Consider the following 54,750-nt stretch of genomic DNA (forward strand, 5'->3'; position numbering starts at 1 on the left):
CGGAATCGTGGAAGGGAAGCTGGAGCCGCCGCGCGAGCGAGCGGCCCACCGTGGATTTGCCGGAGCCGGGCAGGCCCACGAGGACGAGGCTGCGCACGCCCGCGGGCCCGGCCGGACCGTCAGCGCGCGGCGCTGCGGTCGGACACCATCTTGGGCGTGATGAAGACCAGCATCTCCTGCTTGCTGGCGGTGCGCTGGCGGTTCTTGAACAGATTGCCCGCCACCGGAATGTCGCCCAGCACCGGCACCTTGGCTTCGGTTTCGGATTCGCTCAGCTCGAAGATGCCGCCGATGACGACGGTGCCGCCGTTCTCCACCAGCACCTGGGTGCGGATGTGCTTGGTGTTGATGGCCACGCCCTGCGCGGTCACTTCACCCTTGCTGTCCTTGCTGATGTCCAGGTCCAGGATGATGTTGCCTTCCGGCGTGATCTGCGGCGTGACTTCCAGCTTCAGCGTGGCACGGCGGAAAGCCACCGACGTGGCGCCGCTGGAGGTGGCCTGCTGGTACGGGAATTCCGTGCCCTGCTCGATCAGCGCCTTGGTCTGGTCCGCCGTGACGATGCGGGGGCTGGACACCAGCTTGCCCTTGCCGTCGGCTTCGAGCGCCGAGATCTCCAGGTTCAGCAGGCGGCTGAGGCTGGAAGAGAACAGCGACACCGCGAAGCTGGCGGCGGGGAAGCCGCCGGCGCCGGAGGATGGCAGGCTGACGAAGTCGCCCGCCGTGGTGCCGAGATTGATGCCCAGTTCCGGCGTGGCGCCCGAGGGGACGTTGGGGTTGATGTACGTGGCACCAACCATGGCATGGTTGGTGGTGTTCAACGGCCGCCCGCCCAGGCGCACGCCCAGCGACTTGCCGAACGTGTCGGAGGCTTCGACGATGCGCGCCTCGATCAGCACCTGGCGCACCGCGATGTCCAGCTTGCCGATCAGCGTCTGCACCTGCTGCAGGCGCGACGGGATGTCGGTGACGAACAGCTGGTTGGTGCGCGGCTCGGCGATGACGCTGCCGCGCGTGCTCAGGATGCGCGCGGCTCCCGTGCCGGCGGTGATCTGGGTCGCGATGTCCGCCGCCTTGGTGTAGTTCAGCTGGAAGGACTGCGTGCGAAGCGGTTCCAGGTTCTGGATGGCGGCCTGCGATTCCAGTTCCAGCTTTTCCTTGGCGGCGATCTCGTCCTTGGGCGCGATCCACAGCACGTTGCCGTTCTTGCGCATGCCCAGGCCCTTGGCCTGCAGGATGATGTCCAGCGCCTGGTCCCAGGGCACGTCCTTCAGGCGCAGCGTGACGCCGCCGCTGACGGAATCGGACGTGACGATGTTGAAGTTGGTGAAGTCGGCGATCACCTGCAGCAGCGAGCGAACTTCGATGTTCTGGAAGTTGAGCGACAGTTTCTCGCCGTTGAAGCCCGGGCCCTGGGTCAGCTTGGACGGGTCGTTCTTCTGCTGGCGCACCTCGACGACGAACTGGTTGTCGCTCTGGTAGGCGCTGTGCTCCCACTGTCCCTTGGGGTCGATGACAACGCGCACGCGGTCGCCGGCCTGGAAGGTGGTGACCGTCTGCACCGGCGTGCCGAAGTCGGACACGTCCAGGCGGCGGCGCAGGCCTTCGGGCAGCGTCGACTTCAGGAACTCGACGACGAGCTGCTGGCCTTGCTGCTTGATGTCCACGCCCACCTGGTTGCTGGGCAGGTCGACGACCACGCGGCCGGCGCTGTCGGGCCCGCGGCGGAAGTCCAGGTCCTTGATAGGCTGGGTATCGCGGTTGCGGCTTTCGGCGAAAGCGCTGGTCTGCGCGGTCACCGGCGCGGCGGCGACGGCCACCGGGTCCAGCGAGACCAGCAGCGACTTGCCCTGCAGTTGCGCCTTGTAGCCGGTGGCGGCCTTGAGGTTCAGCACCAGGCGCGTGCGGTCACCCGCCGTGACGACGTTGACGGAGCGCAGGTTGCCCTGGTTCAAGTCCACGGCCGAGCGGCCCATGCCGTTGGTGGCGCCGGGGATGTCCAGCGCGATGCGCGCCGGGCTCTGGATGGTGAAGCCGGCCGGCACCGCCGGCAGCGGTTGCGAGAAGTCGATGCGCACGACTTCGACGCCACCCTGCACCGAGCTGCTGACGTTCTCGACGGCGGTCTGCGCCGCGGCCGAGAAGCTGGCGCAAACCGCGAGCAGCCCTCCCACGCAGGCAGTGAGCAGTCGCCATATGGATTGTTGTTGGTTCATCTCGACCTCTCTTGCAATTGGAGCGTCGCGGTGCGCTCGATCCACTCGCCCGCGGCGTCCTGCACGATTTCGCGCAGCGTGACTTCGTTCTCGCCGACCTTGACGATCTTTCCGTAGTTCTGGCCCAGGTATTGGCCGGGGCGCACCTGGTACAGCAGGTTGTCCACCTTGACCAGCGCCACCGGCTGGCCCTGCTTGACCAGGCTGCCGACCATGGACATGGCGTCCAGCGGGTAGGCTTCCAGCGGCTCCTTGCGGCGCGAAAGCTCGGGCGCCACGAGGGCCGAACTGGCCGTGGATTGCGCGGTCTCGCGCTTGAGCGCCTGGGTGAGCTTCTGGTTGCTGAAAGGGTCGAAGGCGTTGGCCTGCGTGTAGGCCTGAGGGACGAATTTCTTCGGCTCGGGAATTGGCTGCACCTTCGGACGCGTTTGCGCGCGCTGTTGGGCCATCCACTGCTGGATTTCCTCCTGGTTGGAGGCGCCGCAACCGGCCAGCAGTACGGCGACCGATGCAAGCGCGGCGAAGCGGATCGTGCTCATTTCTTGGCTCCAGGGGCGGCCTTGCGCTGCTTCTGCACCTCGTCGGCATCGAGGTAGCGGAAGGTCTTGGCCTGTGCCTCCATCACCAGCAAGCCCTCACGGCCAGGCGTGAGGACCAGGTTGTTCAGCGTCACGATGCGGGACAGATTGGCGATGTCGGACGCAAAAGCACCCACGTCGTGGTAGCGGCCGGTGACGCGCAGCGCGATGGGCAGCTCCGCGTAGTACTCCTTGACGTTGACCTGGCCGGGTCGGAACAGATCGAAATTCAGGCTGCGGCCCAGGCCGGCCTGGTTGATGTCAGACAGCAAAGCGTCCATCTCCGCCTTGCTGGGCAGCTGCTTTTCCAGCTGGGTCACGTACGTCTGGACCTGTTCGCGCTGGCGCTTCAGCGCGTCCAGGTTGATGGCCTGGCCGAGCTTTTTCGTGTAGTCCTCCTTCAGCGCCTTCTCCTTGGACAGCTCGCCTTCGAGCTCGGCATCGGAGTTGGACAGCCAGACGAACCACAGCGCGACGACGATCAGGATCATCAGCGCGAGGCAGGCGAGCAGGCGCGGCAGCAGGGGCCAGGTGGCGGGGTCGTTCGGGTTCAGTCCCCGGAACTGGCCGACGATCTTCTGCTGCAGGGCGGCGAAGTCGATCTTGGAAGCGGCGGTGGTGGCCATGGCGGTCAGGTCTTGGCCGGCGACGACGCAGGCGCCGCGGCGGAGGAAGCGGGGACGGCGGCCGAGGCGGCGCCGGCGGCCTTCTGCACTTCGCTGGAGCGCAGCAGGCGCACGCGCATCGTGAAGTTGGCGACGCGGCGCTGGTCGCGCGGCCCAAGGGCCACGGTGCCGGCGACGATCTCGATCAGCTCGGGCTTCGTCAGGTAAGGGCTGTTGTTGCCCAGGTTGCGCAGCAGCTCGGACACGCGCTCGTTGGACTGCGCAACGCCACTGATGCTGACCACCTGGTTTTCCTGGCGGACGCTGGAGATGAAGACACCGTCGGGCAGCTGGTGCACCAGCTCGTTGAGCAGGTGCACGGGCATGTTGCGGTCGGCCTGGAGGTCTTCCACGGCCTGCTGGCGGGCGCGCAGGGCGGCGATCTCTTCCTGCAGGGTGGAGATCTCCTTGATCTGCCCTTCCAGGTGCTTGATCTCGGACTGCAGCACCGCGTTCTTGCCTTGCTGCCCGGAAATCTGGGCGGCATACCAGAGGAACACCGCACCGGCGATGACGCCGCCGAACAGCGCCGCGACGCCGAGCGAGGCGAAGAAGGATTCGCGCTTGCGCTTGCGTGCCGCTTCGCGGTGCGGCAGCAGGTTGATCAGGATCACTGCAGGAACCTCCGCATGGCCAGGCCGCAGGACGTCAGGTACGACGGGGCTTCGCGGCGCATGCGCTTTTCGCGCACGCCTTCACCGATGTGCATGCCGTCGAACGGGTTGGCCAGCGCGCAGGGGAAGGATGTCTGCGCGGTCACCGCCTCGTTCAGGCCGGGCAGCGCCGCCGAACCGCCGGCCAGCATGATCTGGTCGACCTTGTTGTGCGGCGTGCTGGTGAAGAAGAACTGCAGGGCGCGGGCGACTTCCTGCGCCATGCTGTCGACGAAGGGCTTGAGCACGGCCGACTCGTAGTCGTCGGGCAGCTCGCCGCTGCGCTTCTTGCTCTCGGCCTCCTCGGGCGAGAAGCCGTACTGGCGCACGATCAGCTGGGTGAGCTGGGCGCCGCCGAAGGCCTGGTCGCGGTCGTACAGCACCTCGTCGTTGCGGATCACCTGCATGCTGGTGGTGAAGGCGCCGACCTCGAACAGGGCGACCATGGTGTCCGTGCCGCCGTTGGGCAGGGACTGGATCAGGCGGCCGGCAGCCAGCCGCGAAGCGTAGGACTCGACGTCGATGATCACCGGCTTCAGGCCGGCCGCCTCGGCCAGGCCCTGGCGGTCCTGGACCTTTTCCTTGCGGGAGGCGGCGATCAGCACCTCGATGTCGCCCGCCGAAGTGGGGCTGGGCCCGACCACGCAGAAGTCGAGGCTCACTTCCTCCAGCGAGAAGGGGATGTACTGGTTGGCTTCGGTCTGGACCTGGATCTCCAGCTCCGACTCGGTCATGCCGCCCGGCAGCATGATCTTCTTCGTGATGACGGCCGAGGGCGGCAGGGCCATGGCCACGTTGCGGGTGCGCGTTCCGCTCTTCTTGATGAGCCTGCGCATCGCCTCGGCCACTTCGTCGAACTTCTCGACGTTGCCGTCGGTGATCCAGCCGCGCTCCAGCGGTTCCATGGCGCAGCGCTCCAGCACGAGCGTGCCGGACTTGTCGCGGCCGAGCTCGACCAGCTTCACGCTGGATGAACTGATGTCCAGGCCCAGCAATGGCGCGGGGCCCCGGCTAAACAACGGTCCAAGATCCAACACGGTCTCCTGAGGCTCTTTCAAGCCGTGACAAAACTTAAGATTCCACTTGAATGCTAGCAGTAACATCCTTGTCGCCCAAAGACTTTTCCGGATTGCTCAGCCGTTGACCGTTGCCAAAATCCGACGCGGATGCCACCTCATGCGCAGGCTTGTGGTGGCTCTGCAGTGCCACCCCCTGAGATCGGCTTTGCGGGCGTTTTCCAGCCCGACAGTCGCCTGTTGACCCGTTCCTATAATGGTTCCGGGCCGCCCCCACCGTTGTTTCAAGTCCACCCACATGCCGCCTGAAGACCGTTCGGCGTCCCGGTCGAAGCCGGATTCGCCCCGCACCTGGAAATCCCGCCTGCTCAGGCTGCTGGCCTGGGCCATGGGCGGCGCCTTGGCCGCCGGCGTCTCGGTGGTCATCATCGTCGGCGTGGCGCTGGCGGTCGCCTACCCCAACCTGCCGGACATCTCCGAGCTGTCCGACTACCGCCCCAAGCTGCCCCTGCGGGTCTTCTCGTCCGACGGCGTGCTGCTGGGCGAGTTCGGCGAGGAGCGGCGCAACCTCACCCCGATCGCCGAGATCCCCGCCGTGATGAAGAACGCGGTGCTGGCCATCGAGGACGCCCGCTTCTATTCGCACAGCGGCGTGGACTACAAGGGCCTGGTGCGCGCGGCCGTCGCGAACCTGGGCCGGGCCAAGAGCCAGGGCGCGTCCACCATCACCATGCAGGTGGCGCGCAACGTCTACCTGTCCTCGGAAAAGACCTTCACCCGCAAGCTGTACGAGGTGCTGCTCACGTTCAAGCTGGAGCACCTGCTGACCAAGGACCAGATCCTCGAGATCTACATGAACCAGATCTTCCTGGGCAACCGCGCGTACGGTTTCGCGGCGGCCTCGGAAGCCTACTTCGGCAAGCCGATGAAGGACCTGACCGTCGCCGAGGCGGCGATGCTGGCCGGCCTGCCCAAGGCGCCCTCGGCGTACAACCCCATCACCAACCCCAGCCGCGCCCGCACCCGCCAGCTGTACATCATCGAGCGGATGGAGGAGAACGGCTTCATCACGGCAGAACAGTCCGAAGCCGCCAAGAAGCAGGAATTGAAGATCCGCCCGGCCAACGACCACGGCCGCGTCCACGCCGAGTACGTCGCCGAGACGGTGCGCCAGCTGGTCTTCGCCCAGTACGGGGACGAGGCCTACACCCGCGGCCTGAACGTGGTCACCAGCGTCAATTCCGCCCGCCAGGAAGCGGCTTACAAGGCGCTGCGCAAGGGCATCATGGATTACGAGCGCCGCCAGATCTACCGCGGCCCCGAGGAATTCATCGAGCTGCCCGCGGACAAGAAGGACCTGGAAGACGCCATCGACGACGCCCTGGCCGACCATCCGGACAACGGCGACGTGATGTCCGCCGTGGTGCTGGAAGCCTCGCCCAAGCGCGTGCTGGCGGTGCGCCAGAACGCCGAGCAGTTCGAGATCACCGGCGAGGGCCTCAGGCCCGCGCAGTCGGGCCTGTCCGACAAGGCGCCGCCCAAGACCAAGATCCGTCCCGGCGCGGTCATCCGCGTGATGCGCACGCCCAAGAACACCTGGGAGATCACCCAGCTGCCGGAGGTGGAAGGCGCGCTCGTCGCCCTCGACCCGCGCGACGGCGGCGTCCAGGCCCTGGTGGGCGGCTTCGACTTCTACAAGAACAAGTTCAACCACGTCACCCAGGCCTGGCGCCAGCCGGGCTCGGGTTTCAAGCCGTTCATCTACTCCGCCGCGCTGGAAAAGGGCTTCACGCCCGCCACCATCGTCAACGACGCACCCCTGTTCTTCGACGCCGGCACCACCGGCGGCCAGCCCTGGGAGCCGAAGAACTACGACGGCAAGTTCGAAGGCCCGATGCCGCTGCACACCGCGCTGGCCAAGTCCAAGAACATGGTGTCCATCCGCATCCTGCAGGCCGTGGGCACGCAGAACGCGCAGGACTGGGTCACGCGCTTCGGCTTCGAAGCCGAGAAGCACCCGCCCTACCTCACCATGGCGCTGGGCGCGGGCTCGGTCACGCCCATGCAGATGGCCACCGGCTATGCCGTGTTCGCCAACGGCGGCTACCGCGTCAACCCGTGGCTGATCTCGAAGATCACCGACCACAAGGGCAAGGTGCTGGTGGAAACGCAGCCGCCGCTGCCCAACGAAGCCATGCGCGCGGTGGACGCCCGCAACGCCTTCGTCATGGACCGCCTGCTCCAGGAAGTGGCGCGGTCGGGCACGGCCGCCCGCGCGCAGCAGGCGTTGAAGCGCCCCGACCTGTACGGCAAGACCGGCACCACCAACGATTCCATCGACACCTGGTTCAACGGCTTCCACCCCTCGCTGGTGGCCATCGTCTGGATGGGCTACGACAACCCCAAGCCGCTGGGCGACCGCGAAACCGGCGGCAGCATGAGCCTGCCGGTGTGGATCAACTTCATGGAAACCGCGCTCAAGGGCGTGCCCGAAGTGCAGCCGGTGGCGCCACCCGGCGTGGTGAACGTCGGCGGCGAATGGTTCTACGAGGAATATGCGCGCGGCGGCGGCGTCAGCAGCCTGGGCACCGTCACCGGCGAGCCGGTCAGCGCCGGCAGCAACGAGATCCAGAACAACAAGAGCCTGGGTGCCTCCCAGGTGCTCGGCGAGCGCGCCTTCACGCCGGAAAACAGCTCCCAGCAGTCCCCGCCGCCGCAGCGCGCCCCCGCCGACGACCGACGCAGCATCCTCGACCTGTTCCGCAACTAGCGCGGGTCAGCCGAACTTCAGCGGCTGGCCTGCCTGTTCGCTGGCATAGCGGGCGAGGTTCTCGAAGAACTCGCCCTGCCCCTTGGTATCCAGCCAGCGCGCGCCGTCGAACTTGTAGTGGAAGCCGCCGGCCTTGGCCGCCAGCCACACCTCGTGCAGCGGCTTCTGCAGGTTGACGATGATCTGGGTGCCGTTGCGGAAGGTGAGCGTCACCATGCCGCCCACGCGCTGGCTGTCGATGTCCGCATCGCTCTCGTCGTTGATGCGGTCGCAGCCGGACTCGACGCGCCGCAGCAGCGCCTCGGCCTGGTCCATGTACTCGGGATCGGTCATTACAGTCTTCGACTGCCGTAGCGTCTTAGCATTCGGGTCTTGCATGCGCTGTCTTTGTCACCCTCTAGGGCGGCAATGACGATCCATTGATCCACGTTCTCTCCGAGCTTTTCTGCGATTGCTCCGGCAATGGACGGGCTGAGGTTTCCGCGTTGCCGGGCGTTGTGCAGAGCGTTGCGCGACAGGCCTAGTTCCTTGTGCCAAAACGGCACCGACTCGGACTCCAGCGCCTTGTCAAGCAATTCCATCGTCGTCTTCATTTGGAGGGCTCCATTGTGGCGACGGTGCAACCGTCTTGTGTGCAGATCGTAACTCCCGACTTGCACTCATTGCGGGTGCAATGTATGGTTCAGTTACGCACTCATTTCGAGTGCATAACTGGAGCCTCCACATGCTCATGCTTTCCCTATCACCTTGGTGCACGAGTGCAAGGTGTATTTGTGGGTTGCGCTGCAACCTTCCTGTTCGCGGTCCCTCGGGTGCAAACGGCACCGCATCGGCTGTGGAGGCTCCTGCGGGGCCCGGCCCGAGGGCCCGCACCTTTTCAGCACCTGAGTTCGTAGAAGCGCCGTCGGAGCGTGAGCAGGCGGGCGGCATCGTGCTCTTGTGGCATTCGGCTGTCCAAGGCTTTGCACTCGTCTTGCTCTGCCCGCGTGAGTTTCCCGCGCTTAAGGCGCTGCTCGAACTGCTGAGTGCTTTCGCCGGTCAGCGGACCGAGCGCCGTAGCCATCTGTCGCCGAAATTCCGACCTCTGGACGTCTGCGCCTTTGCGCGACGTTCCGCTGGAGCGGTCAAGGCCTTGGGTGGGCGTCGTGTCCACGAGCTTCCCGTTCAGGCATGGCTGGTCGCTGTACGCGACCTTGCCGTTTTGCTCGCACCTGTAGGCCGGGTCTCCGGCGTGGGAGCAGGCCATGAGTGATGCAGTGGTTGCGAACGTGATCCATCGTGATCTGGCGGACACGGTTTCCCCCCCGAAAAAGTCGAACCTCGACTCTACCGGTATGCGCGTTGTGCGCCGTGGCTGCGTTGTGGAGTGGCCCGCTACGCGTCTGCATGAGGCGTTCCGTGCCCGTGTGGTCCGCGTACGCCTTGGCGTGATGTGGGTGGACATGGGTGGCAGGACGCCTTTCGAGTCGTTCACCCCCTGCTGCCGTGTACGGGTGGTGGCATGAGCCGCGCTGTGCACGTCGATTCCAGAGTGCTCCGCGTCATGCGCGAGCGTGCGCTAGGCCGCGCTGTGTTGCTGGCGTTGGTCCTGCGGCTGGGTGGCCTGCTGCTGTGTGCTGCTGTGGTGCTGTTGATCGTCGTTGGGGCGCTGCGCGTGGCGTCGTGAAGAACCTAGCCCGAGTTCTTCAAGCGAGGCACTCGGGCTGCGCTTTTCGCAGCCGGTCACGAACCGCAACCAACCTAGAGGGAACAGTCATGCAATCGAAGATTCGCGTTTTCAAGCTGGACGAGGTCAAGAGGGGCACGTCCAAGAGGACCGGCAACCCGTACGAGATTCACACGGCGCAGGCCGCGCTGATTGACGAGGCGGGAAACATCGATACGGTCGGTGTGCTGGACATTCCGCCGGAGCTGCGCGGCAAGGTCACGCCGGGCGACTTCACCGGCACATTCGCGATGAAGACCAACTTCCAGAACGGGCGCATCGAGTCCGTGCTGACCGGCCTCACGCCGATCAAGGCTGTTGGGGCGCGCGGCTGATGCTGTGCGTGGACGTCGATCCGACCACAGCCGCGGTTGTCGTGGTCGGCGAGGCGTCATCCTGCAGCACACCGTACGTTGTGCTGCGTCCCGCCGAGGTCGATGCGTTGGCGTCGTCCTCTGCTTCCCCTTTTCGATTGACCCTTGCCGAAGGTTCGGCGGTGTCGGTCGCCATCTTGGGAGTCTGGGCCACGGCCTGGGCGTTCAAGGCGCTGTCCCGTGCGCTCAAAGCGGGTGATCCTGAAACCTGAGCCAACCTTGGAGGTAATCATGCTCAAGACTTTCCGTGACCGTGCGATGGCGATGTTCGCCGCGCTTTTCGTCTTCGCGTTTGCTTCGCCGGCTGCGATGGCTGCGATCGACACGACCGCCACCGTCGGCGAGCTCAATGACGTGAAGACGGCTGTCAGCGCCGTCGGCATCGCCGTGCTGTCCATCGCGGTCGGCATCATGCTGTACAAGTGGGTCAAGCGCGCTCTGTGAGCGCCTGAACCTGCCTGCTGGGGCTTTGCAAGAGGCTCCAGTGGGGAGGTAAGGCGATGGCTGATGTGATGGGCGTGTACGTGATCGTGGCGTTTGTGGGTGCGGCGTGGATCTTGTTCGTCAGCTGACGCGCTTCGCCCTGTTCGTGCTTCTGGGCTGGTGTGCTGGCCTTGGCGGCGCTTGGGCCTCTTTTCCAGCCACTGGTGGCACCAGCTCAAGTCCGACGTCGTACGTTGCCGTTAACGGTGGCCAGTCCGCCACCGGTGCTTCGGCGTCTGCTGCGTGCTCAGCGTTGCCGCCTAATGGCGGGTACACGTTCACTGGTGCTTCGTATGGCACCTATGGGGGCGCTAAGGGCTGGTACTGCTCTGGCTCCGGTAACGGGTACACCGGCGTGTTCAGCAACATTGGTGCGTACGGGCAGTGTCCGTCTGGGATGACGTACAGCAACCTGTCCGACATGTGCACTTCGGGGTCGGCGTCCTGCCCGGCCAATTCGACGTTGAGTGGGACAACTTGCACGTGCAACACCGGCTTCACCGAGACGAACGGTGCGTGTGTTTCCACGCAGCCGGGTGCATGTGGTCCGTTTAAGGGGCAGACGTTTTGGCTTGCCGGGGATGGCGCGACGTCTATTGGCGCGACTGTGTGCATGCCTGAGGGCTGTGAGGGCACGACCGCGGGTGTCATCGTGGGCTACAAGGATGGTGTCGCGTCTAAGTGGGAGGGGAACGTCACTTATACGGGTAACACGTGCGTCTATCAGTCGGCTGCGGCTAAGGCCGCTCCGTCGCCCTGCCCTCCCGGACAGTCTCCAGGCGATATCAACGGGGTTTCGGTTTGCAAGCCTCGTTCAGAGGACACGCCTGTGACGACCACGAAGTCGTCTACGACAACCGGCACGACGACGACCGTAACCCCGTCTGGGCCGACGACGACCACGACGACCACCACGACTACGGAGAGTTCGTCCACGTCCGGGGGTTCAACCACCACTACCCGCACTACCTCCACGACTGCCAACGGCACGACTACTACGGCCACCACAACGAGTACGGTTCCGAAGGATGTGTTCTGCTCGCAGAATCCGAAAGATCCGGCTTGCGAGCTGGCGAAGTCGTCCTTCGGGGGGTCCTGCTCGTCGGGTTTCACGTGCTCGGGTGATGCAGCCACGTGTGCGATTGCGCGCGCCAGTTGGGAGGAGCGGTGCCTTGTAGGCGATGCGCTCAAGGTCGAGACTTCGTCGACGGCGTACCAGAAGGGCTCGGCTGCTGGTAACGGTGATGGCAGTGATCCCGCTGATCATCCTCGTTTCCATAAGACGACCATCGGTATTGACGTGATGATCGACAAGACGAATCCGTACAGCAGCAGTTGCCCTGGGGACTACAGCATGGGCATGGGTCCGCTTGGGTCGGTGTTGGTGCCTCTCTCGTCGGCTTGCAGCGGTTTGCAGTTGATGGGGAACTTGTTGGTTGGTCTGACGCTGCTTGTTTCCGCGTTGTGGGTTGTGAAGGGAACGGGGGGTTGAAATGCCAGCGTTGTTTTTGTTGTTCCTCGGGTATTTGGTGCAGGCAGTTGGCACCATCGTTGGCCGCGTCTTGATCTCTCTCCTAATCGGCTACGTCGCTTATCAGGGAATCGACACGTTGGTTGGGTCATCCAAGGCCCAGCTGCTCTCTGCTATCAGCGCTCAGGCACCGCTTGCCGTTGCGCTTGCTGGTGTTTTGCAGGTCGGTACGTGCATCAACATTCTGTGTAGCGCTGCGGTCGCTCGTCTTACCGTTGCAGGTCTCACGAACGGCGCTATTACGCGCATGGTGACTAAGGGCTAAGCCGTGGCGATCTATCTGTACACGGGTGCTCCTGGCAACGGTAAGACGTTGTTGCTGTTGTGGGACGTTGAGCGCCGTCGTCAGGCTGAGAACCGCCAGGTGTTCTACAGCGGCATCCGCGATTTGCTGCTGCCTTGGCAGATGTTCGGTGACGAGATTGACCCGCAAAAGCCGTGGGAGACGGATGCCTCGAAGTGGTATGAGCTGCCTGTCGGCTCGATCATCGTCATTGACGAGGCTCAGCGGCTTTACCGCACGCGCTCCATGGGAAGCGCCGTGCCGCCCTACGTCGCTGCTTTGGAGACGCACCGGCACAAGGGCTATGACATTTACTTGGTCACGCAGCATCCGATGCTGGTGGATACCAACGTGCGCAAGCTGGTGGAGACCCACCGGCATCTCATGCGGAAGTTCGGCTCGAAGTGGGCCACCATTCACGAGTGGAAGGGTGTCAAAGAGAACTGCGACAAGACGCGGAAGGACAGCCAAGAGACCGAGTTTGTTTACCCCAAAGAGGTCTTCACTTGGTACAAGTCGGCAGAGGTGCATACGCACAAGATGCGGGTCCCGAGGAAGGTTCTGCTCCTCGCCGCGATGCCGTTTGTTCTTGCTGGTGCAGCGTGGTTGGCCTGGACGAAGATCGCGGCAGTGTCAGGGGCTAAACCTGTGGTAGCTGCGACTGCAGGTGGCGTCTCTAACGGTGCGGTGTCTGTCGCTGGTAGCTCCGGTGTCTTGCCGTTGTCCCGTGAGGCGTACGCAGCGGCCTTCCAGCCGCGCTTTGACGGCCTTCCCTACTCTGCCCCTCGGTACGACACGATCACGCGCCCTACGCGGGCTCCTGTTCCGGTTGGGTGTGTGTTGTACGGTGGTGATGGCAAAGGTTCGTTCTGTATCACGCAGCAGGGTACGAAGTTCAGTCCGCCGCTTGTGACGATTAGGGACTACATCGCCAAGGGCGGCTTGTTTCTCGACTTTGAGCCGGAGGCGGTTGCTAAGGGCGGCGGTCAGTCTGGTGGTCAGTCTGGTGGTCAGGCGCAGCGCCCTGCAGCTGCAGCGGCACCCGGTGCTACTCCTTCCTGAAGATAGACCGGGGGCCCCAAGTGAGCGGATAGCTCACGGCTGCCGCAGGCAGTGGGGGCTGGGGTGTCGGGGCCGCAGGGCCCTGACAGTGGGCCGTATCGTTACTCGTGCCGGTCGATGAGGGAACTGATGGCGACGTTCGTTAATTTCTGCTTGGTCATGGCTTCGTTCAATCTCACGCTCTGCGTTCTGCGGGATGCGCGCCGTGAGTGGTTGCGGCGCAGGCAGGCCGACCGTGAGCCGAATTCGAAGGACTGGTCGCAGCTGCGCGTCGGCCCGGAGCGGAGCGGCTTGCCGCCCGTCCGGGCCGCGAAGCGGCCCTAGATTTATCCCTAGGACACTTTGGAACAGGAAGGTTTGATGGTCCCGCAGATTCTTGAAATGGGCTTCTGGGAAGTTTTCGGCATGACTGCGGTCTTGGCCGTGATCCTTGGTGCTGGCGTGTCGTGCTTGCACCGTCTACTTTGGGGCGTGTGGCCTTGGCGTGACCGCGGCTGAAAAAGTTGGGCCCCGCGTGGACGGCAATCCACCGGGGCCCTGAATCGTAGGGTTAAAGGGAAGGAACCTACAGTGCTGAAAATTGTAGACAGGTTCGGTGAACCTGTGGTGCTCGTCGGAACCGCGACGGACAAGTATCGCGTGCGGGCACATGACTTGGGTAACGGGCACCTTGAAGTGTCGGCATCGAGGGTCATTCGCTGGGAAGAGGCGGACTGGTCGCCGGAGTACCTACAGGACGTCCGCGAGTGCATCTCCAAGGCGCACGAGGAGGCGGACCCGGAGGAGGTCCGGGCAAAGAACCTCGCTAGGGCCTCCAGGCGGGCCCGTACGCGCATCAGGCGGCTTTGCAAGGCCATGGGTGCGGACACCCTGCTTACGCTCACGTACAGGGCCGAGCAGCGCGATTTGGCGCTGGCCAAGAGGCACACCAAAGAGTTCGTGCGCCGCGTGGCCCGCGTGCATCCGGGCTTCGCTTGCGTGGTCGGCTTCGAGGAGCAGCAGCGGAAGACGTGGCACATGCACTTCGCGGTTGCTGGCATTCCCCCCTACTACGTGCACAAGGGCTGTGTCGTGCGCTCGTATGACCTGCTTCGCTCGATCTGGCGCAGCGTGGTTGGCGACTTGAGCGGCAACGTTGATGTGGCCCGGCGTCGGCGGCATCGCGACAAGAGTGGTGCCCGTATCGCGGGCTACATCTCCAAGTACATCACTAAGGCCTTCGCCGAGGGTGAGAAGTGGTCCAACCGGTGGACCCACTACGGCGCGTGTGACGTGCCGGTGCCGGTCGATCTGGGCGAGGTCAGCAACCTCGCTGATGCATTGTCTGATGCATTCGCACTAGTTGAAGAGTGGCAGCAGGTCGCCACCTTCCGGCTGGATCGCTGGAAGGAATGGGCGTTCTTAGCTGTGGAGCGGCCGCCGAGCCGTCGAAGTCGTTAGCAGGGAGTGGTAGGGAAGGATGGCGTACGTTGGGTATGCACGTGTCTCCACTGTGGATCAGGAGACGCGTTTACAGCGCGATGCGTTGGCCCGCGCAGGGGTCGTGCGCGTGCACGAGGAAAAGGCGAGTGCGGTCGCAAGGCGGCCTGAGCTTGAGCGCTGTCTCTTGTCACTGCGCCGCGGCGACACCTTGGTCGTGTGGAAGCTCGATAGGCTTGCTCGTAGCCTCCGGGATTTGCTCACGCTGCTGGAGCGGTTGCACTCGGTAGGCGCGGGCATCAGGAGCCTCACTGAACCGATTGACACTGGTTCACCGGCAGGTGTGTTGATGCTCCAGGTATTGGGTGCTGTGGCTCAGTTCGAGCGCACCATCATTCGGGAGAGGGTGGTGGCTGGCCAACGTGCGGCGCGTGCCCGTGGGCAACGTTGGGGCCGTCCTCGGGCGTTGGCGGCGGAAGTCGAAGAGGAGATTGTGTGGAAGTACGTGCTGGGCGATGGTGCCTACACTCACCAATCACTTGCGCGTGAGCATCGGACGAGCCATCAGGTCGTCCGTGCCGCGATTTATCGTGTGACCAGACCGGATGCGCCGTACCTGACGCGGCGACGCTGAGTGAAAAAGTACAATTTTGCGATGCTGAACGTCGTGCAAATTCTATGCAGCGGCCCATGGCCCCGCGCGCTGTGCGGTGCCGCCGCGCTCGCGCTGCTGGGCGCCTGCGGCCAGCGCGGGCCGCTCTACCTGCCCAAAGAACCGGCCGCGGCCAACCGCGCCACGCTGCCGCAGGTGCTGATGCCGGGCACGCCGACGCAGCCCGCCCAACGCCCCATTCCCGGCGCATCGCAACCCGCCCCCGGCGGCACGGGCACCGGCACGGCTGACCCGACACGCGCCAACCAATGAGCATGACCCAGACCACTCCCGGCCACCCGTTCTTCGCCTGGAAGGACGGGCAGCTTCACGCCGAATCGCTGCGCGTGGAAGACCTCGCGCGCGAGCACGGCACGCCGCTGTTCGTTTACTCCAAGGCCGCGATGCTCGCCGCGCTGGGCGCCTACCAGCGCGGCTTCGCCGGCCGCCGCGCCAGGGTCTGCTACGCGATGAAGGCCAACTCCTCGCTGGCCATCCTGCAGCTGTTCAAGGAAGCCGGCTGCGGCTTCGACATCGTCTCCGGCGGCGAGCTCGAGCGCGTGCTGGCCGTCGGCGGCAAGCCGGCGGACGTCATCTTCTCCGGCGTCGGCAAGACCCGCGCCGAGATGGCGCGCGCGCTGGAAGCCGGCATCGGCTGCTTCAACGTGGAAAGCGAAGCCGAGCTGGAAGTGCTCAGCGAAGTGGCCGCCGCCCATGGGCGCAAGGCGCCGGTGAGCATCCGCGTCAATCCCAACGTGGACGCCAAGACGCATCCGTACATCTCCACCGGCCTGAAGGGCAACAAGTTCGGCATCGCGCACGAGCGCACGCTCGCGGCCTACCGCCGCGCCGCGGAACTGCCGGGCCTGCAGGTCGTGGGCATCGACTGCCACATCGGCTCGCAGATCACCGACAGCAGCCCCTACCTGGACGCGATGGACCGAGTGCTCGACCTGGTGGAAGCGGTGGAAAAGGCGGGCATCCCGCTGCGCCACATCGACTTCGGCGGCGGCCTGGGCATCGACTACCAGGGCGTGCTGCCGCCCGCGGCCGATCAGCTGTGGGCACAACTGTTGCGCAAGCTGGACGAGCGCGGCTTCGGCCAGCGGGAGCTGATGATCGAGCCGGGCCGCTCGCTCGTCGGCAACGCGGCCATCTGCGTGACCGAGGTGCTGTACCTCAAGCCCGGCGAGCAGAAGAACTTCTGCATCGTCGACGCGGCCATGAACGACCTACCGCGTCCCGCGATGTACGAGGCGTACCACGGCATCCTGCCGGTGCGTCGGCGTGAGGGCGCCGGGACCGCTTACGACGTCGTGGGCCCGGTATGCGAAAGCGGCGACTGGATCGGCCGCAACCGCGAACTGGATGTCGTGCAAGGCGACCTGCTGGCGATCATGTCCGCCGGCGCGTACTGCATGAGCATGTCCAGCAACTACAACACGCGCCCGCGCGCGGCCGAAGTGCTGGTGGACGGCGGCAAGGCGCACCTGATCCGCGAACGCGAACCGGTGGCCGACCTGATGCGCGGCGAACGCCTGGTCCGCTAGGCGCGCTGCGCACCCTGCGGCACGCGGCCCGGCCTGCGTAGCCGGTGCCACACGCGCCAGCCCAGCAGCACGGCCAGGATGGCGGCATATACCGCCACTTCGGCGAAGTTGTGCTTGCCGGCGCGCATCCAGAAGAAGTGCAGGATGCCCAGCACCGCCACCGCGTAGATGGCGCGGTGCAACGCCTGCCAGCGCGGCGCACCCAGCGCACGGATGGCGCGGTTGAACGACGTGGCCGCCAGCGGGGTCATCAGCAGGAAGGCCGCGAAGCCGACCAGGATGAACGGCCGCTTGGCGATGTCCTTGGCGATGTCGCCGAAGTCCAGCCCCATGTCGAACCAGCTGTACGCCACCAGGTGCAGCGCCACGTAGAAGAACGTGAAGAGCCCGAGCATGCGCCGGAACCGCGCCAGCGCAGGCTGCTTCAGCACCGTGCGCACCGGCGTCACCGCCAGCGTCAGGCACAGGAAGCGCAGCGTCCAGTCGCCCAGCGAGCGGATCAGGTGCTCCGCCGGGTTCGCTCCCAGCTTGTCCGCGATGGCGCCGTACAGCAACCAGGCGAAAGGCAGCAGCGACAGGGTGAACAGCAGCGGCTTGGCCGCCGGGTGCAGCCAGAGCGGGCGCCGCACCCGGCGCGCGGCGGTGGTGACCATCAGTAGTTCTTCTTCAGGTCCATGCCGGCGTACAGCTGCCCGACCTGCTGCTCGTAGCCGTTGAACATCAGCGTCTTGCGCTTCTTGGCGAACAGGCCGTCCTCACCGATGCGGCGTTCGGTGGCCTGCGACCAGCGCGGGTGATCGACGTTCGGGTTCACGTTGGAATAGAAGCCGTACTCGTTGGCGGCGGCCTTGTTCCATGCGGTGGGCGGCTCTTTCTCCGTGAAGCGGATCTTCACGATGCTCTTGGCGCTCTTGAAGCCGTACTTCCACGGCACGACGATGCGCACCGGCGCGCCGTTCTGGTTGGGCAGCACCTCGCCGTACATGCCGAACGACAGCAGCGTCAGCGGGTGCATGGCCTCGTCCATGCGCAGGCCTTCCACGTACGGCCAGTCCAGCACGCGCGAGCCGACGAAGGGCATGGTCTTCGGGTCGGCCAGCGTCACGAACTCGACGAACTTCGCGTTGCCCAGCGGCTCCACCTTGTTGATCAGCGCCGACAGCGAATAACCTTCCCACGGGATCACCATGGACCAGCCTTCCACGCAGCGCAGGCGGTAGATGCGCTCTTCCATCGGCGCCAGCTTCAGCAGGTCGTCGATGGCGAACTTGCCGGGTTTCTTCACCAGGCCTTCCACTTCCACCACCCACGGGCGCGTCTTCAGCGTGTGGGCGTTCTGCGCCGGGTCGGACTTGTCGGTGCCGAACTCGTAGAAGTTGTTGTAGCTGGTCGCGTCCTTGTACTCGGTGACCTTCTCCATCGTGGCGGCGCCGGCCACCGCCGACTTGGCGCCCGGCAGCGCGGCCAGCTTGCCGGGCCGCTGCACCTGCGCGATCGCCTCGCGCGAAGCCCATGAAGCGAGCGCCGCGCCCGCCACGCCGCCGGCCATCAGCTTGAGCAGCTGCCGGCGCTCGCGGTACGCCGCTTCCGGCGTGATCTCGCTGGCGATGGAATGGATGAAGCCTTCTCGTCCGGTCTTGATCAGCATGGCGCTCCTCTTTCGAAGTGGTCCCCAATGGCGGCTACGCGGCCGGCCCCCTCACGGATTCAGAAAGCTTTCGCGATCACAAGGTTCCGTAACTGTGCAGGCCGGACAGGAACATGTTCACGCCCAGGAAGGCGAAGGTGGTGACGGCCAGCCCCACCAGCGCCCACCAGGCGCTGACGGTGCCGCGCAGGCCCTTCATCAGCCGCATGTGCAGCCAGGCCGCATAGTTCAGCCAGACGATCAGCGCCCAGGTTTCCTTGGGGTCCCAGCTCCAGTAGCCGCCCCAGGCCTCCGCGGCCCACAGCGCGCCCAGCACGGTGGCGATGGTGAAGAAGGCGAACCCGACCGCGATGGACTTGTACATGACGTCGTCCAGCACCTCCAGCGCGGGCAGGCGTTCCGCGATGCGGCGGCGCCCCCAGAGGATGCCGCCGACGATCATCGCGGCGATGCCGAAGTACACCGCCCAGTAGCTGCCGCCGCCTTCCACGGTCTTGCGGAACACCACCGGCTCGAAGCACAGCACCACGCCCAGCATCCACAGCGGCGCCAGCTTCCACCAGTGCGTCTCGGTGGCCTGCTGCTTGATCAGGTAGGCGAAAGCCACCATCGCCGACAGCGCGAAGGTGCCGTAGCCGATGAAGTTGGCCGGCACGTGCAGCTTCATCCACCAGCTCTTGAGGGCGGGCACCAGCGGCTGGATTTCTTGCGCTTCGCGCACCACCGTGTACCAGAGCAGGAAGCCGACCGCGGCACTCACCACCAGCAGCACGAACGCGCCCAGCGCGCGCGTGCCGTAGTGGGCTTCGAAGTACAGGTAGAACAGCGCCGTGAGCCAGCAGAACAGCACGAACACTTCGTACAGGTTGCTGACCGGGATGTGGCCGATGTCCGCGCCGATCAGGTAGCTCTCGTACCAGCGCACCATGGTGCCCACCAGCGCGAGCGTCACGGCCACCCAGGCCAGGCGCGAACCGATGCGCTCCATCGTGTCGGCCTGCGCGCGCGACACCATGCCCAGCCAGAAAAAGGCGGTGCTCATGAAGAACAGCACGCTCATCCAGAGGATGGCCGACTGGCTGGACAGGAAGTACTTGAGCCAGAACACGTTGTCGGCACGCGCCAGGTCGCCCTGGTACGAGAAGATGCCCAGCAGCGACAGGCCCGCCACGGCGGCCATCAGCCCCTGCAGCGGGCGCCAGAACCAGCCCAGCCAGATGGCGGCCGGCATGGCGCCGATGAGGATGCCTTTCTCGTACACGTCCATGTACGCGCCGTAGCGGTTGAAAGCGAACAGGCCGCCGCCGGCGACGAACAGCGCGAACACCCAATCGAGCAGCCGCCGCCGGGAGAAAAAGCCTTCGTGGAGGGTGATGGTCTGTGTGGCGGTGTTCATGGCGCGTTCAGCAGTTGTTGGCGCAGGCGGTCGAATTCACGGTCGGTTTCCAGCGTCTGGCGGTTGCTCGACAGGGCCATGGTGGCCCGGCTGCCGGCCTGCGCCGGCGCGAGCCACACCCACAGGCGGCGCTCCCGGACATAGAGCATCGCAAAAACACCGGCGATCAGCAAAGCGCAGCCCAGATACACGATGTAGTGACCGGGGGAACGCGTGACCTGGAACACGCTGGCCTGCACCTGCTGAAAATCCTTGAGCTCGAAAGCCATCGGCGCAGGGTACAGGGCGACGTCGCCCAGCGCGAGCACCGCTTGAGCCATGAAGGCCTGCGTGCGCTCCCCCTGCTCCATAGGCGCCAGGCCGGCCTGCTGCCGCGCCATCTGATTCAGCTCGAACAGCACGCCACCCAGGATGCGCACCACGACCTCGCCGGCGCGGCTGCGCTCGGCTTCGGGCACGCGCGCCTCCAGGTAGTCGGACACCGCCGCCAGGCCCGCGCCCTTGCCGCCCGCCGCGGGGTCGCCCGCGAACAGCGCCAGCGCCTGGCCCGCGGAGGCAGCGAGCTGCTCGGTCACCTGCGGCTTGCTGGCGTCGGTGGCGCTGCGCGAATAGCGGCGCACGGCTTCGGCCCGCATCGCCGGATCGTCCAGCGCGGCGCGCAGGCGCAGGAAGCCGTCCAGGCTGCCCTGCTCGTCCGCGGGCACGCGCAGGTAGCGGAAGTTGTCCGCCGGCGTCTCGCGCATGCCCAGCAGGAACAGCGGCACGCCCTCGCCCAGGTCGATGGGCAGCATGTAGTTGTGGAATTCGCGCGCCTGGCCGGCCGCATCGCGCAGCTTGTAGGTGATGGAAGGGCCGACGTTGCGCAGCTCCTTTTTGGTCACCGTCTTGTTGGCCGCGCCCAGGCGCTCGCCGATCGACTCGCGCAGGTCCACCTTGCGCGGGTCGGCGCCGCTGCGGCTGCCGTCGGCCAGGTTTTCCACGTTGATCACGCGCAGCGCGGTGAATTCCAGCGTGAGCTTGTCGCTCTGCGACGTGCCGCGCGCCAGCTGCGTGCTGCCGCCGATGTTGCCCTGCACTTCGAAGCGCGGCGCCCGGCCGTCCAGCGGCACCGCCTGCAGCTTCACGTGGGAGCCGCCGTCGTCGAAGCTGGACTGGTAGATCTCCACGCCGCGCCAGCGGGCCGGGTGATTCACCTCCACGCGCGCCGGGACCGCTTCGCCCGTCTCGCGGTCGTGGATGACGATGTCGCTGGCGAACAGCTTGGGCATGCCCGTCGAGTAGTGCTCGACGATGAACTTCTTCAGCTCGATGGTGAACGGCAGCTCCTGCAGCAGGATGCCGTCGGATTGCGACAGGATGGCGGTGCCGGCCTGGGTGCCTTCGGCCACCAGCAGGTTGCCGCGGAACGTGGGGTTGGTGGGCGCCAGGCGGTGCTGCGCTGGCACGTCGGCGATCATGCCGCCGCCGGTGTACGGCGTCTTGCCGCCGAACAGCATCTGCGCGCGCACGATCAGGTCGCCATCCAGCAGGCCGCCCAGGCACACCAGCACGATGGCGCTGTGCGCGGCGATGTAGCCGATCTTGTTCACCGCGCCCGCCTTGGCGGCGATCATCCAGCCGTCGCCCTGTGGCGTGGCGCGCTGCTGCAGCCGCACCTTCCAGCCCGCGCGCGACAGCGCCTGGCCCAGGTTGCGGGCAGCCGCCTCGGGCGCATCGGCCAGTTCGCCCTGCGCCTTGTGGTGGAAGGCCTGCAGGCTCTGCTCGCGCAGGTGCTCCTTGTAGCCGCGCAGGTCGGCCAGGATCTTGGGCGTGTTGCGCGCGATGCAGAGCGACGTGCTGGTGACCAGGAAGGCCAGGATCAGCAGGAACCACCAGGCGCTGTACACCGCGTTGAGCTTGAGCGACAGGAACAGCTGGGCCCAGAACGGGCCGAACTGGTTGACGTAGTTGGCCGCCGGTTCCTGCTGGCGCAGGATGGTGCCGATCACCGACGCGATGCAGATGACCGTCAGCAGCGAAATCGCGAAGCGCATCGACGACAGCAGCTCCACCGCGGCACGCAGGCGCGGGGAGGGGGTGGCGACGCGCACGCCCTGGATGGAAGCGGTCATTCGTGCGGGGGAGGATGAAAAAGGGCGGGGATCCGTGGGATGCCCGCCCGTTGTAGTGTCCGGCCGGCCCAGGTTGGTTCCCGGCCGGCGCCTTCCTGGTTAACGCAGGCCGGCGATGTAGTCGGCCACCGCCTTGATTTCGCGGTCGTTCAGCTTGGCCGCCACATCGGTCATCTGCGGGCTGTTCTTGCGGCCGCCGTCGCGGAAGGCCACCAGCTGCGCCGCCACGTAGTCGGCGTGCTGGCCCGACAGGCGGGGGTACTGGGCCGGGATGCCAGCGCCGTTGGGGCTGTGGCAGGCCGCGCAGGCGGCGATCTGGCGATCCGGCACGCCGCCGCGGTAGATGCGCTCGCCCGTGGCGACCAGGTCCTTGTCCTTGGCGAAGCCGGGCTTGGCCTTGTTCTTGGTGACGAACGCGGCGATGTTCTTCATGTCCTGGTCGCTCAGTTGCGACGCGAAGCCCTGCATCACCGGGCTCTGGCGCTTGCCGGCCTTGAATTCCTGCAGCTGCTTGACGATGTACTCGGGGTGCTGCTGCGCGAGCTTGGGGTTGGCCGGCACGCCGGAATTGCCGTCGGCGCCGTGGCACGCCGCGCAGACCGCGGTGAAGCGCTTCTCGCCTTCGGCCGCGTCGGGCTTGGCGGCGGCCTGCTGCGCGGCCGGTGCGGCGGCGGGCGCGGAAGCGGCGGGAGCGGCGCCATGCGCCTGCGCAAAGGCCAGGGCGGGTGCGGCCAGGGCGGCGGCGATGAGCAGGGAAGCAAACGACTTCATGTTCTGTCGGAAGGTCAGTTTCTTGGGCGCAAAACCGGCAGATTCTACAATGCGCCTCCCTCGCCGCCCGCCTCCACAGCGCCCTCCCCCATGACCACCCCGCCGGCCGCGCGGGCGGATGCCAAGCAGGCCCTGGCCTGGCTGCACACCGCCCGCTTCCTCACCACCGCGCCCAAGCTGGAGTTCCTGCCCCCGCACGAACACCCGGAGATCGCCTTCGTGGGCCGCTCCAACGCGGGCAAATCCACCTGCATCAACACGCTCACGCAGCAGAAGCGCCTGGCTTTCGCGTCCAAGACGCCGGGGCGCACGCAGAGCATCAACCTGTTCTCCCTGGGCAAGCAGGGCGTGACCGACGCCGTGCTGGCGGACCTCCCCGGCTACGGCTACGCCGCCGTTCCAAAGGCCGACAAGCTGCGCTGGCAGCAGGTGATGGCCAATTACCTGGTGAGCCGGGAGAACCTCACCGGCGTGGTGCTGCTGTGCGATCCACGGCACGGCCTCACCGAACTGGACGAAGTGCTGCTGGAAGTCATCCGGCCGCGTGTCGAGGAAGGGCTGAACTTCCTGGTGCTCCTGACCAAGGCCGACAAGCTGAACCGCAGCGAGCAGGCCAAGGCGCTGTCCATCGCGCGACTGCAATCGGCCGGCGGCGACGTGAAACTGTTCTCCGCCCTGAAGCGGCAAGGCGTGGACGAAACCGCGCAGCTGCTGTGGGACTGGACACATCCCCCGGAGACCGAATGATCCAGCGCTACCTGCAGGACCTGCCGCACGGCATCACCTTGAGCTGCCGCGCCACCGGCGAACGTGGCCGCCCCACGCTGGTGTTCCTGCATGGTTTCCCCGAAGCGGCGTTCGTCTGGGACGAACTGCTGGAACATTTCGCGAAGCCGGAGAACGGCGGCTATCGCTGCGTGGCGCCCAACCTGCGCGGCTTCGAGCGCTCCAGCTCGCCCGCGGACGTCTCCGCGTACCGGGCCAAGCACCTGGTGCAGGACATCGCGGCGCTCATCGCCATCGAAGGCGGCCCGCTCGAATGCCTGGTGGCGCACGACTGGGGCGGCGCGGTGGCCTGGAACATCGCCAACCAGCTGCCGCAGCTGGCGAAGCGGCTGGCCATCGTCAACTCGCCGCACCCCGGCACTTTCCTGCGCGACCTGAAGTCCGACCCGGCGCAGCAGGAAGCCAGCGCCTACATGAACTTCCTGATCCGCCCCGACGCGGAGCAACTGCTGGCGCAGGACGACTACCGGCGGCTCTGGGGCTTCTTCACCGCGGGCAACGAAGCGAAGTGGCTGACCGAACCGGTGAGGCAGCAGTACCGCGAAGTGTGGAACGGCCCGCAGGGCGGTTCCCCCGGCGCCGGCCTCGCCGGCGGCTGCAACTACTACCGCGCCTCGCCGCTGCGCCCGCCGCGGCCCGAAGACCCGGCCGCCGCCAACATCACCATCCCGCACGACATGCTCACGGTGAAGCTGCCGACGCTGGTGCTGTGGGCGATGGAAGACGTCGCGCTGCCGCCGGGGCTGGTCGAAGGGCTGGACGGTTACGTCGACGACCTGACGCTGGAACGCGTGCCCGGCGCCACGCACTGGATCGTGCACGAGCGCCCGGCGTTCGTCGCCGAAAGGCTGGGCGCCTTCCTGCGCCGTCAGTAGACCGGGCCGGCGCCGGCCGGGCGCGTCTTGAAGCGCTTGTGCACCCAGTAGTACTGGTCGGGCATGCCGTCGATGTAGTCCTGCAGCCGCTCGTTCATCAGCGCGGTGTCGGCTTCCAAGTCGTCGGAAGGAAAGTCGCGCCAGGCGGGCAGCACCTGCACTTCGTAGCCGCCGGGCACGATGCGCGTGAGCACCGGCACGACCTTCGCGCGCCCCAGCCGCGCGAACCGCGACAGCGACGGCACGGTCGCTGCCGGCACGCCGTAGAACGGCACGAAGATCGATTCCTCGGGACCGAAGTTCATGTCGGGCAGCAGGCACAGCGGCGTGCCTTCGCGCAGCGCGCTGACCACGGCCTTCACGCCGTCCGTGCGGCGGAACAGCCGCACGTTGCCGAACCGCTGCCGCCCGCGCAGGATCCACTCGTCGACCACGCGGTTGGCCTGGTGCGTGTAGATCGTCATGTACGGCCGCGCGCTGTCCAGCGTCAGCGCGGTCCAGCCCGAGTCCATGCCGACGAAATGCGGCCAGAACACCACCGTGGGTTCCATGCCGTGCAGTTCATCGACCGCCCCGGTCAGCTTCACGCGCCGGCGCACGACATTCGGGTTGCCATGCCAAAGCCAGCTGCGGTCCAGCCACGCCTGCGCGAACGCGATGAACACGCGCGGCACCAGGGCGCGCCGCTCTTCCTCGGTCCACTGCGGGAAGCACAGGTCCAGGTTCACGCGCACGACGTGGCGCCGCCCCGGCACCACCAGGTACAGCAGCCAGCCAAGCGCCTTGCCCAGGCCGCGTACCAGCGGCAGCGGCAGCGGCGCGATCAGCCGCATGAAGACGACGCCGATGCGGCTGATCATGCGGCCCCCTTGCGCGGCTGCTTGTAGCGCGCGTAGCCCCACAGGTATTGCGAAGGGCACTCGCGGATCAGCGCTTCCATCTGCGTGTTCACCGCGGCGGCCGCGGCCTCGGGCTGCGCGGGCATCGTTCCGGGCCAGGCGCGCAGGTGGATGCGAAAGCCCCGGCCCCAGCCCAGGCGCTCGCCCCAGGCCAGCAGCACCTCGGCGCCGGTCTGCGCCGCCAGCCGCGCCGACAGCGTCATGGTGTACGCGGGCTGCCCGAAGAAAGGCGTCCAGACGCCCAGCCCGTCCGGCGGCACCTGGTCGGGCAGCAGCCCGACAGCCTGGCCGGCCTTCAGCGCCTTGAGCATCTGCTTCACGCCCGCCAGCGTGGTCGGGGCCGCGATCAGGTTGGGCCGCAGCCGGGCACGGTCGACCAGCGGGCGCAGCCAGGCCTTCCGTGCGGGCCGGTACAGCACGGTGATCGGGCCGTAGCGGCCCGCGTAGCCTTGCGCGGTCACCTCAAAACAGCCGAGGTGTGGCGTGAGGAAGACGATGCCGTGACCGCGTGCGCGCGCGGCGTCGATCAGTTCCGCGCCCGACCACAGCACGCGCGGCGGCGCGCCGAACCACAGGCGCGGCGTCTCGGCCAGCAGGCGGCCGGCGGCGGCGACCGCGCCGAGCACCTCGCCCAGCCGGTAGCCGGCCTGCCGGGCATTGGCGGCGAAGCGGCGCCGGTAGGCCGGCGAGGCAATGAACGCGATCCAGCCGAGCAGGCCGCCGATGCCGTGCAAAAGCGGCAGCGGCAGCACGGCCAACGCGCGGAAAAGGGTGATCACGATCCGTCTAGAATCGGCTCGGTCGCCGAGTTATGAACTACTTGCAGGGGCGACGCTAAAAAATCCTGCTAAAGCGTTCGCCCAAAAGCTCCGGCCCAAGGCAACGCGCCTTGCAACCGACAAACGCTGGAGTTTATTCAAATGGCGAACGACTTCCTCTTCACTTCCGAGTCCGTGTCCGAAGGGCACCCGGACAAGGTCGCCGACCAGGTCTCCGACGCGATCCTCGACGCCATCTTCAAGCAGGACCCGCGCAGCCGCGTGGCCGCGGAGACGCTGTGCAACACGGGCCTCGTGGTGCTGGCCGGCGAGATCACGACCAACGCCCACGTCGACTACATCCAGGTCGCGCGCGACACCATCAAGCGCATCGGCTACGACAACACCGACTACGGCATCGACTACAAGGGCTGCGCGGTGATGGTCTGCTACGACAAGCAGTCCAACGACATCGCCCAGGGCGTGGACCACGCGTCCGACGACCACCTGAACACCGGCGCCGGCGACCAGGGCCTGATGTTCGGCTATGCCTGCGACGAGACGCCGGTGCTGATGCCCGCGCCGATCTACTACGCGCACCGCCTGGTGGAGCGCCAGGCGCAGCTGCGCAAGGACGGCCGCCTGAAGTTCCTGCGCCCCGACGCCAAGTCGCAGGTCACCATGCGCTACGTCGACGGCAAGCCGCACAGCATCGACACGGTGGTGCTGTCCACGCAGCACGACCCCGACCAGAGCGAGTCGCACACGAAGATGAAGGCCAGCTTCAACGAGGCCATCATCGAGGAGATCATCAAGCCCGTCCTGCCCAAGGAATGGCTGAAGGAAACGCGCTACCTGATCAACCCCACCGGCCGCTTCGTCATCGGCGGCCCGCAGGGTGACTGCGGCCTCACCGGCCGCAAGATCATCGTCGACACCTACGGCGGCGCCTGCCCGCACGGCGGTGGCGCGTTCTCGGGCAAGGATCCGTCGAAGGTGGACCGCTCGGCCGCCTACGCCGCGCGCTACGTCGCCAAGAACATCGTGGCCGCCGGCCTGGCGCGCCAGTGCCAGATCCAGGTGGCGTACGCCATCGGCGTGGCCAGACCGATGAACGTCACCGTGTACACCGAAGGCACGGGCGTCATCCCCGACGACAAGATCGCCGCGCTGGTGAACGAGCACTTCGACCTGCGCCCGAAGGGCATCATCCAGATGCTCGATCTGCTGCGCCCCATCTACGAGAAGACCGCCGCCTACGGCCACTTCGGCCGCGAAGAACCGGAGTTCTCCTGGGAACGCACTGACAAAGCGCAAGCGCTGCGTGCAGCGGCGGGCCTCAAGTAAACGAGGACGTCACCAGTCAAAAGGCCGGCATCCCGCCGGCCTTTTTTCATTCGATCTGCGTCTGCTGCCGCTCGACTTCCTGCCGCTTCATCGCGACGTACGTAGGGCCATCCATCTCGCGCAGTTGCCTCGGATAGCGCTCCGTCGCATTGAACCACGCGCGGATGCGGCGGTCCACCTGCTGCTGCGGCGGCGCCGACAGCGAATCGAGGAAGGCATCGATCGCCAGGTAGTAGCGCATCGCGTTGCGCTCCACCACGCCGCGCACGCCCTGGATGAACTGCGGCTGGCCATTGGCGTCGCGGCCCGTGACGGTGAAGCCGATCTTGTCCGCGCCCGCCGTGCCCAGGTACACCTGCATCGCCGTGCGGCCCGCGAAGCCGAAGCCGTAGGAATAGTTCATCCGCAGGAACGTGCGCTTGCCGCCGTCCAGCGGCACCGCTTCCACCCCGATGCGGTAGTCGCGCGTTCCCACCGGCCCTTCCTTCGCCTGCAGCCGCGTCTCGAAATAGTCGGCCTGCGCCGCGACGTTGCGGAAGGCCAGTTGCAGCTTGGCCGCCTGGTCCACCGGCTGGTCCACCTTGCGCCCGATGCGCACCTGCAGCACCGGCTGGCCGTTGGCCTCGCCCGCGTGGCAGTACTTGGTGTTGAACGGCAGGATCAGGATGTCGCACCACTTGGCCGGATCGCGCAGCGAATTGCTGACCGTCGTGAACGGGTGATCGAGCACCGCATACACGTCGCCGGTCAGCCGGTCGGGTTCCTCGGTGGAATCGATGTGCAGCGCGCGGCCGAAAGCGTTCTGGCGCAGCTGCTCGCGCAGCTCCGCGTGCTTCGCGCGCAGTTCGTTGGCGTCCGCGCGCGCGATGGCGGGCAACGCGAAGGCAGCGAGGCACAGCAGCAAGGCGGGCAGTCGGGTCTTCATGGCGGGCCTTCCGGAGAGCTCTGGACCAACGGTGCGCGCCCCACCGCCGCGCAGGTGTAGGACGCTTCAGCGAAGCCTTGTGCGCGGCGCCGGCCGTACCGCTCTGGTCCTACAGCCGGTCCAAGGATTCGCTGACGGCCCAGTTTCCGCCCCGCCGGAAGATGAACCCGCCCGGGTGCGCGGGCACCGCACGCCCTTCATCACGATCCTCCATCACGACATCCAAGGAGCATTCACATGGCTGCAGAAGACAGGGATCTCCACCGCGACCCCATCACCGACGAGCCGGGCGCCCATCCGGTGGGCACGGGCGTGGGCGCCACCGGCGGCGCGGTCGCGGGCGCGGCGGCCGGCACGATCGCGGGCCCCGTGGGCACCGTGGTCGGCGGCGTCATCGGCGCGGTGGTCGGCGGCCTGGCCGGCAAGGCCGCGGCCGAGGCGGTCAATCCCACGGCCGAGGAAGCGCACTGGCGCGAGAACTACACGCGCGAGCCCTACTACGAGCAGGGCCGCAGTTTCGACGACTACGGCCCGGCCTACATGCACGGCATGCGCGGCCGCCTGTCGAACGAGACCGACTGGGACGCGGCCGAACCGGGCCTGGGTTCCGACTGGTCGAACGCGCGCGCCGGCTCCGGCCTCAGCTGGGAACAGGCGCGACCCGCCTCGCGCGCGGCATGGGACCGCGTCGATCGCCAGCGCGGCGGCGCTTCGGGCCTGGGGCTGGCTGAAACCGGCGACCGGGCGAGCGACACCGCGGTGGTGCGCGCCGCCGACCTGGGCAGCGGCGGCACCGACTACTACAGCGGCCTGCGTGGCGCCGAGCGAGCCGGTGGCGCGATGGGCGCCGTGGGTGCCGCGCAGGGCGCGGGCAACGCGAGCGGCAGCACCAGGGACGTCATCGACGCGCTGCAGGACCTGGTCGAGTGTTGCAAGGACGGCGAGTACGGCTTCCGCGAGTGCGCGGAGCAAGCCAGGCGCGCCGACCTGAAGTCGCTGTTCCTGCAGCGCGCCGACGACTGCGCCCGCGGTGCCGAGGAATTGAACAACGAGATCCGTTCGCTGGGCGGCTCGCCCGAGGAAAGCGGCAGCGCCGCCGGCGCGCTGCACCGCGGCTGGGTGTCGGTGAAGTCCAAGCTCACCACCTACGACGACAAGGCGGTGCTGGAGGAATGCGAGCGCGGCGAAGACAACGCCGTGGCGCGCTACCGCAAGGCCCTCCAGAAGCCGCTGCCGGAGAACATCCGCGCCAAGGTGGAGCGCCAGTTCCAGGGCGTGCAGCGCAACCACGACCAGGTGAAGATGCTGCGCAACCAGTTTCGCACGCAATGATGCGAAGGCCGGGGCCTGCGGGTCCCGGCCAACCAGACCGGAATGGCCAACGACCGCCCCGCCGCCCGCGATGCCCTGAAGACCTACCGCGCCAAGCGGCGGTTCGACGCCACGCCCGAGCCGGCCGAAGGCGGCGTCGCCAACGAGAACGAGCGCGCCTTCGTGATCCAGAAGCACTGGGCCACGCGGCTGCACTACGACTTCCGGCTGGAGCTGGAAGGCACGATGAAAAGCTGGGCCGTGCCCAAGGGCCCGAGCTACGACCCGCACGACAAGCGCATGGCGATGCCCACCGAGGACCATCCCATCTCGTACAACAGGTTCGAAGGCACCATCCCGGCCGGCAACTACGGCGCGGGCAAGGTCATCATCTGGGACAAGGGCACCTGGGTCCCGCTGGAAGATCCGCACAAGGGCTGGCGCGACGGCAAGCTGAAGTTCGAGATGCGCGGCCACAAGATGCGGGGCCACTGGACCCTGGTGCGCATGAAGGGCCGCGGCAACGGCCGCGAGGACCCGTGGCTGTTGATCAAGGAGCGCGACGCTTTCGCGCGGCCCGCCTCGGAGTTCAGCGTCGTGGATGAAATGCCGGACAGCGTGCAGCGCCTCGCGGACAAGCCGAAGTCCGTCACACCACCTTCGGCCGCCGAAGCCGCACCCACCGACGGGCCGCCCGCGGGCGCCGTCAAGGCGAAGCTGCCGGAGAAGCTCTCGCCGCAATTGGCGGTGCTGGTGGACGCGCCGCCCGCCCAGCCCGAAGACTGGGTGTTCGAGATCAAGTTCGACGGCTACCGCATGCTGGCGCGCGTCGAAAACCATGAGCCGCGCCTCGTCACCCGCAACGGCAACGACTGGTCCTCGCGCCTGCCGGGCCTGATGGAGGCGTTGCGCTCGATGGAGCTGCCGGACGGCTGGTACGACGGCGAGATCATCCTGCCGGGCGCCGACACGCCGGCGGATTTCCAGGCGCTGCAGGGCGCCTTCGAATCCTCGCAGACGGACCGCATCGTCTACTACCTGTTCGACCTGCCCTATTGCGCCGGCCACGACCTGCGCGCCGTGCCGCTGGCGCAGCGGCGCGAAGTGCTGCGGCGCATCTTGCAGCGGCAATCGCACGAGAACGTGCGCTACAGCGAAGTGTTCGACGTGCCGCTGGACCGCATGCTCGCCTCCGCTTGCCAGCTGGGGCTGGAAGGCGTGATCGCCAAGCGTCGCGACTCGGCCTACGTGTGCCGCCGCTCCAGCGACTGGCTCAAGCTGAAGTGCGCGCACCGGCAGGAGTTCGTCATCGGCGGCTGGACCGACCCGAAGGGCTCGCGCACCGGCATCGGCTCGCTGCTGCTGGGCGTGCACGAAGACGACGGCACGCTGCGCTACGCGGGCAACGTCGGCACCGGGTTCAACGAGCGCACGCTGCGGGACGTCCGCAAGCGCCTGGACGAGTTTGCGGCGGCGAAGAGCCCGTTCGACGCGGGCAGCGGCATCCCGCGCGCCGCGCACTGGGTCAAGCCCGAACTCGTGTGCGAGGTCTCGTACGGTGCGATGACGCGCGACGGCAAGGTGCGCCACTCGGTGTTCCACGGCCTGCGATCGGACAAGCCTGCCGGCGAGATTTCCATGGAGCAGGTTCAGCACGAGCCGCCACCGGACACGCTCGCGGCACCCGCGAAGAAGACCCGCAAGGCCGCCGCGGCGCCGGCCGCCTCGGCCACGCTGCCCGCTTCATTGCGCGTGAGCAATCCCGATCGCGTGATCGACGCGGAAAGCGGCCTGACCAAGATCGCCCTGGTGCGCTACTACGCGCTGGTGGCGCCGCTGATGATGGGGCACCTGCTCAACCGCCCCATCGCGATGGTGCGCGCGCCGGATGGCGTGGATGGCCAGCTGTTCTTCCAGAAGCACCTGGAGCGCTACAAGATGGCGGGCGTCGCGCAACTGGACCCGGCGATCTTCCCGGGCCATCCGCCGATGCTGGAGATCCTGGGGCCGGAAGGCCTGCTGTCCGCGGCGCAGATGAACGTCATCGAGTTCCACACCTGGAACGCGAAGGCGAAGAAGGCCGGCCAGCCCGATCGCATGACCTTCGACCTGGACCCGGGGGACGGCGTCACCTGGCCGCAGGTGCAGGAAGCGGCGCAGCTGGTGCGCACCTTCCTCGAGGAACTGCAGCTGCCCGCTTTCCTGAAAACCAGCGGCGGCAAGGGCCTGCACGTGGTGGTGCCGCTGAAGCCGCAGCACGGCTGGGACCCGGTGAAGGACTTCTCGCAGGCCATCGTCAGCCACCTGGCCCGCACCATCCCGCAGCGCTTCGTCGCCAAGAGCGGGCCGAAGAACCGCGTCGGCCGCATCTTCATCGACTACCTGCGCAACGGCTTCGGCGCCACCACCGCAGCCGCGTGGTCGGCGCGCGCGCGGCCGGGCCTGGGCATCTCGGTGCCGGTGCGCTGGGACGAGCTCCAGGGCCTGAAGAGCGGCGCGCACTGGACCGTGGCGACGGTGCACCAGCGCCTGGACGAAGGCAACGAGCCTTGGGCGGACTACGGCCGCAGCGCCGCCGCGCTCGGGGCCGCGATGAAGAAGCTGGGCTTCCAACCCTGAGGCATGGGTACCTGGCCGAAAACCCTGTGGATCGTGCGGCACGGCCAGAGCGCCGGCAACGTCGCGCGCGATGCGGCCGAAGCCGCCGGCCTGGCGATGCTGGACATCGCCGAGCGCGACATGGACGTGCCGCTGTCGCCCCTGGGCCGCGAGCAGGCCAGTGCGCTGGGACAGTGGTTCGGCGAATTGCCGCGCGCGCGGCGGCCCGACGTGGTGCTGACGTCGCCTTACGTGCGCGCGCGCCAGACCACGCAGCTGCTGATGGACACGGCGGGCCTGGACCGGACCAGGGTGCGCATGCGCGTCGACGAGCGCCTGCGCGAAAAGGAATTCGGCATCCTCGACCGCCTGACGGTGCTGGGCATCCACCAGCAGTTCCCCGAACTCGCGGCGCAGCGCAAGCACGTGGGCAAGTTCTACTTCCGCCCCCCCGGCGGCGAAAGCTGGTGCGACGTGATCCTGCGGCTGCGCAGCGTGCTGGAGATGATCACGCGCGAGCACCATGGCCAGCGCGTGCTCATCGTCGCGCACCAGGTCATCGTCAACTGCATGCGCTACCTGGTCGAATGCCTGGAAGAGCACGAAATCCTGTCGCTGGACCGGCAGGCCGACGTGCCCAACTGCGGCGTCACCTCGTACGAGCACGACCCGCTGGACGACCGGCTGGTGCCCGACCTGGTGAACTTCACCGCGCCCTTGCGCGAACACGGCGCACCGGTCACCACCGAGCCGGACGCATTGGCGGCCCCGAAGTCCTGACATGGGTGCCCCCTTGCGACCTCGCCGCATCGACGCGGCCGCGCTTCGCGGGTGGCCGCTGCCATCGCTGTCGCAGGACGCCGACAAGGAAGCGCGCGGCCGCATCGTCGTCATCGCCGGCAGCCGCGAGACCCCCGGCGCGGCCGTGCTCGCAGCCACCGCGGCACTGCGGGTCGGCGCGGGCAAACTGGTGATCGCCACGGCAGCATCGGTCGCGGACCCCATGGCATTCGCGATGCCGGAAGCGCGCGTCATCGCGCTGCCGGAAACCGATGCCGGCGGCCTGCGGGCGGATGGCGTTTCCCGGCTGGAGAAATCGCTGGCGGCGGCGCATGCCGTCGTGCTCGGCCCGGGACTCATGGACCGCGACGCCACGTGCCGTTTCATCGAACGCCTGTTGCCGCTGCTGAAGGACCGCCGCGTGGTGCTGGATGCGCTGGCGATGGACAGCGTGCAGGCCATCGGCCGCTTCCCGCAACCGGGTGCTGCTCACGCCGCACGCCGGCGAAATGGCTCACCTCACGGGCGCGGACAAGGACGAAGTGCTCGCCGCCCCGATGGCCGCGGCGCTGGAAGCCGCGCGGCGCTGGAACGCGGTGGTCGCGTTGAAGGGACCTTCCACCGCCATCGCCACGCCGCAAGGCGAATGCTGGGTGCACGACGGCGGCGACTGCGGCCTGGCGACTTCGGGATCGGGCGACACGCTGGCGGGCGCCATCGGCGGCTTGTGCGCACGCGGCGCCACGCTGCCCCAGGCCTGCGCGTGGGGCGTGTGGCTGCATGCGCAAGCGGGTGAGCGCCTCGCACGGACGATGGGGCCCGTGGGCTATCTCGCGCGCGAGATCCCGGCCGGGATGCTCGCGGCGCTGCGCGAAGTGGAGGGCTGACCCCGCGCAGCTAGCCGAGCGAAACGTCCCGGGGCGGCGCCGGCGCGTCTTCCTTGCCGCCTTCCCATCGGCGGCGCAGGCGCTCCAGGTACAGGTAGACGACGGGCGTGGTGAACAGCGTGAGCAGCTGCGACAGCGCCAGCCCGCCCACCATGGCGAACCCCAGCGGCCGGCGCAGTTCCGAACCGGTTCCGCCGCCCACCATCAGGGGCACGCCCGCGAGCAGCGCGCACATCGTGGTCATCATGATCGGCCGGAAGCGCCGCAGGCAGGCCTGCACGATGGCGGCGTCCGGCCCCAGCCCCTGCTCGCGTTCGGCCGTGAGCGCGAAGTCGACCATCATGATCCCGTTCTTCTTCACGATGCCGATCAGCAGGATGATCGCGATGAGCGCGATCACGTCCAGGTTGTAGCCGAAGAGCAGCAGCATCAGCAGCGCGCCCAGGCCCGCCGACGGCAGCGTGGAAAGGATCGTGAGCGGGTGGATGTAGCTCTCGTACAGCAGCCCCAGCACGATGTAGACGGCCAGCAGCGCGGCCGCGATCAGCAGCGGCTGCGATGCCAGCGATTGCTGGAAAGCCTGGGCCGTCCCCTGGAAGCTGCCCGACAGGGCGGCGGGGGCGTTCATCCCGGACATCACGCCATTGACGGCGCTCACCGCGTCGCCCAGCGCCGAGCCCTGCGCCAGGTTGAACGAGATCGTGACCGCGGGAAACTGCCCCTGGTGGCTGACCGACAGGTAGTTCGTGCGCGTGTTGTCGAAGCTGGCGAAAGTGGAGAGCGGCACCGGCTGGTTGGCGACGGGCGAGTTGACATACAGGTCCTGCAGCAGGTTGGGGTCCTGCGCCAGCGCGGGCGTAGCCTCCATCACGACGTGATACGCGTTCAGCTGGGTGAAGTACTGCGCCACCTGCCGCTGGCCGATGGCGTCGTACAGCGTCGCGTCGATCATCGCCGGCGTGATGCCGTAGCTGCCGGCGCGATCGCGGTCGATCAGCAGGTGCAGCGCCGGCGCGCCGAGCTGCTGGTCCGAAGCGACGTCGGCCAGCTGCGGCAGCGAGCGCAGGCGCTCCAGGATGCGCGGCGCCCACGCGCCGAGTTCGTCGATGTTGGAATCGGTCAGCGTGTACTGGTACTGCGTGCGCGCGAGACGCCCGCCGACGCTGACGTCCTGCGCGGCCTGCATGAACAGCGTCACGCCCTGCAGCCCCGCCAGCTTGCGCCGCAGCCGGGCCAGCACCTCGTCGGCGCTGGCCCGGCGGCCATCGCTGCGCTGCTTCAGCGAGATGTTGAAGTTCGCGCTGTTGTACGCGTTGTTGCCGATGTTGAACGCGACGCCGTACACGTCCGGGTCGGCGCGCACGATGTCTGCCACGGCGAGCGAACGCCGGCTCATCGCCTCGAACGAGCTGTCCTGCGAACTCTCGGCCTGGCCCTGGATGAAGCCTGTGTCCTGCTGCGGGAAGAAGCCCTTGGGGGAGTAGACGTACAGCGCCACCGTCGCAGCCACCGTCACCAGGAACACGAGCAAGGTGAGCGGCTGGTGGCGCAGCACGGCGTGCAGCGCGCGGTCGTAGCCGTGCTGCATCGCATCGAATGCCCGCCCGGACCACCGCAGCAGCCGGTTGGGCGGCTTGTCTTTCGGACGTGGGTGCAGGAACCGGGCGCACAGCATGGGGATGAGCGTCAGCGCGACCAGCACGGAGATCGCGATGGTGAACGTGACGGTCAGCGCGAACTCGCGGAAGAACCTGCCGATGACGCCGCCCATCAGCAGCAGCGGGATGAACACGGCGACCAGCGACACCGAGATGGAGATCACGGTGAACGCGATCTCGCGCGATCCCTGCAGCGCCGCCTGCTCCGCGGGCATGCCCTCTTCCACGTGACGGAAGATGTTCTCCAGCACGACCACGGCGTCGTCGACGACGAAGCCCACCGAGATCGTCAGCGCCATGAGCGACAGGTTGTCCAGGCTGAAGCCCGGCGGATGCATCAGCGCGGCGGCGCCGAGGATGGCCAGCGGGATGGTCGCCGCGGGGATCAGCGTGGCCGCCACGTTGCGCAGGAAAAGGAAGATCACCATGACCACGAGCGCGATCGACAGCACCAGCGTGAACTCGACGTCTTCCACCGAAGCCCGGATGGTCTGCGTGCGGTCCGCGAGCACGCCGACCTGCACCGCTGGCGGGATGGCGGCCTCGATCTTCGGCAGCGCATGGGTGACGTTGTCTACCGTCTCGACCACGTTCGAGCCCGGCTGCTTGAAGACCGCGACCACCACGGACTTGCCGTTGGCCAGCCCCTGCACGCCCGGCCCGGCGAACGTCCAGGCCGCCAGCCGCGAGTTCTCCGGCCCGTCGACGGCAACGCCGATGTCGCGCACCCGGATCGGCGCGCCGTTGCGGTAGCCGAGCAGCACGTCGTTCCACGCCGCGGCGGAGAAGATCTGGTCGTTGTCGTACACCGTCACGCTCTGCGCCCGGCCGTCGAGCGAGCCCTTGGGCGAATTGACGGTGGCCGATGCCAGCTGCGTGCGCACCTGCTCCAGGTCCAGGCCCAGCGCCGCCGCCTTGGCCGGATCGACCTGCACCCGCACAGCGGGCTTCTGCTGCCCGAACACGGTGACGAGGCCGACGCCCGGCAGCTGCGAGATCTGCTGCGCGACGATGCTGTCGGCAAGGTCGGAGACGGTCGTCACCGGCAAGGTCTGCGAGCTCATGCCCAGCAGCAGGATCGCGCGGTCGGCCGGGTTGACCTTGCGGTAGGTCGGCGGCGAAGGCAGGTTGTCGGGCAGCTGGCCGCCGGCGGCGTTGATCGCGGCGGCGACGTCGATGGACGCGGAGTCGATGCTGCGCTTGAGGTCGAACTGCAGCGTGATGTTGGTCGAACCCAGCACGCTACTGGACGTCATCTGCGTCAGCCCGGAGATCTGGGAGAAGTAGCGCTCCAGCGGCGTGGCCACGTTGGACGCCATCGTCTCGGGACTGGCGCCCGGCAGCGACGCGGACACCTGGATGGTCGGGAACTCCACCTCCGGCAACGCGGCGACGGGCAGCGCCCGCCACGCCGCCGCCCCGAACAGGAACAGGCCCAGCGCCAGCAGCGAAGTGCCGATCGGATGGCGGATGAAAAAGGCCGAAACCTGCATGGGGCGCTCACCCGGCCGTCTCGGCCACCTTCACGCCGGGCCGCAGCTTGTACTGTCCGTCGACCACCACGTGCTCGCCGCCGGCCAGTCCGCTGGTGACCAGCGAGCGGCCGCCCTCGCTCTGCTGGACGACCACCGCCTTCGCCGCGGCGGTGCCGTCGGGCTGCACCACGTAGGTGAAAAGGCCGTCGGGACCGCGCTGCACGGCGGCATCCGGGATGGTGAGCCCGTCGCTGATCTCGGAGAGCACCACGCGCACGTTGACGTACTGGCCCGGCCAGAGCTGGTTCTGCGCGTTGGGAAAGACGGCGCGCATCTGGAACGTGCCCGTGGCCGGGTCGATCTGATTGTTCACCAGGGTCAGCCGGCCGGTGGCCAGCAAGGCGGCGTCGGTCCGGCCCAGCGCCTGCACCTCCAGCGGCCGGCCCGGCGCGGCGGCCTGCGCGCGCAGCACGGGTTGCAGCCGGTTCTCCGGCAAGGTGAACAGCACGCTGATCGGGTCGATCTGGTTGATCTGCACGATGCCCGACGTGTCGGCGGCGTGGACGATGTTGCCCGGGTCGACCATGCGCTTGCCGGTGCGCCCGCTCACCGGCGCGCGGATCGTGGCGTAGTCCAGCTGGACGCGCGCGTTGTCGATCTGCGCCTGGTCCAGCTTCACCGTCGCCCGCAACTGGCCCACCAGCGCCCGCTGCGTGTCCAGTTGCTGGCGTGCGATCGAGTCCTGCCGCATGAGCGTGGTGTAGCGGTCCAGGTCGAGCAGCGCGTTGGCCAGCTGCGCTTCGTCGCGGCCCTTCTGCGCCACGAACTGCGCGAGCTGCGCTTCCAGCGCGAGGGGATCGATGCGCGCGAGCACGTCGCCCTGCCGGACGTCCTGGCCTTCGCGGAACAGCACGCGGTCCAGTTGCCCATCGATGCGCGCGCGCACCAGCACCGAGTTGAGCGGCGTGACCGTGCCAATGCCGGTGGCCACGACGGCCACCTGCCTGCGCGTGGCCACGGCCGTGGTGACCGGCACGGCGGCCGGCGGCGGCCGGGCCTGGGTCTTCCTGTCGTCGCCGACGGAACGCGTGGCGGCGATGACGGCCACAAGCAGGACCACCAAGCCGGCGGACATGAGGAAATGCCGAGCACGCCCACCCATGCGTCTCTCCTTGAGGCCGTGGTGGGCGTTCGACCCGGCCTTTCCGGGCGGGTTCCTTCGAGGCTGCCCGGCCGTGACTGCGGCCCAGGGCTGCAAGTGGGTGCGACCTAGTCAGCGCATCCTGCCGGCAGCGGTCTCATCGCGGGCGTTGCTGCGCTGCGCCAGCCGGCGGCCAGGCGCCCGCCTGGCGCAGCGCGTGCCCTTGGTCGGGCGTCGGCGGCGGGAATGGGAAGCCCAAGGCGCGCAGCCGCGCCAGGAGCGCCACGCGCTGCCGGTCCATGGGGCTGCCATGGACCCAGGACGCCGTCGCGGCGGGTTCCTGCGCGGCGTAGCCGATGGTGGTGCCCATCGAGTCCATCACCCACGGTGACGCGCCACGGTCGAGGAACTCGTTGACTAGGTCGAAGCGTTCCACGTCTGCGGCGTAGAGCGCCACCGTCCCGCCGGTGGTGGTCGGCCGTTCCAGGTCCGCCCCACGCGCGAGATAAAAGTCGAGCACTTCGCGCCGGCGCGTGTTCATCGCGACGGCCAGCAGCAATTCGCCGCCGCCGCGGTTGTTCAGGTCGGCGCCCGCGTGGTGCAGGCGTTCGAGGAAGTAGAGCGTGGGCTGGACCGTCGCGGCATACAGCGCGTTGCCGGCGATCGGGCCGGCGGGGTCGCCCAAGGCGCCATGCTCCAGCAGGATCTCGAACGCGCGCCGGCGGCGCGCCGCGATGGCGAGCGACAGGAAAGCCGCACCATTCCTTCCGCGTTCGAGCAAAGAAATCTGCCCCGACCGCGCCATCGACAGCACGGCGGCATCGTCGCCCTCCACGATGGCGCGTGCCATCTCCCGCGCGGGGCCTGCCGCAAACATCTCCGCGTTCAGCATGCCCGCGTTGGCTTCGGCCCCGGTTGCCCGCAGCGCGCCCGCGAGCGCCAGCAGGCAGAAGCTGCGCCGGCCGCCAAGCAGGTTTCCGAAGGGCATGCGCGCTTCAACGGGCGATCACCCAACGCCCGCCGCTGCGCCGGAAGACCACGTCGAAAGTCTCGGAGCCGCTGCCGTCCTTGTAGTTGAAGGCGAGCATGGGCTGGCCGTCCCAGCGGGTGAGCTTCGCCAGCCGGCCGCCGGCGAACACGACCAGTTCGGCGTCCTCGGGCTCCAGCGGAAACAGCGCGAGGGAGCGGTCCTGCGACAGCTTCTCGAGCATCGCGGCCCGCCGCGCCATCTCGGCTTCCTCCGTGTGGAATGCGGCAGCGAGCTCGCGGTTGCGCTCGGCGAACGCGGGCAACACTTGCCGCACCTCGCGCCGGCTGGCCGCGTCCCACAGCCGCTGGTACTCGCGCACCAGCTCCGCGCGCGTGCGCCTGTCGGCGGCGATCACGTCGCTGCGCATCCAGGCCCAGGCGGGCAGGCTTTCGGGAAGCTCGACCTGGGCGCGCGCGGCTGCGAACGGCTCCTTCGGTCGCGGCCCCGCGGCCGGCCATCGCATCTCGATCAGCGGGGCCCTGGCCGATGCCGGCTTGCCCGCGGGGGCGGACAGGAGCGCCACGGAAGATTCACAGGCCCCTTGCGCCTTTCGCTGCCCCTGCAGGTCCGGCACCACGCTCAAGGTGTTGCGGCCCGGCACGACCCAGTGGTTGACCGGCAGCGTGACCTCGACGTCGCGCGTCGGCGTGCCCGGGGGAAGGACCGGGACGTCGTTCAGGCGGATGTCGAAGGCGCATCGCTCCGTCACGATGCGCACGAAATAGGCCATCGGGCCTGGCGCGGACGGCTCCGCTGCGATCGCGCAGGCGCAACCCGAGACGAGAAGGAGAGCGATTCCCAAGGCGTGGCGCATGCGACCGCACTTTAGGAAGGCCGCCGCCCCGCGCCCATCGTCCCGATGCAGGACCGCGCGGGAAGCAGGCTGTGTTCAGTTCAACCGCCCTGCTCGACGACGAAGCTCCTGCCGGATTTGGCGACAGCGCGCACGTTGGCCATGGGAGCAGTCCCCTTCTTGCTGACCATCACGGCGTCGGATCCGTCGCCATGCGCGACGACCTCTCCCTTGATGTCGATCGCGTTGACCTTGCCGCCCTCGACGGCGAACGTCGTCACGTTCGCGCCATGCGTCACCAGGTCCGCGCCCACGCGAAGGCTGTCGACCACGCCACCCGGCTTGACGCTGAATGCCTCCGCGGGAAGGAGCATGTTCACGCCTTTCACCAGGGTGTTGCCGACGGAGCCGTGCGTGGTGATGCCCTCCTCGATCACGATGGTGCCGACCGGCTTGCTCACTTGAACGCCGATGGAACCATCGCCGAAGGTTTCGATGGACCGGAACCGGATGTGGCGGACGGTTCCGTCGTACTGGTTGAAGCCGCGCGCTCCCAGTCCATGGGTGACGACTTCGTGTTCGGCCACGAAGTCCCCGACGGTGCCGAAGTTCACGAAGCCGATGCCGCTGGGGCCGTACGACGTGATCGGGGCATGCGCGAGCCAGCTGTCGACGCTGCCCCAGGTATCGAGCACCATGTCGTTCACGCCATAGGTCACGATTTCACCGAAGTGCTCGACCCGCTTCGCACGCACGCCATAAACCACGAAGACGCCCGCGGTGATGATGTCCGCCGTCCCATACGGCAGCATGCCGTTGGAGTAGACCGCGCCGGTGGTGAGCTGGTCCAGCTCCACCCATCCCCCGTGATCGCCGAACCCGCTGACGAAAACACCCGAGCCGATGACCGGGGCGCCCCGGCTGCCCACCGTGATGTTGGTCAGCGATGCGTGGATCGCGGAATCCGGGTCTCCGTTGAAGTTGTAGACGGTCAGTGCCCCCTGGTAGACGTTCACGCCGTACTTCTGGGGTTGCTCGCTGTAGCGGCGGCAATCGCAGGCCGCGACATGAAGCCTGTCCACGTCGAGCTTCAGCTTCGTGGTGCCGCTTCGCGCGATGAGGGAGACCTGGCCCGTGACGCTCAACCCGCTCAGGGCGATACGGCCCATGTCCGCCATGCCCGCCTGCGTGTAGATGGCGCGGCAGGCCGGGGTCGCCAGCACGGTGAGGTTCTCGATGCGGTTGTCCGCGGTCAATCCGACGCCATCCCCGTTGCTGAAGCTCAGGACGCAGCTCTCCTGGTCCCTGCCCGACAGCACGAAGCCCGGTGGCAGCGTGATCGAGTACGGGCTCAGCACCGAAGTCTGCAGTTGCAGATTGCACGGCTCCGGTTGCGAGAGCGCCTGGGACAGATCGGCCAGTGAAGAAATGGCGGTCGTGCGGATGGCCATGCGTGCTCCTCATCCCGGGTGCAACCGAAGCGGGTGTCGCCCCAGCATGGCGGCAAACCAGCGCACGGTCAACGCGATGAGCTTGCTTCGCCTGGCCTGTTGCCCGGCAGGGCAAGGCCGTGCAGCACGCTGATACACAGCGGCTGGACGAAGACTTCTTCCGGTCAGGGTCCGCCAGGACAATGTCGGCCAGTGGGCAATCGACTGGAGGCCCCGGATGGCACAGCGCGTATTGGTGACCGCCGGTGGCTCGGGCATCGGCAAGGAAATCGCCCGCTCCTTCGTGGCTTCGGGCGCCACCGTTTGCATCTGCGACATCGACGAGCGGGCGCTCGCGGCCGCGGCGAGCGAGATTCCCGGCCTGCGCACCGTCGCGTGCGACATCTCCAAACGGCCCGAGGTCGAGCGAATGATCGGCGAAGCCGTCCAGGCCTTGGGCGGCGGCCTCGACGTGCTGGTGAACAACGCCGGCATCGCCGGTCCGACGGCGCCCGTGGACGAAGCCGACCCCGATCAATGGGAAGCGGTGATGAAGGTCGACGTCATCGGGACGTTCCACGTCACCCGGCTCGCGATCCCGCACCTGAAGAAGTCCCGGGGAGGCAGCATCGTGGTGATGTCCTCCGTGGGCGGGCGCTTCGGCTACCCGAACCGAAGCGCGTACTGCACGGCCAAGATGGGGCTGATCGGCTTCGCCAAGACGCTGTCGAGGGAACTCGGCCCCTGGGACATCCGGGTCAATGCCATCGCGCCGGGAGCGGTCGCCGGCGAGCGCATCGAGCGCGTGCTGCAGGGCCGCGCCGGCGCGGAGCACAGGCCGCTGGACGAAGTGAGGGCCGATGCCATGCGCGTCCAGTCCCTCAAGCGCTTCGTCGACCCCGCGGACATCGCCGCGCTGGTGGTGTTCCTCGCCTCCAGCGCGGGGAAGTCCATTTCCGGCCAGGTCATCCCCATCGACAACGACGCGCAGACCTCGTCCTGAAGGTGCGCCGGCCGAGAACTGCCCGAAGGAGCATCCATGAGCGCGACACCGAGCCTGACCGCCGATCCCGTGTTGAAGGATCTCGACGCCATGCTGGCGGACCTGGAAGCCTTGTACAAGGACGTCCACTCGCATCCGGAACTGTCCATGCAGGAGAAGCGCACGGCCGCGCTGGCCGCCGGCCACCTGCGCAGGGCCGGCTTCGACGTGAGCACCGGCATTGGCGGCACCGGCGTCGTCGGCGTGCTGCGCAATGGCGCGGGGCCCACGGTGATGTTGCGTGCCGACATGGACGCGCTGCCGGTCGAAGAAGCCACCGGCCTGCCGTACGCGAGCAAGGCAACGGCGACCGACCGCGAGGGCCGCGTCGTGCCCGTCTCCCACATGTGCGGCCACGACATGCACGTCACCTGGCTCGCCGGGGCCAGCCGGTTGCTGGCGGACGCCCGCTCCGCCTGGCGCGGCACGCTGCTGGTCGTCTTCCAGCCCGGCGAGGAAACGGCAGAGGGTGCGCAGGCGATGATCGCCGACGGCCTGTTGTCGAGGTTCCCGAAGCCGGACGTGGTCCTGGGGCAGCACGTCATGGTCGGCCCCGCCGGCACGGTGGCGGGCCGCGCCGGGGCCATCACCTCCGCGGCCGACAGCCTGCAGATCCGGCTGTTCGGCCGCGGCGCGCACGGCTCGATGCCGCAGGCCAGCGTCGACCCCGTGGTGATGGCCGCGGCCACCGTCATGCGGCTGCAGGGCATCGTCTCGCGCGAGGTGGCCGCGGCCGAAGCCGCGGTCGTCACCGTGGGTGCGCTGCAGGCCGGCACGAAGGAGAACGTCATCCCCGACGAGGCCGTCATCAAGCTGAACGTGCGCACGTTCGACGAGGGCGTCCGCGCGCGGGTGCTCGCCGCCATCGAACGCATCGTCAATGCGGAAGCGCAGGCCTCGGGTGCGCCCCGCAAGCCCGAGATCACGGTGCTGGACCGCTATCCGCTCAACGTGAACGACCGCGACGCGAGCAAGCGGCTGGCCGATGCGTTCCGTGCGCACTTCGGCGCGGAACGGGTGCGCGAGACCGGGCCGGCGCCGGCCAGCGAGGATTTCGGCTCCTTCGGCACGGACTGGCGCGCCCCCTCGGTGTTCTGGTTCGTGGGCGGGACCGATCCACAGCGGTACGCCGAGGCCAAGGCGGCCAATCGCGTGAACGACCTGCCCGTCAACCACAGCCCGAAGTTCGCGCCGGTCCTGCATCCCACCCTGCGCACGGGCGTGGAGACGCTGGTCGTCGCCAGCAGGACCTGGATGCCCGCCGCGGCGGCGTGATGGCCGTCTCGAATCCGTTCGTGCTCTCCACGCCTTCCCTCCTGTACGCGCTGGACCTGGCCGGCACTTTCGTCTTCGCGCTCAGCGGCGGGATGGCCGCCGTCAAGCACCGGCTCGACCTGTTCGGCGTGCTGGTGCTCTCGTTCGCTGCCGCCAATACCGGCGGCATCACGCGCGACCTGCTGATCGGCGCCGTGCCGCCGGGCGCGGTCAGCGACTGGCACTACCTCGGCGTCTCGGTGCTGGCCGGCCTGCTCACCTTCCGCTTTCCGTCCCGCATCCGCGAAGACTGGAGCCCGGTGCTGCTGTTCGACGCCGCGGGCCTGGCGCTGTTCGCCGTGACGGGCGCAGGCAAGGCACTGGCGCACGGGCTCAACCCGGTGATGGCCACGCTGCTCGGGATGCTGACGGGCATCGGCGGCGGCATGGCGCGCGACGTGCTCCTGTCGCGCGTGCCCGCTGTGCTGCGCGCCGACCTGTATGCCGTCGCCGCCCTGGCCGGCGCGGCCGTGGTGGTGGGCGCGTCCGCTCTTCAGCTACCCGCGGTGCCATCGGCACTGGCCGGAGCTGGCCTCTGCTTCGGCTTGCGCGTGCTGGCGATGAAGCATGGGTGGCAGTTGCCCGTCGCGGCGCCAGCCGATCCACCGCCGGGCAAGGATTAGGCGAACCAGCCGGCTCGCCACAAGGCCTTACCCGGATTCGCCAACGTGCTGCGCGAGCGCCGCGCGGTCGGCACCCGTTGCTTCGCAGAAGTGCCCGCAGGACCAACCTTCGCCCAGCAGCACCATCCGGGTATGGAATGCGCCCAGCAGATCCGGATCGACCCGGTGGCCCAGCCAGCGCAGGCGCTTCGCCTCCAGCAGCACGTAACCCAGTTCGTGCTGCCGCGACAACGACGTCCACAACGCGTGCGCCGCGCGCGACTGGCGGCGTCCCGTGATGAGGCACATGCCGCGCTGCAGTGCCCAGCGGTAGACCGCCGAAGCGAGCCCGCGGCGCTGGTAGTCGTGCCCATACCGCGAGTGCGGCGAGCGCAGGTGCGGATCGGCCCGCCGGCTCAGCTCCACCAGCCGGTTGAAGACCGTGTAGCCGGCCAGCCGCCCGCACGCGAGGTCTTCCACGTACACGTAGTGCTCGCCGTCGGCTTGCCGATGGCGGAACGCGAATCCGGGAACGGGCAGCTCGATGGCGGCCAGCTGGCCCAGTGCGTCGCCGGGACGCTGCATGCGCTGCTGCAGGCGGCGCAGGTCGGACTCCACGCTCCATGGGGGCAGCTGCACGTCGATGCGCAACTCCGCCCACCACGGCAGCAGCTGCGCCGGGTTCCAGGCGCACGTGCTCATCGCGTTCATCGGGCCCTCCCCTTTCCCAGCACGAGGTCCGCGCCCTGCCAGTCGCCGCTGACCAGGTTCCGCGGCCGGGTGCACGCGCACACCACGGCGGAGGTGGCCCAGTCCTCGATGGCCACGGCGGTTCCCGCATAGATCCCGTAGCCCGGACCCGCGCGCAGTTCGCCGCCGGCGCGGATGCTCTCGCCGGCGCGGATGGCCGCGGCAGCGACCACGCACCCACCCGCTCGCACACCCCAGCCCGCGTCCAGCGGGCCGCCGCAACGGACCGAGCCGCCGCACTCGACGCCCAGGCGCACGTGCATGGCTCCGCCGCACTCGACGTCGCCGGCCACCTTCACGCGGCCTTCGCAACGCAGGCCGCCATCGACGGCCACGCTGCCGCGGGCGACGAGGTCACCGGCGCCCTCGAACGAGCCGCAGCGCAGCGCGTCCGCAGCCCGGACATCTCCACTGGCCCGCACCGGCCCCCGGACGTCGATCCACCGCGCGCGCACGCCCGCGGCGGTCAGCGGGCCCGCGCTTTCCAGCGGACCCGTCGCATGCACTTCGCCGCCCGCGGCGACGGTGCGCGCGGCGAGCGCGCCTTCGCATGCGATCGAACGCCCCGCGCGCAACACGCCTCCCACGTCGATGCCGCGCCGCGCGCGGATCGCGCCCGCGAACACCACGGCGGGCGCATCGAGCCTGTCCACCTCGAGCAAGGTGTTGGTCGGTCCCAGCTGGTCGAGAAGCCAGCACGCGTCGTCGACGCGGCCCGCGTCCACGAGCGCGTCGAGCACGTGCTGATAGCCGTTGGTCGGCTGCTGCTGGTGCCGGACGTACCAGCGGAATCCGGCGGCACACGGGCCCTTGGCCCGCAGGAAGTTGGTCGTGAAATCCATGAGCGATGACGGCACACGCCGCCCGCATGCGGCAGGCGGCAGGTTTTCGCGCGGGCTGGTGCCCGGCGGTCGAAAGTCAGCGCTTGGAAGGGAAGGAGGCGACCGCCGGGCTCATGGATGTGCGGCGGTTCGCCGGCACGCCGCCACCCGCTGCATGGCGAGCGCGCGGGGCGCTGCTGCAGGACGGCCGATGGCGGTGGCGGGATTCATCGGCCGGAGTATCGGCCATCGCGGGCCGTGCCGGCGCTAATCTGGCAAGGATCGGCAGGTCTTTGCCCCGCCGCGGCGGACCCGCGCAAGGCCGCGCCTACACTGCATCGCGTGAACCAGCCACCTTTCACGCCGCGCCGCACGCTGCTGCAGACGGCACTTTCCTGAGCCCGGCGATTCGTCCGCCACGCGCATCGTGAATCGCCGGGCGCACGCAGCGCCGGAGGCCTGCCCGCGGCAGGCCGGGGACCTCGCCAAGGGGTGCGTTCATGAATGCCTTTCCTTCCACTCATGGCCTGCGCTGGCCATGCTTCGCCGGCCGATCCGTCCTGGCCCTGCTGGACGACAGCCCGCAGGGCCGCCAAGCAGGCTTGCGCGCCGAAATGATCGCGCGGGGCCTCGGCGTGCCGCTGGACCTGCTGCCGGCCGGCGCGGCGCCGGCGCGGGTCGCGGCAATGTGCTCGGGCGCCGGGCTTCTCGTGTTGCCCTACCAGCCCGGTCACGCGATCGCCGAATGCCTGTGGGGCACACCGCCGGAACGCGCCTCGCGCTGGCTGGACATGCCGACACTCGTGGTCGCGCGCCCGGCGATTGCCCCGTACCGCCGCGTGCTGGTACCGGTGCAGCTGGATGACGACGCGGCGCCCCTCATCGACGCGGCGCGGCAGCTCTCAGGCGAAGCGCGCCTGCGCGTGCTGCACGTCCTCGACCGGCGCGTGGAGTCTTCGCTGTGGCTGGCCGACGCGCCAGAGCCCGCGATGCGCGCGCAACGGCAACGCCGTTCGCTGGCCGCCCGCGTGGCGCTCGATCGCGCCATCACCCTCGCGCGCGCGGACGATCGCACCGCGAGCATGGTGTCGTCCGGTGACGTGGCGGCGCGCGTGCTGGAGAGCGCATGCGGCAGCCGCACGCAGCTGGTGGTCATGGGCCGGCGCCGGCGTTCGCTGCTCGGGCAGCTCCTCACCGGCAGCATCGCCACGCGCGTGATCGGCGCGGGCCACGCGGACGTCCTCTTGCTGCCCCTGCACGGCCGCTCGCGGCCGGCCGGGGCGCGCCGCGGCGAAGGGGAGGTGCCCGCTTATACTTGACCGCATGACGCTTCGCGCCTCGCGCCCACGGCCTGCCGCTGTTTCCATGCTCCGCATGGAAGCGATCGCGCGCACGCGAAGCCGCCACCCCGCGCCTCCAGCACTGCACCGTACGGCTGCACATTCGTGAGCCCGGCGGTCGCCTCCTCCCTCCTCCTCCCGCACCACAACGACCGCCGGGCCTGACCCCGGTGCGTTGACGTCCGCCGACCGCGCGGGCATCCCCTTTCCCGGCTGGAGTTTTCCGGATGCATGCATCGCCAAGCGGCGGCCCCATGGCCGCCATCACCGAAGTCCTGGTCGTCGGGCCGCTGTCGACGGCGGGCAGCAACGCCGTGCGCCGCGCCGCGCTGCTCGCGCGCGAGCACGGCTGGGCGCTGCGCGTGCTGCAGGTCGAGCGCGATCCGAAGCTGCTGCCCGCCGCGCAGCACGCCGTGACGGAACTGGCGGATCAATTGCGCGGGCGCCTGGGCATCGGGGTGGACGCGCAGGCCGCGTCCGGCGACCTGCTGAAGCACGTGGCCGCGCACATGCGCACCTGCGGGCTGCTGGTCGTCGGCTCGTCGAGCGACAACGCGCTGAAGCAGCAGGTCGCCGGCATCGCGCTCGACCGGTTGATCCGCCTGTGCCGCGCGCCGGCGCTGGTGGTCAAGCGCGGCGTGAATGCCGCTTTCGCCCAGGGCGCGGCGCCCGACGGCGGCTATGCGCGCGTGCTGGCTTGCGTCGATCTCGAACCGTCCGCGCCGGCCACCGTGGCCGCCGCGCGCGCCATGGCGCCCGGCGCGGGGCTGGAAGCTTTCCATGCGGTCAGCGTCAAGGCCGCCGAAGCCCGCACGGCCGGGCGCGAGCCGTCGTCCATGCCCTCGGTGCTGGGACAGGCCCGCGCCGCCCTCGCGCAGTTGCTCGATGCGGGCGGCCGCCACGAGGCCACGCCATGCGTCGGCTTCGGCGATCCGGTCGACGCGGTGCTGTCCAGGCAACGGGCGCTGCCGGCCGACCTGGTGGTGATCGGCAAGCGGCAACGCGGCCTGCTGGCCGACTTCTTCCTGGGCCGGCTGACCCGCGAGGTGCTCATGCAGTGCAGCGCCGACGTCCTGGTGCTGCCACGGGCCGCCGTGGTCCCGCAAGCTTCTTGATGAGCTCGCGCGGCGCCCTGCCGCGTCCGACTCCGATAAGCTGGGGCGCTCCCGCCGCCAACCCTTTCCATGCCCGATGAAGCCCTCCTGATCGTGCTGCTGCTGCCGTGGGCAGCGGCCATCGCGACGCTCGCGCTGCCTTCGCGCCGGCGCGGCGCGGCCGTGTGGCTCGCGGCCGCGGCGGCGCTGGGGTCGCTGGCGGTGACGGCGGGCTTCGCGCAGCGCGTGCGCGATGGCGGCAGCGTGCGCCTGCACGCGGCCTGGGTGCCATCGGCGGGCCTGGACTTCACGCTGCGCCTCGACGGACTGGCCTGGCTGTTCTGCGTGCTGGCCACCGGCATCGGGCTGCTGGTGGTGCTCTACGCGCGCTACTACATGTCGCCGCGCGACCCGGTCGCGCGGTTCTACTCGTTCTTCCTGGCCTTCATGGGCGCCATGCTCGGCGTGGTGCTGTCGGGCAACCTGTTCCAGCTGGTGTTCTTCTGGGAACTCACCAGCGTCTTCTCCTTCCTGCTGATCGGCTACTGGCACCACAACCCGGCGGCGCGCGACGGCGCGCGCATGGCGCTGGTCATCACCTCCGCGGGCGGCTTGTGCCTGCTGGCGGGCGTGCTGCTGCTCGGCCGCATCGCGGGCAGCTACGACCTGGACGCGGTGCTGGCGGCCGGCGACAGCGTCCGCGCGCACCCGCATTACTTCGCCGCTCTGCTGCTGGTCGCCGCCGGCGCCCTCACCAAGTCGGCGCAATTCCCGTTCCACTTCTGGTTGCCGCAAGCCATGGCCGCGCCGACGCCCGTGTCGGCGTACCTGCACTCCGCGGCCATGGTGAAGCTGGGCGTGTTCCTGCTGGTGCGGCTGTGGCCGGTGCTCGCGGGCACCGATGCGTGGGCGTGGGTCGTCGGCGGCGCGGGGCTGGTGACCCTGGTGCTCGGCGCCTACGCGGCGATCTTCCAGCACGACCTCAAGGGACTGCTGGCGTATTCCACGATCAGCCACCTGGGTCTGGCGATGGCGCTGCTGGGCCTGAACAGTCCGCTGGCATTGGTCGCGGCGGTATTCCACGTCATGAACCACGCCACGTTCAAGGCGTCGCTCTTCATGGCGGCCGGCATCATCGACCACGAAGCAGGCACGCGCGACATGCGCCGCCTGTCGGGCCTGTACCGGGCGATGCCGATCACCGCCACGCTGGCGATGGTGGCGGCGGCCGCCATGGCCGGCGTGCCGCTGCTCAACGGCTTCCTGTCCAAGGAGATGTTCTTCGCGGAGACGCTGCGCGCCGAAGGACCGGTGCAGGCGATCGACCGCGCGCTGCCCTACATCGCCGCGGTGTGGGGCATGCTGAGCGTGGCGTACTCGCTGCGGTTCATCCACGGTGTCTTCTTCGGCCCGCCCGCGACCGACCTGCCGCGCCGGCCGCACGAACCCGTGCGATGGATGCGGTTGCCGATCGAATGCCTGGTGCTGGCGTGCGTGGTGGTGGGCGTGTTCCCCGCGGCCACCGTCGGGCCCATGCTCGAGGTGGCGGTGCGCTCGGTGCTGGGACCGGCGGTCCCCGAGTACAGCCTGGCGGTGTGGCACGGCCTGACGCTGCCGCTCGCGATGAGCTTCGCGGCGCTGGTGGGCGGCACGCTGCTCTTTCTCGCGCTGGGGCGCCACTTCGCGGCGGGCCGCGAAGGCACGCCGCTGATGCCGCCGATCCAGGGCCGCCAGGTGTTCGACACCGTCCTGGCGGCGCTGTCGTGGCGCTGGGCGCGCGCGCTCGAGCGCGCCATGGGCACCCGGCGGCTGCAGCCGCAGCTGGCCCTGCTGCTTGCCGTGGCGCTGGCCGCGGGCCTTTGGTCGGCACTGCCCGGCATCGGCTTCGGCGGCCTGCCCGGCACGCGGGCGGATGCCGCGTTCGTCATGGCCTGGATCGTGGGCATGGGCTGCGCCGCCGGCGCGGCGTGGCAGGCCAAATACCACCGGCTGGTCGCCCTGACGCTGGCGGGAGGCGCGGGCCTGGTGGTCTGCCTCACGTTCGTCTGGCTGTCCGCGCCCGACCTGGCGCTGACGCAGTTGCTGGTGGAAGTGGTCACCACGATCCTGTTGCTGCTCGGCCTGCGCTGGCTGCCGCAACGGCTTCCCGCCAGCGAGTCACGCGACAGCGCGTCGCGCAAGCTGCCGCGGCGGGTACGCGACCTGGCACTCGCCATCGGCACGGGCTGCAGCCTGGGCGTGGTCGCGTATGCGGTGATGACGCGGCCGCTGCCCGAGGGCACGGTGTCGCGTTTCTTCCTGCAGAACGCGTGGCCGCTGGGCGGCGGCACGAACGCGGTGAACGTGACCATCGTCGATTTCCGCGGCTTCGACACGATGGGTGAGATTTCCGTGCTGGCCGTGGTCGGCATCACGGTCTTCGCGCTGCTGCGCCGCTTCCGGCCCGCGCCGGAGAGCGCGATGCCACCGCCCCAGCGACGGGGACAGACGCCCGCTTCGGTGCGCGAAGACCTCGGCACCGCGGCAGTCCTGATGCGGTGGCTGTTTCCCGCGGCCGGCCTGGTCGCGCTGCACCTGCTGCTGCGCGGGCACAACCTGCCGGGCGGCGGCTTCGCGGCCGGCGTCGCCATGGCCATCGGGCTGGTGCTGCAGTACATGGCCGGCGGCACGCGCTGGACCGAAGACCGGCTGCCGATCCGCCCGCTGGCCTGGATGGCCATGGGGCTGGTGCTGGCGCTCGCGACGGGCGCCGGATCGTGGTGGTTCGGGCATCCGTTCCTCACCTCGCACGTGGCGCACTTCCAGTTGCCGCTGCTGGGCGCGCTGCACCTGCCCACGGCGTTCTTCTTCGACCTGGGCGTGTTCCTGCTGGTGGTGGGCGCGTGCGCCCTGCTGCTGACGGCGCTGGGCCACCAGTCCACGCGGGCGCACCGCGCGGTGGAGAGGCGCTGATGGAAATCGTGGTCGCGCTGGGCATCGCGGTGCTCGCCGGATCCGGCGTGTGGCTGCTGCTGCGCCCGCGCACCTTCCAGGTGATCGTCGGGCTGTCGTTGCTGTCGTACGCGGTGAACCTGTTCATCTTCGTGATGGGCTGGGTGCGCGGCGGTGCGGCGCCCATCGTCGGCACCGCCGGCACGCCCGACCCCGCGCATTTCGCCGACCCGCTGCCGCAAGCGCTGGTGCTGACGGCCATCGTCATCGCTTTCGCCACGACCGCGCTCCTGCTGGTGGTGCTGCTCGCCGCGCGCGGCTTGACCGGCACCGACCACGTGGACGGACGGGAGCCCGAACAATGAACGGCTGGGCCGCGCACCTGGTGGTGCTTCCCGTGGTGCTGCCCCTGCTGGCGGGAGCGCTGCTGCTGGCGATCGACGAATCGCGACACGCGACCAAGGCCGCGATCAGCCTGGCCAGCGCGCTGGGGCTGCTCGCGGCGGCCATCGCACTGGTCGCTCGTGCCGACACGCCCGCCGCGCACGTGTACGCACTGGGCGGCTGGGTCGCGCCCGTGGGCATCGTGCTGGTCGCGGACCGGCTGGCGGTCGCGATGGTCCTGCTCACGTCGATGCTCGGCGTGGCGGCCCTGCTGTTTTCGCTGGCCCGGTGGCACCGCGCGGGGCCGCATTTCCACGCGCTCGTCCAGTTCCTCCTCGCCGGGCTGTGCGGCGCTTTCCTCACGGGCGACCTGTTCAACCTGTTCGTCTTCTTCGAATTGCTGCTGGCTGCTTCCTACGGCCTGGCACTGCACGGCGGCGGCGCGCTGCGCGTGCGCGCCGGACTGCACTACATCGTGGTCAACCTCGCGGCTTCGCTGCTGTTCCTGGTCGGGGTCAGCCTGCTCTACGGCATGGCCGGCACGCTGAACATGGCCGACCTCGCCGTGCGGCTGACGCAGCTTCCCGAGGCCGACCGCCCGCTGCTGCAGGCCGGCGCGGCCGTGCTCGGCATCGCGTTCCTGCTGAAGGCCGGCATGTGGCCGCTGGGGTTCTGGCTGCCGGCCACCTATTCCGCGAGCAGCGCGCCGGCGGGCGCACTGTTCTGCGTGCTGAGCAAGCTGGGCTTCTACGCGGTCCTGCGCGTCTCGTACGTCGTGTTCGGCGGGCTGCCGGTGGCCGACCTGATCGCGCTGGGCGGCATGGCCACGCTCGTCTTCGGCATGGTGGGCATGCTCGGCTCGCAGGACCTGGGCCGCATCGCCAGCTTCAGCCTGGTGTCCTCCACCGGCACGCTGCTGTCAGCGGCCGGCGTGGGCGGAACGGCGGCACTGGGTCCCGCGCTGCTGTACCTGGTGGCTTCCACGCTCGCGACGGCGGCGCTGTTCCTGCTGGTGGAACTGGTGGAGCGGTCGCGCGCGCCGGGCGCCAACCTGCTCGCGGTCACCGCCGACGCATTCGGCGTGGACAGTGAAGACGAGACCGAGGCCGAGGAAAGCGCCGGCGTGCTGATCCCCGCCAGCGTCGCGGTGCTGGGCATCGCTTTCAGTTGTACCGCGCTGGTGCTGGCGGGATTGCCGCCGCTGCCCGGGTTCGTCGCCAAGTTTTCGTTGCTGTCGGTACTGCTGCGGCCCGAAGCCGCCGGCACGGGAGCGTGGGTGCTGCTGGCCCTGGTGCTGCTGTCGGGGCTGGCGAGCGTGGTCGCGTTCGCGCGCGCGGGCGTGCGAGCCTTCTGGGCCGAGGCGGGCAAGGCGCCTCGCGTCCGCCTGATCGAGATCGTCCCCGTCGCAGGCCTCATCGCGGCCTGTCTCGCCCTCACGGTGCTGGCCGGTCCCGCGCTGGCCTACCTGCAGGCGGCGGCCGATGCGCTGCATCCCGCCGACGCGTACATCCGGGAGGTCCTGCGACAGCCATGAAACGCCTGCTGCCCTATCCGCTGCTCGCCTTCTTCCTGCTGCTCGCATGGCTGGCGCTGAACGACACCCTCGAGCCGGCCCAGCTGCTGATCGGCATCGCCGCCGGCGTGGCCGGCGCCGCGGCGTACGCACGCCTGGAGCCGCCGCGGCGCAAGGTCCGGCGCCTGGCCGTGCCTGCGCTGCAGTTGCTCGGGGCAGTGGCGCTGGACATCGTGCAGTCCAACCTGGCCGTCGCGCGCATCGCCCTGCGCATGCGGCGCGCGCCGCGCATCGCGGGCTTCCTGCGTATCCCCCTTGAGCTGGGGGATCCCGCGGGCCTCGCAGTGCTGGCCTGCATCGTCACCGCAACGCCCGGAACATCCTGGGCACGCTACGACGCCGCCGCGAGCGTCCTCACCCTGCACGTGCTGGACCTGGCCGACGAACAGGCCTGGGTTCTCGCATTCAAGCGCCGCTACGAGCGGCGGCTGCTGGAGATCTTCGGATGAACGCTTCCTTCACCGACACGGCATTGCTCGCGGCGCAGGTGCTGCTGGGCGTGGCCTTGCTGCCCGCCTTCGTGCGGCTGGTGCTGGGACCGCGCGCGCAGGACCGCGTGCTGGCGCTGGACACGCTGTACGTGGTCGCGATGCTGTCCATCCTCGTGCACGGACTGCGCACGGACAGCCCCTATTACTTCGAATCCGCGCTGGTGATCGCGGCGCTGGGCTTCGCATCGACTGCGGCCGCCGCGCGGTTCCTGCTGCGTGGCGAGGTGATCGAATGAGCGCCGTCGCCGCCGTCCTCGCCCTCATCGGCGCGCTCTTCGCGCTGGCCGGCGCCTTCGGCCTGCTCACGATGCGCACGTTCTACGAGCGCGTGCACCCGCCGACCATGGCATCGACGCTGGGCACGGGCCTGGTGCTGCTGGCCTGCGTCATCGGCTCGAGCGTTGTGGAGGGCCGGCTGGTACTGCACCACCTGCTCATCGCGGGCTTCATGGCGGTGGGCACGCCGGTCACCTACCTGATGCTGGTTCGCGCCGCGCTGCACCGCGACGCCGCCGAAGGGCGCGACCATCTCGCCGACGCGCAACAGGGCGACGGCAACCCGCCGGCGCCGCGCGCGGAGTGAACGCAATCTGGCAAGAACAGGCGGGGCATTCGTCGCCAAGCATGGCGTTGCGCTGCTGCCGGGCTAGACTGCCCGCCATGACTCCGATGCGTTCCCACGCACCCGCCTGAGCCCGGGGATTCCTCCCCCACCGGCGCGACACGAATCACCGGGCCTGCTCCAGCGCCGCTGGTGAAAACGGCCGTCCGCGCGACGGCCCTTGCTGACGGAGTTTCCCCTCATGCATCGCATCGCGAGATCGAGCGCGCG

54 protein-coding genes and 1 pseudogene (1 of these 55 running past the window's edge) are annotated in these 54,750 nt (G+C 68.6%); 31 read left to right on the forward strand and 24 right to left on the reverse strand.

The window, feature by feature from the left end:
• The 6 genes in view from EZ216_RS15625 to EZ216_RS15650 are tightly spaced (at most 22 nt apart) and all read right to left on the reverse strand, a layout consistent with a single transcriptional unit that may run on beyond the window.
• On the reverse strand, nucleotides 1–97 hold the 5' end (the start) of the coding sequence (locus tag EZ216_RS15625; RefSeq protein ID WP_239024406.1) for a shikimate kinase. The gene continues 431 nt to the left of window position 1, outside the view; only the first 97 of its 528 coding nucleotides appear in the window; it begins with the start codon at nucleotides 95–97; the stop codon falls past the left edge of the window.
• Nucleotides 98–119: 22 nt separating this feature from the next.
• Nucleotides 120–2,216: a type IV pilus secretin PilQ gene (locus EZ216_RS15630; protein ID WP_135250712.1), complete on the reverse strand. Its 2,097-nt coding sequence runs from the start codon at nucleotides 2,214–2,216 to the stop codon at nucleotides 120–122.
• Nucleotides 2,213–2,755 carry a pilus assembly protein PilP gene (locus tag EZ216_RS15635; RefSeq protein WP_135250713.1) on the reverse strand — a complete coding sequence of 181 codons (543 nt, stop codon included), beginning with the start codon at nucleotides 2,753–2,755 and terminating at the stop codon, nucleotides 2,213–2,215. Before EZ216_RS15635 ends, EZ216_RS15630 begins: the two co-directional genes overlap by 4 nt.
• Complete coding sequence (locus tag EZ216_RS15640) at nucleotides 2,752–3,420, reverse strand: type IV pilus inner membrane component PilO (RefSeq protein WP_135250714.1); 669 nt, start codon at nucleotides 3,418–3,420, stop codon at nucleotides 2,752–2,754. The genes EZ216_RS15635 and EZ216_RS15640 overlap by 4 nt, the downstream gene beginning before the upstream one ends.
• 5 nt (nucleotides 3,421–3,425) lie before the next feature.
• Nucleotides 3,426–4,073, reverse strand: coding sequence for a PilN domain-containing protein (locus EZ216_RS15645; protein WP_135250715.1), 648 nt, complete (start codon nucleotides 4,071–4,073; stop codon nucleotides 3,426–3,428).
• The gene (locus EZ216_RS15650) at nucleotides 4,070–5,149 is read right to left on the reverse strand and encodes a pilus assembly protein PilM (protein WP_135250716.1); all 1,080 of its coding nucleotides are present in this window, start codon (nucleotides 5,147–5,149) and stop codon (nucleotides 4,070–4,072) included. The genes EZ216_RS15645 and EZ216_RS15650 overlap by 4 nt, the downstream gene beginning before the upstream one ends.
• 277 nt (nucleotides 5,150–5,426) lie before the next feature.
• Between EZ216_RS15650 and EZ216_RS15655 the strand changes: the two genes are divergently transcribed.
• Nucleotides 5,427–7,898 carry a penicillin-binding protein 1A gene (locus EZ216_RS15655; RefSeq protein ID WP_135250717.1) on the forward strand — a complete coding sequence of 824 codons (2,472 nt, stop codon included), beginning with the start codon at nucleotides 5,427–5,429 and terminating at the stop codon, nucleotides 7,896–7,898.
• A gap of 6 nt (nucleotides 7,899–7,904) precedes the next feature.
• Here the strand turns inward: EZ216_RS15655 and cyaY are convergent, their stop codons facing one another.
• Both cyaY and EZ216_RS15665 read right to left on the reverse strand, forming a co-directional pair.
• Nucleotides 7,905–8,231: an iron donor protein CyaY gene (gene cyaY / locus EZ216_RS15660; protein WP_135250718.1), complete on the reverse strand. Its 327-nt coding sequence runs from the start codon at nucleotides 8,229–8,231 to the stop codon at nucleotides 7,905–7,907.
• A complete protein-coding gene (locus tag EZ216_RS15665; protein ID WP_135250719.1) occupies nucleotides 8,231–8,491 on the reverse strand; it encodes a hypothetical protein in 261 nt (86 codons plus the stop codon). The genes cyaY and EZ216_RS15665 overlap by 1 nt, the downstream gene beginning before the upstream one ends.
• Before the next feature lie 908 nt (nucleotides 8,492–9,399).
• Here EZ216_RS15665 and EZ216_RS21465 point away from each other — a divergent pair.
• The 4 genes from EZ216_RS21465 (at nucleotide 9,400) to EZ216_RS15680 (ending at nucleotide 10,421) form a co-directional block, all read left to right on the forward strand.
• Nucleotides 9,400–9,564 (forward strand): hypothetical protein, encoded by a 165-nt coding sequence (locus EZ216_RS21465; RefSeq protein WP_167772934.1) that lies wholly within the window; start codon nucleotides 9,400–9,402, stop codon nucleotides 9,562–9,564.
• 89 nt (nucleotides 9,565–9,653) lie between these two features.
• Nucleotides 9,654–9,938 (forward strand): hypothetical protein, encoded by a 285-nt coding sequence (locus EZ216_RS15670; protein ID WP_135250720.1) that lies wholly within the window; start codon nucleotides 9,654–9,656, stop codon nucleotides 9,936–9,938.
• Nucleotides 9,939–9,946: 8 nt separating this feature from the next.
• Entirely contained in the window at nucleotides 9,947–10,189 is a 243-nt protein-coding gene (locus EZ216_RS15675; protein WP_239024407.1) for a phage coat protein, read from the forward strand.
• Between the two features lie 19 nt (nucleotides 10,190–10,208).
• A complete protein-coding gene (locus tag EZ216_RS15680; protein ID WP_135250722.1) occupies nucleotides 10,209–10,421 on the forward strand; it encodes a major capsid protein in 213 nt (70 codons plus the stop codon).
• A gap of 762 nt (nucleotides 10,422–11,183) precedes the next feature.
• On the opposite strand, the gene EZ216_RS15685 is transcribed toward EZ216_RS15680, so the two are convergent.
• Nucleotides 11,184–11,573, reverse strand: a complete 390-nt coding sequence (locus tag EZ216_RS15685) for a hypothetical protein (RefSeq protein ID WP_135250723.1) — start codon at nucleotides 11,571–11,573, stop codon at nucleotides 11,184–11,186.
• Between the two features lie 380 nt (nucleotides 11,574–11,953).
• Here EZ216_RS15685 and EZ216_RS22075 point away from each other — a divergent pair, with 380 nt between their 5' ends.
• From EZ216_RS22075 to lysA, 7 genes are all read left to right on the forward strand, one after another.
• Nucleotides 11,954–12,256, forward strand: a complete 303-nt coding sequence (locus EZ216_RS22075) for a DUF2523 family protein (protein WP_135250724.1) — start codon at nucleotides 11,954–11,956, stop codon at nucleotides 12,254–12,256.
• A 3-nt stretch (nucleotides 12,257–12,259) separates the two neighbouring features.
• The gene (locus tag EZ216_RS15695; RefSeq protein ID WP_135250725.1) at nucleotides 12,260–13,336 is read left to right on the forward strand and encodes a zonular occludens toxin domain-containing protein; all 1,077 of its coding nucleotides are present in this window, start codon (nucleotides 12,260–12,262) and stop codon (nucleotides 13,334–13,336) included.
• A gap of 129 nt (nucleotides 13,337–13,465) precedes the next feature.
• A complete protein-coding gene (locus EZ216_RS15700; protein ID WP_135250726.1) occupies nucleotides 13,466–13,660 on the forward strand; it encodes a hypothetical protein in 195 nt (64 codons plus the stop codon).
• 246 nt (nucleotides 13,661–13,906) lie between these two features.
• The gene (locus EZ216_RS15705; protein WP_135250727.1) at nucleotides 13,907–14,776 is read left to right on the forward strand and encodes a rolling circle replication-associated protein; all 870 of its coding nucleotides are present in this window, start codon (nucleotides 13,907–13,909) and stop codon (nucleotides 14,774–14,776) included.
• A gap of 19 nt (nucleotides 14,777–14,795) precedes the next feature.
• Nucleotides 14,796–15,389 (forward strand): recombinase family protein, encoded by a 594-nt coding sequence (locus tag EZ216_RS15710; RefSeq protein WP_135250728.1) that lies wholly within the window; start codon nucleotides 14,796–14,798, stop codon nucleotides 15,387–15,389.
• A 21-nt stretch (nucleotides 15,390–15,410) separates the two neighbouring features.
• On the forward strand, nucleotides 15,411–15,680 hold the full coding sequence (gene lptM / locus EZ216_RS15715) for an LPS translocon maturation chaperone LptM (protein ID WP_135250729.1): 270 nt from the start codon (nucleotides 15,411–15,413) through the stop codon (nucleotides 15,678–15,680).
• Nucleotides 15,681–15,682: 2 nt separating this feature from the next.
• Nucleotides 15,683–16,957, forward strand: a complete 1,275-nt coding sequence (gene lysA, locus EZ216_RS15720) for a diaminopimelate decarboxylase (protein ID WP_135250730.1) — start codon at nucleotides 15,683–15,685, stop codon at nucleotides 16,955–16,957.
• Here lysA and msrQ read toward each other — a convergent pair.
• From msrQ to EZ216_RS15745, 5 genes are all read right to left on the reverse strand, one after another.
• Complete coding sequence (msrQ, locus tag EZ216_RS15725; RefSeq protein WP_135250731.1) at nucleotides 16,954–17,610, reverse strand: protein-methionine-sulfoxide reductase heme-binding subunit MsrQ; 657 nt, start codon at nucleotides 17,608–17,610, stop codon at nucleotides 16,954–16,956. The two genes, lysA and msrQ, sit on opposite strands and share 4 nt — an antisense overlap.
• Nucleotides 17,610–18,605: a protein-methionine-sulfoxide reductase catalytic subunit MsrP gene (gene msrP / locus EZ216_RS15730; RefSeq protein ID WP_135250732.1), complete on the reverse strand. Its 996-nt coding sequence runs from the start codon at nucleotides 18,603–18,605 to the stop codon at nucleotides 17,610–17,612. The genes msrQ and msrP overlap by 1 nt, the downstream gene beginning before the upstream one ends.
• 76 nt (nucleotides 18,606–18,681) lie before the next feature.
• Nucleotides 18,682–20,001: a c-type cytochrome biogenesis protein CcsB gene (gene ccsB / locus EZ216_RS15735; RefSeq protein WP_135250733.1), complete on the reverse strand. Its 1,320-nt coding sequence runs from the start codon at nucleotides 19,999–20,001 to the stop codon at nucleotides 18,682–18,684.
• Nucleotides 19,998–22,112 carry a cytochrome c biogenesis protein ResB gene (locus tag EZ216_RS15740; protein ID WP_135250734.1) on the reverse strand — a complete coding sequence of 705 codons (2,115 nt, stop codon included), beginning with the start codon at nucleotides 22,110–22,112 and terminating at the stop codon, nucleotides 19,998–20,000. Before EZ216_RS15740 ends, ccsB begins: the two co-directional genes overlap by 4 nt.
• Before the next feature lie 99 nt (nucleotides 22,113–22,211).
• Nucleotides 22,212–22,883 (reverse strand): c-type cytochrome, encoded by a 672-nt coding sequence (locus EZ216_RS15745; RefSeq protein ID WP_135250735.1) that lies wholly within the window; start codon nucleotides 22,881–22,883, stop codon nucleotides 22,212–22,214.
• A 90-nt stretch (nucleotides 22,884–22,973) separates the two neighbouring features.
• Here EZ216_RS15745 and yihA point away from each other — a divergent pair, with 90 nt between their 5' ends.
• The gene (gene yihA / locus EZ216_RS15750) at nucleotides 22,974–23,630 is read left to right on the forward strand and encodes a ribosome biogenesis GTP-binding protein YihA/YsxC (protein WP_135250736.1); all 657 of its coding nucleotides are present in this window, start codon (nucleotides 22,974–22,976) and stop codon (nucleotides 23,628–23,630) included.
• A complete protein-coding gene (locus EZ216_RS15755) occupies nucleotides 23,627–24,544 on the forward strand; it encodes an alpha/beta fold hydrolase (RefSeq protein ID WP_135250737.1) in 918 nt (305 codons plus the stop codon). The genes yihA and EZ216_RS15755 overlap by 4 nt, the downstream gene beginning before the upstream one ends.
• Here EZ216_RS15755 and EZ216_RS15760 read toward each other — a convergent pair.
• Together EZ216_RS15760 and EZ216_RS15765 are read right to left on the reverse strand one after the other, a co-directional pair.
• The gene (locus EZ216_RS15760) at nucleotides 24,538–25,404 is read right to left on the reverse strand and encodes an LpxL/LpxP family acyltransferase (protein WP_135250738.1); all 867 of its coding nucleotides are present in this window, start codon (nucleotides 25,402–25,404) and stop codon (nucleotides 24,538–24,540) included. The two genes, EZ216_RS15755 and EZ216_RS15760, sit on opposite strands and share 7 nt — an antisense overlap.
• Nucleotides 25,401–26,222, reverse strand: coding sequence for a lysophospholipid acyltransferase family protein (locus EZ216_RS15765; RefSeq protein ID WP_135250739.1), 822 nt, complete (start codon nucleotides 26,220–26,222; stop codon nucleotides 25,401–25,403). The genes EZ216_RS15760 and EZ216_RS15765 overlap by 4 nt, the downstream gene beginning before the upstream one ends.
• Before the next feature lie 141 nt (nucleotides 26,223–26,363).
• On the opposite strand from EZ216_RS15765, the gene metK reads away from it, so the two are divergent.
• Nucleotides 26,364–27,548 carry a methionine adenosyltransferase gene (gene metK / locus EZ216_RS15770; protein ID WP_135250740.1) on the forward strand — a complete coding sequence of 395 codons (1,185 nt, stop codon included), beginning with the start codon at nucleotides 26,364–26,366 and terminating at the stop codon, nucleotides 27,546–27,548.
• Between the two features lie 46 nt (nucleotides 27,549–27,594).
• On the opposite strand, the gene EZ216_RS15775 is transcribed toward metK, so the two are convergent.
• Nucleotides 27,595–28,473, reverse strand: coding sequence for a hypothetical protein (locus EZ216_RS15775; RefSeq protein WP_135250741.1), 879 nt, complete (start codon nucleotides 28,471–28,473; stop codon nucleotides 27,595–27,597).
• A gap of 237 nt (nucleotides 28,474–28,710) precedes the next feature.
• Between EZ216_RS15775 and EZ216_RS15780 the strand changes: the two genes are divergently transcribed.
• The 5 genes and pseudogenes from EZ216_RS15780 to EZ216_RS22000 all read left to right on the forward strand — a co-directional run bounded on the left by EZ216_RS15780 (nucleotide 28,711) and on the right by EZ216_RS22000 (nucleotide 34,049).
• Nucleotides 28,711–29,805: a ferritin-like domain-containing protein gene (locus EZ216_RS15780; protein ID WP_135250742.1), complete on the forward strand. Its 1,095-nt coding sequence runs from the start codon at nucleotides 28,711–28,713 to the stop codon at nucleotides 29,803–29,805.
• Between the two features lie 42 nt (nucleotides 29,806–29,847).
• Nucleotides 29,848–32,403: a DNA ligase D gene (ligD, locus tag EZ216_RS15785; RefSeq protein ID WP_135250743.1), complete on the forward strand. Its 2,556-nt coding sequence runs from the start codon at nucleotides 29,848–29,850 to the stop codon at nucleotides 32,401–32,403.
• A gap of 3 nt (nucleotides 32,404–32,406) precedes the next feature.
• The gene (locus EZ216_RS15790) at nucleotides 32,407–33,162 is read left to right on the forward strand and encodes a histidine phosphatase family protein (RefSeq protein ID WP_135250744.1); all 756 of its coding nucleotides are present in this window, start codon (nucleotides 32,407–32,409) and stop codon (nucleotides 33,160–33,162) included.
• 1 nt (nucleotide 33,163) lies between these two features.
• Nucleotides 33,164–33,559, forward strand: a pseudogene (locus EZ216_RS21995) (NAD(P)H-hydrate dehydratase); the annotation flags it as partial.
• Nucleotides 33,560–33,671: 112 nt separating this feature from the next.
• Nucleotides 33,672–34,049, forward strand: coding sequence for an ADP-dependent NAD(P)H-hydrate dehydratase (locus EZ216_RS22000; RefSeq protein ID WP_275405153.1), 378 nt, complete (start codon nucleotides 33,672–33,674; stop codon nucleotides 34,047–34,049).
• 10 nt (nucleotides 34,050–34,059) lie between these two features.
• Here EZ216_RS22000 and EZ216_RS15800 read toward each other — a convergent pair whose 3' ends face one another.
• The 5 genes from EZ216_RS15800 to EZ216_RS15820 all read right to left on the reverse strand — a co-directional run bounded on the left by EZ216_RS15800 (nucleotide 34,060) and on the right by EZ216_RS15820 (nucleotide 41,597).
• Entirely contained in the window at nucleotides 34,060–37,200 is a 3,141-nt protein-coding gene (locus EZ216_RS15800; protein ID WP_135250745.1) for an efflux RND transporter permease subunit, read from the reverse strand.
• 7 nt (nucleotides 37,201–37,207) lie between these two features.
• On the reverse strand, nucleotides 37,208–38,344 hold the full coding sequence (locus EZ216_RS15805) for an efflux RND transporter periplasmic adaptor subunit (RefSeq protein WP_135250746.1): 1,137 nt from the start codon (nucleotides 38,342–38,344) through the stop codon (nucleotides 37,208–37,210).
• Between the two features lie 136 nt (nucleotides 38,345–38,480).
• The gene (locus EZ216_RS15810; RefSeq protein ID WP_135250747.1) at nucleotides 38,481–39,311 is read right to left on the reverse strand and encodes an ankyrin repeat domain-containing protein; all 831 of its coding nucleotides are present in this window, start codon (nucleotides 39,309–39,311) and stop codon (nucleotides 38,481–38,483) included.
• Nucleotides 39,312–39,318: 7 nt separating this feature from the next.
• Complete coding sequence (locus tag EZ216_RS15815; RefSeq protein WP_135250748.1) at nucleotides 39,319–40,083, reverse strand: hypothetical protein; 765 nt, start codon at nucleotides 40,081–40,083, stop codon at nucleotides 39,319–39,321.
• Between the two features lie 164 nt (nucleotides 40,084–40,247).
• Nucleotides 40,248–41,597, reverse strand: coding sequence for a hypothetical protein (locus EZ216_RS15820; protein WP_205959688.1), 1,350 nt, complete (start codon nucleotides 41,595–41,597; stop codon nucleotides 40,248–40,250).
• Between the two features lie 217 nt (nucleotides 41,598–41,814).
• Here EZ216_RS15820 and EZ216_RS15825 point away from each other — a divergent pair, with 217 nt between their 5' ends.
• From EZ216_RS15825 to EZ216_RS15835, 3 genes are read left to right on the forward strand one after another with little or no spacing between them, the layout of a single operon-like run.
• Entirely contained in the window at nucleotides 41,815–42,579 is a 765-nt protein-coding gene (locus tag EZ216_RS15825; RefSeq protein ID WP_135250749.1) for an SDR family oxidoreductase, read from the forward strand.
• Nucleotides 42,580–42,615: 36 nt separating this feature from the next.
• Nucleotides 42,616–43,893: an amidohydrolase gene (locus EZ216_RS15830; RefSeq protein ID WP_135250750.1), complete on the forward strand. Its 1,278-nt coding sequence runs from the start codon at nucleotides 42,616–42,618 to the stop codon at nucleotides 43,891–43,893.
• A complete protein-coding gene (locus EZ216_RS15835; protein WP_135250751.1) occupies nucleotides 43,893–44,555 on the forward strand; it encodes a trimeric intracellular cation channel family protein in 663 nt (220 codons plus the stop codon). Before EZ216_RS15830 ends, EZ216_RS15835 begins: the two co-directional genes overlap by 1 nt.
• A gap of 27 nt (nucleotides 44,556–44,582) precedes the next feature.
• Here the strand turns inward: EZ216_RS15835 and EZ216_RS15840 are convergent, their stop codons facing one another.
• Nucleotides 44,583–45,245: an N-acetyltransferase gene (locus tag EZ216_RS15840; RefSeq protein WP_338050553.1), complete on the reverse strand. Its 663-nt coding sequence runs from the start codon at nucleotides 45,243–45,245 to the stop codon at nucleotides 44,583–44,585.
• Nucleotides 45,242–46,126, reverse strand: coding sequence for a hypothetical protein (locus tag EZ216_RS15845; protein WP_135250752.1), 885 nt, complete (start codon nucleotides 46,124–46,126; stop codon nucleotides 45,242–45,244). Before EZ216_RS15845 ends, EZ216_RS15840 begins: the two co-directional genes overlap by 4 nt.
• Nucleotides 46,127–46,605: 479 nt before the next feature.
• Here EZ216_RS15845 and EZ216_RS15850 point away from each other — a divergent pair, with 479 nt between their 5' ends.
• The 8 genes from EZ216_RS15850 (at nucleotide 46,606) to mnhG (ending at nucleotide 54,501) form a co-directional block, all read left to right on the forward strand.
• On the forward strand, nucleotides 46,606–47,424 hold the full coding sequence (locus EZ216_RS15850; protein ID WP_135250753.1) for a universal stress protein: 819 nt from the start codon (nucleotides 46,606–46,608) through the stop codon (nucleotides 47,422–47,424).
• Nucleotides 47,425–47,699: 275 nt separating this feature from the next.
• Entirely contained in the window at nucleotides 47,700–48,560 is an 861-nt protein-coding gene (locus EZ216_RS15855; protein WP_135250754.1) for a universal stress protein, read from the forward strand.
• Nucleotides 48,561–48,629: 69 nt separating this feature from the next.
• Entirely contained in the window at nucleotides 48,630–51,491 is a 2,862-nt protein-coding gene (locus EZ216_RS15860) for a monovalent cation/H+ antiporter subunit A (RefSeq protein WP_135250755.1), read from the forward strand.
• Entirely contained in the window at nucleotides 51,491–51,835 is a 345-nt protein-coding gene (locus EZ216_RS15865) for a Na+/H+ antiporter subunit C (protein WP_135250756.1), read from the forward strand. Before EZ216_RS15860 ends, EZ216_RS15865 begins: the two co-directional genes overlap by 1 nt.
• Nucleotides 51,832–53,388 carry a monovalent cation/H+ antiporter subunit D gene (locus EZ216_RS15870; RefSeq protein ID WP_135250757.1) on the forward strand — a complete coding sequence of 519 codons (1,557 nt, stop codon included), beginning with the start codon at nucleotides 51,832–51,834 and terminating at the stop codon, nucleotides 53,386–53,388. The genes EZ216_RS15865 and EZ216_RS15870 overlap by 4 nt, the downstream gene beginning before the upstream one ends.
• Nucleotides 53,385–53,876: a Na+/H+ antiporter subunit E gene (locus tag EZ216_RS15875; protein WP_135250758.1), complete on the forward strand. Its 492-nt coding sequence runs from the start codon at nucleotides 53,385–53,387 to the stop codon at nucleotides 53,874–53,876. The genes EZ216_RS15870 and EZ216_RS15875 overlap by 4 nt, the downstream gene beginning before the upstream one ends.
• Nucleotides 53,873–54,154: a K+/H+ antiporter subunit F gene (locus tag EZ216_RS15880; protein WP_135250759.1), complete on the forward strand. Its 282-nt coding sequence runs from the start codon at nucleotides 53,873–53,875 to the stop codon at nucleotides 54,152–54,154. The genes EZ216_RS15875 and EZ216_RS15880 overlap by 4 nt, the downstream gene beginning before the upstream one ends.
• On the forward strand, nucleotides 54,151–54,501 hold the full coding sequence (gene mnhG, locus EZ216_RS15885) for a monovalent cation/H(+) antiporter subunit G (protein ID WP_135250760.1): 351 nt from the start codon (nucleotides 54,151–54,153) through the stop codon (nucleotides 54,499–54,501). Before EZ216_RS15880 ends, mnhG begins: the two co-directional genes overlap by 4 nt.
• Nucleotides 54,502–54,750: the final 249 nt, after the last annotated feature.

The sequence above is a fragment of the Ramlibacter humi genome (assembly GCF_004681975.1).
In the GTDB taxonomy this organism is placed as follows: Bacteria; Pseudomonadota; Gammaproteobacteria; order Burkholderiales; family Burkholderiaceae_C; genus Ramlibacter; species Ramlibacter humi.

Excerpts from the sequence above, each read along its gene's own strand:
- EZ216_RS15805 (WP_135250746.1), bottom strand. The coding sequence starts at position 38,344 with ATGGGTGGGCGTGCTCGGCATTTCCTCATGTCCGCCGGCTTGGTGGTC.
- msrQ (WP_135250731.1), bottom strand. The coding sequence starts at position 17,610 with ATGGTCACCACCGCCGCGCGCCGGGTGCGGCGCCCGCTCTGGCTGCAC.
- EZ216_RS15755 (WP_135250737.1), top strand. The coding sequence starts at position 23,627 with ATGATCCAGCGCTACCTGCAGGACCTGCCGCACGGCATCACCTTGAGC.
- EZ216_RS15655 (WP_135250717.1), top strand. The coding sequence starts at position 5,427 with ATGCCGCCTGAAGACCGTTCGGCGTCCCGGTCGAAGCCGGATTCGCCC.
- EZ216_RS15865 (WP_135250756.1), top strand. The coding sequence starts at position 51,491 with ATGGAAATCGTGGTCGCGCTGGGCATCGCGGTGCTCGCCGGATCCGGC.
- EZ216_RS15780 (WP_135250742.1), top strand. The coding sequence starts at position 28,711 with ATGGCTGCAGAAGACAGGGATCTCCACCGCGACCCCATCACCGACGAG.
- EZ216_RS15740 (WP_135250734.1), bottom strand. The coding sequence starts at position 22,112 with ATGACCGCTTCCATCCAGGGCGTGCGCGTCGCCACCCCCTCCCCGCGC.
- EZ216_RS15665 (WP_135250719.1), bottom strand. The coding sequence starts at position 8,491 with ATGAAGACGACGATGGAATTGCTTGACAAGGCGCTGGAGTCCGAGTCG.
- EZ216_RS15835 (WP_135250751.1), top strand. The coding sequence starts at position 43,893 with ATGGCCGTCTCGAATCCGTTCGTGCTCTCCACGCCTTCCCTCCTGTAC.
- EZ216_RS15700 (WP_135250726.1), top strand. The coding sequence starts at position 13,466 with ATGGCGACGTTCGTTAATTTCTGCTTGGTCATGGCTTCGTTCAATCTC.
- EZ216_RS15745 (WP_135250735.1), bottom strand. The coding sequence starts at position 22,883 with ATGAAGTCGTTTGCTTCCCTGCTCATCGCCGCCGCCCTGGCCGCACCC.
- EZ216_RS15880 (WP_135250759.1), top strand. The coding sequence starts at position 53,873 with ATGAACGCTTCCTTCACCGACACGGCATTGCTCGCGGCGCAGGTGCTG.
- EZ216_RS15875 (WP_135250758.1), top strand. The coding sequence starts at position 53,385 with ATGAAACGCCTGCTGCCCTATCCGCTGCTCGCCTTCTTCCTGCTGCTC.
- metK (WP_135250740.1), top strand. The coding sequence starts at position 26,364 with ATGGCGAACGACTTCCTCTTCACTTCCGAGTCCGTGTCCGAAGGGCAC.
- EZ216_RS15845 (WP_135250752.1), bottom strand. The coding sequence starts at position 46,126 with ATGGATTTCACGACCAACTTCCTGCGGGCCAAGGGCCCGTGTGCCGCC.
- EZ216_RS15855 (WP_135250754.1), top strand. The coding sequence starts at position 47,700 with ATGGCCGCCATCACCGAAGTCCTGGTCGTCGGGCCGCTGTCGACGGCG.
- EZ216_RS15860 (WP_135250755.1), top strand. The coding sequence starts at position 48,630 with ATGCCCGATGAAGCCCTCCTGATCGTGCTGCTGCTGCCGTGGGCAGCG.
- EZ216_RS15815 (WP_135250748.1), bottom strand. The coding sequence starts at position 40,083 with ATGGCCTATTTCGTGCGCATCGTGACGGAGCGATGCGCCTTCGACATC.
- EZ216_RS22000 (WP_275405153.1), top strand. The coding sequence starts at position 33,672 with ATGGCTCACCTCACGGGCGCGGACAAGGACGAAGTGCTCGCCGCCCCG.
- lptM (WP_135250729.1), top strand. The coding sequence starts at position 15,411 with ATGCTGAACGTCGTGCAAATTCTATGCAGCGGCCCATGGCCCCGCGCG.
- EZ216_RS15630 (WP_135250712.1), bottom strand. The coding sequence starts at position 2,216 with ATGAACCAACAACAATCCATATGGCGACTGCTCACTGCCTGCGTGGGA.
- EZ216_RS15680 (WP_135250722.1), top strand. The coding sequence starts at position 10,209 with ATGCTCAAGACTTTCCGTGACCGTGCGATGGCGATGTTCGCCGCGCTT.
- ligD (WP_135250743.1), top strand. The coding sequence starts at position 29,848 with ATGGCCAACGACCGCCCCGCCGCCCGCGATGCCCTGAAGACCTACCGC.
- EZ216_RS15850 (WP_135250753.1), top strand. The coding sequence starts at position 46,606 with ATGAATGCCTTTCCTTCCACTCATGGCCTGCGCTGGCCATGCTTCGCC.
- EZ216_RS15640 (WP_135250714.1), bottom strand. The coding sequence starts at position 3,420 with ATGGCCACCACCGCCGCTTCCAAGATCGACTTCGCCGCCCTGCAGCAG.
- yihA (WP_135250736.1), top strand. The coding sequence starts at position 22,974 with ATGACCACCCCGCCGGCCGCGCGGGCGGATGCCAAGCAGGCCCTGGCC.
- EZ216_RS15870 (WP_135250757.1), top strand. The coding sequence starts at position 51,832 with ATGAACGGCTGGGCCGCGCACCTGGTGGTGCTTCCCGTGGTGCTGCCC.
- EZ216_RS15790 (WP_135250744.1), top strand. The coding sequence starts at position 32,407 with ATGGGTACCTGGCCGAAAACCCTGTGGATCGTGCGGCACGGCCAGAGC.
- EZ216_RS15800 (WP_135250745.1), bottom strand. The coding sequence starts at position 37,200 with ATGCAGGTTTCGGCCTTTTTCATCCGCCATCCGATCGGCACTTCGCTG.
- cyaY (WP_135250718.1), bottom strand. The coding sequence starts at position 8,231 with ATGACCGATCCCGAGTACATGGACCAGGCCGAGGCGCTGCTGCGGCGC.
- msrP (WP_135250732.1), bottom strand. The coding sequence starts at position 18,605 with ATGCTGATCAAGACCGGACGAGAAGGCTTCATCCATTCCATCGCCAGC.
- EZ216_RS15840 (WP_338050553.1), bottom strand. The coding sequence starts at position 45,245 with ATGAACGCGATGAGCACGTGCGCCTGGAACCCGGCGCAGCTGCTGCCG.
- EZ216_RS15820 (WP_205959688.1), bottom strand. The coding sequence starts at position 41,597 with ATGGCCATCCGCACGACCGCCATTTCTTCACTGGCCGATCTGTCCCAG.
- EZ216_RS21465 (WP_167772934.1), top strand. The coding sequence starts at position 9,400 with ATGAGCCGCGCTGTGCACGTCGATTCCAGAGTGCTCCGCGTCATGCGC.
- EZ216_RS15830 (WP_135250750.1), top strand. The coding sequence starts at position 42,616 with ATGAGCGCGACACCGAGCCTGACCGCCGATCCCGTGTTGAAGGATCTC.
- EZ216_RS15635 (WP_135250713.1), bottom strand. The coding sequence starts at position 2,755 with ATGAGCACGATCCGCTTCGCCGCGCTTGCATCGGTCGCCGTACTGCTG.
- EZ216_RS15670 (WP_135250720.1), top strand. The coding sequence starts at position 9,654 with ATGCAATCGAAGATTCGCGTTTTCAAGCTGGACGAGGTCAAGAGGGGC.
- EZ216_RS15810 (WP_135250747.1), bottom strand. The coding sequence starts at position 39,311 with ATGCCCTTCGGAAACCTGCTTGGCGGCCGGCGCAGCTTCTGCCTGCTG.
- ccsB (WP_135250733.1), bottom strand. The coding sequence starts at position 20,001 with ATGAACACCGCCACACAGACCATCACCCTCCACGAAGGCTTTTTCTCC.
- EZ216_RS15760 (WP_135250738.1), bottom strand. The coding sequence starts at position 25,404 with ATGATCAGCCGCATCGGCGTCGTCTTCATGCGGCTGATCGCGCCGCTG.
- EZ216_RS22075 (WP_135250724.1), top strand. The coding sequence starts at position 11,954 with ATGCCAGCGTTGTTTTTGTTGTTCCTCGGGTATTTGGTGCAGGCAGTT.
- mnhG (WP_135250760.1), top strand. The coding sequence starts at position 54,151 with ATGAGCGCCGTCGCCGCCGTCCTCGCCCTCATCGGCGCGCTCTTCGCG.
- lysA (WP_135250730.1), top strand. The coding sequence starts at position 15,683 with ATGACCCAGACCACTCCCGGCCACCCGTTCTTCGCCTGGAAGGACGGG.
- EZ216_RS15775 (WP_135250741.1), bottom strand. The coding sequence starts at position 28,473 with ATGAAGACCCGACTGCCCGCCTTGCTGCTGTGCCTCGCTGCCTTCGCG.
- EZ216_RS15710 (WP_135250728.1), top strand. The coding sequence starts at position 14,796 with ATGGCGTACGTTGGGTATGCACGTGTCTCCACTGTGGATCAGGAGACG.
- EZ216_RS15825 (WP_135250749.1), top strand. The coding sequence starts at position 41,815 with ATGGCACAGCGCGTATTGGTGACCGCCGGTGGCTCGGGCATCGGCAAG.